The organism is Sporosarcina sp. P29, from assembly GCF_002743265.1.
In the GTDB taxonomy this organism is placed as follows: Bacteria; Bacillota; Bacilli; order Bacillales_A; family Planococcaceae; genus Sporosarcina.
Map to the genome: position 1 here is coordinate 1 of NZ_PDYX01000016.1, position 57,671 is coordinate 57,671.

Sequence of the window (57,671 nt, forward strand, 5' to 3'; positions counted from 1 at the left end):
ACAACTGCGGGGTAGGCCGTGGCCGGGAGACAACTGGCAGCACCACCGCCAGCTGGCTCCTGGCTGTAGGCAATCCCCCACGTGCCTGCGCGGGTCTAGAAAGCAGACACTCACTAACTTCAGTCCCCCAACAACCAGTCGAGCAACGCCCCAACAGAATGACGTGACCAACGATGCCACCCACTCTATAATTACGATCAAAAAATCCTGCCGCTCTTTCTTCCATTGTACCGAAAGAAAAGAGAGACAGGAACCGTTAACCTTTATTCTTTTTTACCCTCACCATGCACACTAGAAAAACTTCTGAAGTCGTCCTCCACCTTCCGCGTCAACCTGCGCTCAAACCATTTCCCTACCAACCACAGCAAGAAAATCACGACAAACATAATCAGCGTACGGATCGGTTGCGTGACGAGTGCGCGCACATCATAGCCGATAAACGTAATCATCATGATCATCACGAGCTTCCCAAGCATCAAGACAAACAAGTAATTCTTCTTGTTCATATTCGACAAGCCCGCGACGAGATTTACCAAAGCGGAAGGCGTAAAGGGAAAGCAAATTAAGACGAACAACGGACCGAAGCCATTACGCTCTACCCATTGAATCAGTTGTTGTACTTTTTTGGGACGGGTCAAGAACGAGAAGAACTTGTTGCCACCAAATCTACGGACGAGCAAGAACACGACATACGAACCCGCTACCGTTCCAGCCCAGGAAAGTGCAAAGCCTAGCCAAAAACCGAATGCGATGGCATTGGCGATTACAAAGACGAAGAGCGGCAGAAACGGTAGGAATGCTTCCAAAAACGTTGGAATTAACCCCATAAAAAAACCTAGCGCCTCATACTGCTCTGCTAGTTCCTCCACTTTATCAATTGATAGCCATTCATTCATCGCCAACACCCTCACTGATTTCATAATTTTTAGTCATAATGCTGTAGAATTTGTTGAATTATAGTATACTAGCTCCAAGATTGGTAAAAGAAAGATGGGCTGCCTAATGAATACAACCTTTTCCCAAGGCCTGAAAGCAGGGTCGAGTATTGCCATCGGCTATTTTCCCGTTGCGCTTACGTTCGGACTGCTCGCAAAAACGACTGGCCTCTCTATTATTGAAGCAACCGCAATGAGTCTATTCGTCTACGCAGGAGCGGCTCAATATATGGCGCTCAGCTTACTCGCAACCGGCGTTGCTCCGTGGCTCATAGTGACGAATACATTTATTGTCAATATCCGGCACTTCCTCATGACAGCTGCCCTAAGTGAAAAAGTGGAACCTGCGCCAAGATGGAAGAAAGCGATCTATGCGTTTGGTATTACGGATGAAACATTTTCTGTTCTCGCCACGCAAAAGAATCGACAGATTACGACCGCTTTTGCATTTGGTGTTGCCTTGATTGCCTATAGTAGTTGGGTGATTTTCACAGCAGTAGGTCACGTCATTGGGGCCAACTTACCACAGTTTCTACAACAAGCGATGTCTGTTGCGCTGTATGCAATGTTCATCGGTCTGCTCGTCCCGTCTATGAAAGGCAATCGTAAAGTGGTGTTGCTTGCAGCGATTGCGGCAGCTATTCACTGCGCGCTCTATTACACGCACCTATTATCAACGGGCTGGTCGATATTGGTAGCGACGCTTATGTCCGCTATATTTGTTGAGATTCTATATGTAAAAAGTACTAAAAACGTCGAACGCTTTACCGAACAGAAGGAGGTAAACTGATGGGATCTACTTATTGGTGGATGTTACTCGGCATGGCCATCGCCACGTATGTGCCACGAATGATTCCGTTAACCATTCTTGATGGCAAGGAATTACCGCCAATCGTCAGTGGCGTGTTGCGCAATATTCCCTTTGCAGTACTCGGTGCACTAATTTTTCCGGCCATTATACATATCCAAGATGATATCCTTTTCGGTATACTAGGTGCCGTGATAGCGTTCGCTTTAGCCTTCATCGGCCTCGACGTGATGTTTGTTGTGATTGGTACAATTGCGGCGCTCGCTGTGTATAGTTTATTTTAACTCTTATTCTCACTATTCCCCAATACCTAGACGATTAAAACAGCAACTATCTATTATTCGTAACAAAAAAGCGGTTTTCAAAGCATGTATGCTCTTTGAAAACCGCTTTTCTTCACTCCTCGGCTTGATTCAGTCGCGCGTTTTTCACCATGCGCGACGCAAACCAAAAACCTACTGTTAGTGATACAGCATCCGCCACATACAACATCCAGTTATGCGTATACCCTGCATAGACGGAAGCTGCAATGAGCGATACTGTCAAAATTAATCCAACGACGTGATGAAATGTCACGCGCGTAAAAAACACAACTAATATCCCTGGCAACAACATCGCAAACATCAACTTCGTTTCGAAATCATGCATATTGTTCTCCCCTTTTATCGCACAACGACAATACCTAGACGGAAGTGATCGTGACGGAACAGCACTTGTTGCTTCAAACGTACTTCTTTATCGCGGCCGATAACTTGTAAACGACAGTGTGCAGCATTGACTTGGATCGCATCATACAGTTCATCTTCATTATGAATCGAAATCCCGTTCACCGACTTGATCAAATCACCTGGGACAATGCCCATTTTCTCTGCTGGTGAATCGGCAAGAACCGCTACTACATAGACACCTTCTGATTGAGGCACTAACAATACTTGCTTGTTGCGTTCTGATAATGAAATCATAGCGCTCAACAAGACACGGCATAAGGCGCCCGCAAGCAGTGCCGCCCAACCAAGTACCGGCATCCAAATCGCGCCAATACCTACCACCACGACAGCTACACCGAGCCAAGCGATTGCTTTCCCCATCTTAGGGAGTAGTACGTCTGGGAACGTAGATCGCACTAGTTGAGAGAATCCGATCACTAGAGGAACCGGAATGAATGAAAACTGCTCTGAGCCTAACGTGAATTGCGGCCAGTATGGAGCAAATTCCGCTACCATATGTCCAGGTACTAAAAATACCACTGGCACGAGCCAAAGTAACTTCGACTGATAAATTGCACCACGCATTCCGCGCTGTGTCGGAACGAATGTTGGAGACGTATGACGCGCCGCATGACGACGAACTAATAAGCCCTCCGAGATTACTAGTAATCCTGCAATAATCGGTACCGTTATAGCTAATGTACCGAAGAAGTCCAGGTCTTCCTGAACAAACCATGTGCCGATTGAGAAGTCTCCCGCAAATCGATCCAATGCCCATAGCGCAAAAAACGCAATCGTTGCATAGTAGATCGGTGATGCTAGTTTGTAGGAGAATGATACAATAACGAGCAACATGACGATGGATAAAATGATGATCCAGTTAAAGTCGACGATTAACCCTATGCCTGCGATTAGAATCGATAGGACAAAACCGTGCAACCAACCTACAGAAAGAATGTGTTTCATTTCAGTGGAACCTTTGTTTATACCCACATTGAAATCTGTCCGCTCACGGCTTACTCGTTTACTACCCAGCATATAGGCAGCTACTAAAGCAATTAGCCAGACTGGATTCAGAAAAAAGTAAAGTAATGCATCTTTTAAATTAAGTAATAGTTCGCTAGACATCTTCTGTCACCTTTCTCGCTTGTCTTTACAGCTCTTTTCTTCATTGTACAAAAAAAGAAGGAAAATAGCGAGAGAGTTCTTAAGGAAGTTCCAAATTAAGCTAAATTGCACAAAGAAAAAAGAGGCCGTTCGCGCGTGTCCCGTTACCAAGACCTTGCCGAACCGCCCCTGCTATTATTTTTCCAGTTCATTGACGAGGAAATCGACCGCCATCCGCAACTGTTTGTCGTTCTTTGGCTCTGCTCGATATTCTTCCGCAGCTGTTTTTAAAGCCATGAAAAATTCTCTATCCATATCATAGCCTTCCTTAATTTCATACTCCGTACGGAATGACTGTACGGCTTCTGCTGTTTCACGATCGAAATAGCCATCCGTTCTGCCTGGGCGATGATCAAATGCTTTGAGCATGCGTTGCGCATAAGCGACTTGGTCATTGAAATGCCCTTCCTTCATCGTGTCCGTTACCATCTGTAAGTGCTCCGTGAATAAGGTGTTCTGTTTGACTTCAATATCTGCTGTGACCCCTTTGCCATGAATCCATTTCTCTTTAGGCGTCAGCCATTTACTTGTCGACAGCTTCAATTCTCCGCCGTTCGATAATTCCATCGTCTCCTGTACCGTTCCTTTTCCGAAACTCGTCGTGCCGATAATCTCGCCACGTTTCAGATCTTTGATCGCTGCACTCAATACTTCACTCGCCGATGCGCTGCCGACATCTTGTACGACGACAATCGGAATTTGTTTCAAGCGTTCATGGAATGAAAGATTCTCGTCTTTCTCCGTTGAGACAGGTGTTAAATTCCCTTTTGCATCTTGCATCACGACGAACGTTCGATCTTCTTCCAATAGACTACTGGAAATTTCGGATACAGCCTTCAAATAGCCGCCTGGATTTCCACGTACATCAATGATGATTGCCTGAGCACCTTTTTTAATGACGTCAGACGTAGCCTTTTGCCACTCTTTGGATGTCTCTTCACCAAACATGCTTAGCGCTATGTACCCGAGCTTAGCATCCCGTTCTTCAATCAGGTGATGCGATACAGACTGCACGGGCATATGATCGCGTGTGATCGTGTATTCCATATGCTTATCCGCTTCAGGTCGGAAAATGGTCAACTTCACTTCCGTCCCTTTTGCACCGCGTATCGTATTGACTACATCGCGTAAAGTTTCATTGGCCAAACGCTCGCCATTGACACGTACAATTTCATCATACGGCTGTAATCCCGCCTTTTCTGCAGGGCCCCCTTTAATTGGCGCTACGATAATATACTTGCCGTTCGTCCGTGTTACTTCCGCACCAATCCCTACACGTGATCCCGCGAGTGATTCCCGGTGAGACTCCGCTTCTTGACCGGTCAGATACGTCGAATACGGGTCGCCGATTGTATCGGTCATTCCACGCAACGCCCCTTCAATCAGCTCGTCCTTCTTGACTGGGTATACGGCTCTCTCCTGAATCTTTTCAAACACCTCATCCACTACAGGCAACTTACTGATCGACTCATTCTTTACAGCTTCCTGCTTACCACAGCCGTTAAGCCATATGATGCCGATTAGTAATAACACCCCCACCAAAAAAAGCCTGCTCTTACGCATTCATAACCTCCTCCTCTCTTCACTATATGAAGGGAGACAAGAAGTTACGACACGAGAACAGACTCTTTTTTCAGTCCATGGAATCGACTAATTCATTCAATGTTTTTTCATCTAATGGTCCAATGACTTTTTGTGCAATGCGCCCTTGCGTATCAATCATATACGTTGTTGGCATCGACATCACACCATATTTATGTGTGACTTCCGCCTTTTTATCTAGTGGAATCGGGAAGCTTAATTCATACGAATCTACAAACGTTTCTACTTCACCTATACCTCGTCTCTCGGATTCCGTAACGTTGACAGCGATCAGTTCTACTTGGTCTTCATCCGTCAGTTTCGAATAAAAACTTTCCATATGCGGCATTTCTGCTTTACATGGAGGACACCATGTTGCCCAGAAATTCAAAATAACCTTCTTTCCTTTCAACTCGGAAAGCGTCACTGTTTCGCCTGCAAGTGTTTCAAGTGTAAAATCTGGTGCAGGTGAATATTGCTCCAAACCTTCCTCTTCCCCTTGCAATGCATTTTCTGGATTTACTTGTGTGATCGGTGCTTCCACAGGATTTTTCTGTCCAACTGTATTTTGCACCATGATGAAGATCAATGTACCGATCACGAGTGCCGTAATCATATAGCCAAGCGTTTTCTTACTCACTCTACCTCTTCCTTTCCACTTATCGGTTGCGCCGTAGCTCGCTCTACTCCCCACATGAACAAACCGATGAAAATAGTCGTGATGAATGCTGTATTCAGTAAATTTCCTTGAATAGCGGATACGAGAAAATGAACCGCTACCAAGACAAATGCAAGTTCGCTCACTGTATTGATTTTCTTTTGTTCACTCCACCACGACAATGCAAAGACCGCGACAAATAAAAGAATCGTTGTGCTTTTCACTACCAAATTACCTTCATTTAGAAAGGCCATAGCGATTTGATAGATAGCTTGCCAACAGATCAACGCAAGCAATAGCGTCCATTTATCGATACGCTTCCACTTCTCTTTATATACTTGTCGGAGCATCCATAATCCGGCTACGACTAGCCCGAGTATCCAGCCTACTGTTCCCCCGTGGAAATAAAGAATGGACAGTGGATTTTTTATAACCATAGAGAAATCAGTTACTATCACAGATACCTTCCAAATGATCACGACATTGAAAAATAGATCACCGACTCGCGCGCCATGTACTTTACCAAAGTATAAGCGAATGAAAAGATAGGTCACTAGGAAACCCGCAATGAACGCAATCCATGATGACGGCATCGTAATCGAACCGATTGGATAGTACTGCGTAACCGGCATCGTCAATCCCCCTATTCTTTCTATGAACGTATGAAAACCCACCTTTTCAGGCAGGTTTTCATTTCATGCTATATTAAAAAGAAACGTAATGCAAAGGGTTGACTGCACTAGGACCTGTGGCAGAGAAGTTTCCTACGTGCACTTCAAAATGCAAATGTGGACCTGTAGAGAAACCTGTCGAACCGACCGCTCCAATTAATTGACCTTTATCGACAGATTGTCCTGAGCTAGTACCAACCGTTGAAAGGTGCCCATATACAGTCGTCAAAATTTGACCTTTCATGGAGTGCGTAATCATGACCACATTACCGAAACCTTCCATACTACCCGCGTACGATACGACTCCATCTCCTGCTGCTACAACCGGAGTTCCTGTCGGTGCGCTTATATCCATTCCACGGTGTTGCTTTTTCACTTTCGATATCGGGTGAGTCCGCCAGCCGAATCCTGAACTAAAACTACCCGTTGTCGGCTTTGTCCAAGACCCGCTTGAAACAGGCGGGGTGGCACTTGAACTTGAAGAGGCACCTGCAGAAGCACCTGAACGACTAGAAGCTGCAGCCGCTGCTGCTTCCGCTGCCAATCTTTCCTGCTGTAACTTGTGCTTTCTTGCCTGCTCTTTACGAGCGACTTCCGCTAAACGATTTTGTTCTGCGATAATTTTCTTTTCCAGTTTTGAACTGAATGCTACCGTTTCGCTATATTCTTCTTCTAATGCGCCTTTTTCACCCGAAAGTTTTTCTTGGCTTCTTTCGAGTTCTCTAACTACATCTCTTTTTTCAAGCTTTTGGTTATGCAGTTCATCTTTCATTGCTTGAATTTTTTTCTTGCGCTCTTCTTGTTCAGCTAACTTCTCCTCAACAAGCTTCTTTTCTTCTTCAAGCAACGCCATATCATCTTCTTGTTGTTGAATGATTTTTCGGTCTGCATCCATCAATGTAGAAACTGCCGAGAAACGGTCAATGAAATCCGCGAAACTGTTAGCGCCAAGAAGTACGTCCAAATAACTGACTTTATTTCCCTTGACTTGCATCACGCGAACACGCTCACGTAATACTTCGTCTCGCTGTTGGATCCGAATCTCTAATTCTTTAATAGAAGCTTGAAGTTCTTCAATTTCAATTTTGGTCTGATTCATTTCTGCAATGATCCGATCCATGTTTTGATTGGTCTCTTCAATTTTGTCATTCAGTTTTTTGATTTGAGTGACCAGCACATCGACTGCTGACTGCTTTTCCTGTATTTGTGTCTCTTTTTTCTGGATAGTAGAATCTAAATTTTTCTTCTTCACTTCTGCTGCATTTTTTTCATTCTGCAAATCTTTCAGAGAGTCCGCGAATACATCTGCACTGCCAACCGTTGTGGTAAGCAAACAAACCGCAAGGACACTTGAAATGATTCTATGTCTTTTTATCAAATCCGAGTTCTCCCCTTAGTAAAAATTACGATTTTAAGAATTTCCTAACTGACATGAAACTACCCCAGACGCCAATAAAGACGGCAACGAATAGCAGTAAAAAGTTTAATTGTAATAGGAACGGGTTAGGATCGAGCAAATGGAATAATTGGTTTTGCAAACGTCCTTCCCAGAAATCATACAATTTCGAATAAAATATCGTCATGAGGGTCATCGGAAGAATCGCACCGAAGATTCCAAGCCACACGCCTTCAAGCATGAAAGGAATCCGCACGAAACTATCTGTTGCACCGACCAATTTCATAATATCGATTTCAGTTCGTCTTGCCACAATGGTAAGTCGAATCGTATTCGATATGAGGAACATGGCCGTAAACAGTAACGCCAATATTAAGCCCAGTCCGATGTTTCGTCCTATTTTCAAGACGTTGAAAAGTTTTTCTACCTTACCTTCACCGTACTCTACGTCAAACGTATACGTGTACGTGGCGATTTCATTTGCGATGGATGCCGTGTTTTTCGGATCATCCGCTTTGACATATAATGCATCACCGAGGGGATTGTCTTGTTTGTAGAGCGCTAACTCATCACCGAAAGATTGAATCATTCGCTCCAATTCCTGTTTTCTTGAGGAATACTTGACTTCGGCAACACCTGGGGTCTCTTTAACTTCCTTCAATAGATCCTGGACTTCTTCTTGACTAGCTCCTGGTTCCGCGACTACTTTGATTTCCACATCATTTTCGATGTTGTCAGCCAATTGATTTAAGTTCATCATGATGACAATGAAAACGCCAATCAATAATAAAGTCACGGTAACAGCGCTTACCGATGCAAAGGTCATCCAGCCGTTTCGACTAAGACTTTTGAAGCTTTCCCGTATATGACGTCGTACTGTTCTAGATTTCATTGGAGTATTCTCCTTCGTTCTCATCTCGTGTGATGAGTCCGCCTTCGATCTGTATCACGCGATGTGGTTGATTATCCACAATATCTTTATTGTGTGTAGCCATAATGATCGTGGTGCCTTGTGCATTTATCCGTTCAAAAATCTTCATGATTTCCCATGAAGTCTCTGGATCTAAATTTCCTGTCGGTTCGTCTGCAATGACAAGCTTCGGTTGATTGACGATCGATCGTGCAATCGACACGCGTTGCTGTTCTCCACCTGACAGTTCATTTGGAAACATTCTCGTTTTCTTGGTGAGCCCTACTAATTTCAGCACTTCTGTCACTTTTTGACGAATTACGCTCGGTGATTCTTCGATTACCTCCAGCGCATACGCAATGTTTTCGTAGACAGTCAGTTTAGGCAGAAGTTTAAAATCCTGAAATACTACGCCGATTTGTCTTCTCAAATAAGGGACATCTCGTCTATGCATCTTTGTCAGTTCCGTATTGTTAAAGTAAATCAATCCGCTAGACGGGACTTCTTCACGATACATCATTTTAATGAACGTGGATTTACCTGCTCCGCTTGGCCCGACAACATACACAAACTCCCCTTTTTCGATTTCGACATGAATTCCGTTAGAGGCTACAACACCATTCGGGTACTTTTTGTATACATTTTTCATTACAATCATACATCATAACCACCTGAATTTTGTTTTTCTCTCATATTCGCCATTTTTATTATAGCATGGGCTTTACTCTATCATGTATTACAGTTATGTATCAATTGATCAAGCAAGCGGAATAGTAAAAAATAGTAAATTTTACGGATTTATGTACAAAAAAAGATCGTCTCCAAGAAAATCTTGGAGACGATCGGAATGTTCATTATTTCTTTTCAGCTAACCAAGCAGCAACTGCATCTGCTTCTTCGCCTTGAATAATACCAGGAGGCATAGCGCCTTTACCGTTAACGATCACGTCGTGGATTTCTTCTTCAGAAAGTGATGCACCAATTTTATCAAGTGCTGGACCTGCTCCACCTTCTAAGTTTCCTCCGTGACATGACGCACAGCTTTGTTGTACAACTGCTTCTGCATCTACATCAGTAGTAGCTGCACCGTTGTCGTTTGCAGCATCGTCTTTTGGTGCAGCGTTATCGTCGCCACCACCACAAGCGCCAAGAACTAGTGCCGCTCCGAAGAGTGTAGCTAATAGTTTGTTCTTCATGTAATACCCTCCCTTTTATTAAAATTTTTCTAACATAAGTAGTATACCAAATATCCATCGATTTATGGTGAATAGTGATGACAAAGTTACAAATTATCAAGGATAATCATGGTTTTCGTCTGTTACACCCCATAAAAAGACGGTTTGGTAGTAAGTACATATATAGTATTGACCAAATTTCTAGTTAGTAAACATTAAATTTGGTCACATGATTAAAATAGCGAGGAAATTCAGCGTCTACCACGGGATTTAGAGTGAATAAAGATAACTCTTTGTCATAGTCTGTAATATTGTAACCTCTTTGTAATATTCCACGTGTAATTGTGACAAGAGTTCACATACAGAAACAATTATAAGACACGTTTTCATTTAAAGTAACCATTTTCAATTTAAACAAGAGAAAAAACTCCATGAATTTTTTTATAAAAAGTAAGCAAAAGGGTAATGTTTTATCATTACCTAAATCCTTCATTAAATACACAAGTATCTTATCTTTAAAAATTAACAGCCAAGCCAACTGATTATGAACTGTACTAATTGCCACTCACTTACATTGTAGGGATTTACGCGTAGGAGGGGCGATTCCCAGAGGATCAGCTCACCGCGAGCCCTCAGGAGAGCGTCCCCTCCGGAGTGTAAATCCCCCACCCCAACAGCCACGCCAGCCTCTCTACTCAAAATCCACAATGAACATACTCTCATTAATTAAAAAACAGCCGAACCAAGTCATTAAAAAATGACCTGCCCAGCTGCCTTTATATGATTAAGATATTCTTGAACGCAAATACGCATTGATAAACTGGTCGATCTCGCCATCCATCACAGAACTAACGTTACCCGTCTCCTCATTCGTACGGTGATCTTTCACCATCGAATATGGATGGAAAACATAAGAGCGAATCTGACTACCCCAACCAATTTCCTTCTGCTCGCCACGGATATCCGCCAAGCGTGCTTCCTCTTCCTCTACGCGAATCTGATAAATCTTCGCCTTCAAAAGATTCATCGCACGTTCACGGTTCTTGATCTGTGAACGTTCAGTCTGACACGTAACGACTGCACCCGTTGGAAGGTGAGTCATACGCACAGCAGAGTCCGTCGTGTTAACGTGCTGTCCGCCGGCGCCACTTGAACGATACGTATCAATCTTAATATCTTCTGTCTTTAGATCCAATTCGATATCGCCTTCAAACTCCGGCATCACTTCAATGGAAGAGAATGAAGTATGGCGTCTACCGGAAGAGTCAAATGGTGAGATACGAACGAGTCGGTGTACACCTTTCTCCGCTTTCAAGTAACCATAGGCATTATGCCCTTTGATTCCAAGTGTGACCGACTTTACGCCAGCTTCGTCACCTGCTTGATAGTCGAGCGTCTCAACTTTAAAGCCATGGTGCTCTGCCCAGCGCGTGTACATACGAAGCAGCATCGATGCCCAGTCTTGAGACTCGGTGCCGCCTGCGCCTGAGTGTATTTCAACTACTGCACTATTTTTATCAAACTCATCGCTTAATAACATTTGAAGATCGAATTGATCCATCTTCTTTTTGAACTCTTTTAATTCGGATATCAGGTCGTCTTGTAACTCTTCATCTGCTTCTTCACGTAGCAGTTCAAGCGTCATCTCTAGATTTTCTTGCGTATCACTCAACTCGTGATATTCGCCTACTACATCTTTTAATGCATTTGATTGTGAAATAACTTTCTGAGCTGCATCTTGATCGTCCCAGAAGCCTGGCTCCATCATCATTTCATCTAACTCCTGCATGCTAGTCTCTTTGTTTTCTAAGTCAAAGAGACCCCCTGAAGTCCACTAATTTCTTAGCGGTTTTTTCTAACTCGTTGCGAACATCGGATAATTCCATCATAATTGTTTCCTCCTGAGTGGTTGTTTCTCGTTATGCTTTGCCGTGACAGTTCTTATACTTCTTGCCACTGCCACATGGACAAGGGTCGTTGCGGCCGATATTAACAGTGCGTCGGATTGGCTTTTTAGCAACCGGCGCGCCATCTTCTTTCGGATTGTTCGCTTGACCTTTTGCTACTTCTTCGCGCTCCAAGTTATTGCGGATTTCTGCCTTCATGACATACTTCGTTGCATCGTTTTCGATGGAAATTAGCATATCTTCAAACATCGCAAATCCTTCTGCTTGGTATTCACGAAGTGGGTCACTCTGTCCATATGCACGTAAATGAATTCCGTTACGAAGCTGGTCCATCGCATCGATATGATCCATCCACTTGGTATCAATCGCACGCAACAAGACAACCTTCTCAAATTCACGCATACGCTCTTCGGACATTTCTTGCTCTTTCTCATTATAGCGCGCAATAACCAATTCGTGAATAAATGTTTGCAACTCTTCTGGTGTTTTACCTTCTAAGTCTTCGATCGTCACAGTATCCTCAGCTAATAAGTTCGCTTCCAGATAGTCTTTCAACCCTTTAGAATACACCGTATTGTCTGCCGTGTGGATCGCCACTACGCGTTCAATAACGGAATTCAACATATTCTCAAGAACTGGGCGAATATTTTCTGAACCAAGTACTTCATTACGCTCTTTGTAAATCACTTCACGCTGCTGACGTAGTACATCGTCATACTGCAATAAACGTTTCCGTGAATCAAAGTTATTCCCCTCTACCCGTTTCTGAGCAGATTCAACTGAGCGTGATACCATTTTCGACTGGATCGGTGTTTCATCGTCCATACCGAGTTTTGTCATCATGGATTTCATTTGTTCAGAACCGAAGCGTCGCATTAATTCATCTTCTAATGAAAGATAAAATTGCGTAACACCTGGGTCACCTTGACGCCCTGAACGTCCACGAAGCTGATTATCAATACGTCGTGACTCATGCCGCTCCGTACCGATGACCGCTAAACCGCCAACGTCCTGGATATGATCACCCAGTTTAATATCCGTACCACGACCAGCCATGTTCGTTGCGATCGTTACGGCACCTCTTTTACCAGCGTCTAGAATGATTTCGGCTTCCCGCTCATGATTTTTCGCGTTCAAAACATTATGCGGAATGCCGTATTTTTTCAAGAAAGCGGAAATAATTTCTGACGTTTCAATCGCTACCGTACCGACGAGCACCGGTTGGCCCTTTTCGTGTCGATCTCGAATATCTTCCGCTACCGCTTTATACTTTCCATCCATCGATGCAAAGATCAAGTCTGGACGGTCATCACGAGCAATCGGTTGATTGGTTGGAATCGCGATAACGTTCATATTATAAATGTTGCGGAACTCTTCTTCCTCTGTCTTCGCTGTACCCGTCATCCCGGACAACTTTTCATACATACGGAAATAGTTCTGGAACGTAATCGTCGCAAGTGTCATCGACTCGTTCTGAACTTCAAGTCCTTCCTTCGCTTCAATCGCTTGGTGCAAACCGTCACTATAACGGCGGCCTTTCATCAAACGTCCTGTGAAGGAATCGACGATGACTACTTCGCCTTCTTCTACCACATAGTCTACGTCATTATGCATACTTACATGCGCTTTCAATGACTGATTGATGGCGTGGTTGAGCGTCACGTGTTGCAGATCGAATAGGTTATCAATACTGAACGCCTTCTCAGCCGCTTCAATACCTTGCTCCGTTAACACAACACCTTTAGTTGATTCATCGAATGAATAATCTTCTTCTTTTTTCAGCGTGATCACAAAGCGATTGGCTAAGCGATATAATTCCTGTGCTTTCGCTGCCTGACCCGAAATGATCAGCGGCGTACGTGCCTCATCGACTAAAATGGAGTCGACTTCGTCAATTACGGCGAAGTGAAGTGGGCGCTGTACTTTATGTTCATTATACAGCACCATGTTATCACGCAAATAGTCGAAACCGAGTTCGTTGTTCGTGCTGTATGTTACGTCCGCTTCATACGCTTCACGCTTCTCTTCTTTACTGAGACTGTTCAAGTTCAAGCCTACGTTCATGCCGAGGAATGAATACAACTGCCCCATCTCTTCCGCGTCACGGCTAGCCAAGTATTCGTTGACTGTTACTACGTGGACGCCTTTGGAAGTCAGTGCATTTAAATAAACGGCGAGTGTAGAAGTCAACGTCTTCCCCTCACCGGTCTTCATCTCCGCGATATTCCCTTCGTTAAGAGCCGCAGCACCCATGATTTGCACACGGAATGGGTATAACCCAAGCACACGGCGGGAGGCCTCACGCACGACGGCAAACGCTTCAGGTTGCAAGTCTTCGATTGTTTCGCCTTGCTGGTAACGCTCTTTGAATTCGTCTGTTTTCGCTGTCAGTTGTTCGTCTGACAGTTTTTCCATATCGTCAGCCAATAGTTCTACTTGATCGGCAATTTTCTCAAGTCGTTTTAGGTCACGTTTGTTTGGGTCGAACATTTTATTCAATACGCCAAGCATTTATTGTCACATCCTCATAGCTTCATCAATTAGCAGGACGCGCCTGCCAGTTGTAAGTTCGTTGTCTAGGTATTTTTGAGTCACAGTCCATTTTAACATTGTAAAAAGCTAGGTGCAAATGGTGCGCTGTATCATTTTTCCTAAGTTTGTCTTGGGGAGGGTGACTTAGTGTTGGGGTAAGGGATTGGACAGGTTGTGGCTGGCGGTGGTGTTGGGGTGGGGATTTGCGCTTCGGAGGGGACGCTTTCCGGAGGGCGGGCGGTGAACCACACCCCTTCGCTTCGCTCGCAATGCAAGGAGTTGATACTTTTTATTGCGCATTGAAGTTATGGTTGTGATTAATGTTGAACTTTAGAGGCTATGAGCGGTTATCAAGGTTCTATGATCACTTAGATGAATCTATGAGCACTCGTGGCGTCTGATAGAGCGGACAGTGTGTGCTATAGAGCGCAAAAAGTGTTCTATGAGCGCTTAAATGGATTCTATGAGCGGAAATTGGATGTTGGAGCTTCAATCCCCCTCCCCCAACACAAATTCACTCACTATTCCCAAGCACTTGCCCTTGAACTTAAAGATCTTAACAAACGTAAACAAGTTCAAAAACAAAAAAGCCCAGCCGAAGCTGGACTTTTCGGGTTGCTTATTAGTTTGTTTCGATTAGGCCGTATTTGCCGTCTTTACGCTTGTAGACAATGTGTGTGCCGTCAGAATCTGCATCTGTGAAGATGAAGAAGCTGTGGCCAAGCATGTTCATTTGAAGAATTGCTTCCTCTTGATCCATTGGCTTCAAATCGAACTGCTTCGTACGTACTACGTCGAACTCCGCGTCGTCTTCAGGCTCTTGAGTATTATTGCTTTCAACTGACTGGAAGAAAGCAGCTACGCCTTCGCGCTCACGTGATTTACGATTAACACGTGTTTTATATTTACGAATTTGACGCTCTAGCTTGTCGACGATTAAATCAACCGCTGCATACATATCGTTGTGACGCTCTTCTGCGCGAAGTGTCAAATTCTTCATTGGAATCGTAATTTCCACTTTTGTTTGCTTATCACTATAAACTTTCAAGTTAACATTAGCTGTAGCGTTTACACCTTCTGAAAAATAACGCTCAAGTTTTTCAACTTTCTTTTCAACGTACTCTCTGATCGCCGGAGTTACCTCGACGTTTTCACCGCGAATATTGAAGTCTAACATATGAACTCCTCCTTTATTTAAACCATCACTACCTTACTTCTTCATAGTACCCGTAAAACCCTTTCTAAAACTTAAGAAAAATGCAGAATTGTAAAGAAACTTCGGTTTTAGGTTGATATTACTCAGTTTCTTTCTTTTTGCGGGCATGATGTTTTAATTCTTCCGTGATCAGCGTATCCATTTTTTGATCTTCCCCAAACTCGAATCCATACTCAAAGCCAAATTCGGTTTCATTTTTCCAAGCTACGTTCCCTAAAATTTCAAACGGATGCTGATAGATCGTAAATTCTAATTGCAGTGCAAGAATTTCTGAACGGACAGGCAAATCTAAATGCGTCACGAACTTCACTCCACCTGTGCTGATATCCAAAATTTCACATTGTCCTTCATTGGACAGGCTTTTCTCTTCGTTATTTAGTTGAATTCGAAATGTGGCCGGTATGTAAGGTTGGAATGTATACCGAAAGTAATCATGGCGATTATAACGCATAGGATTATTCCTTTCTTTGAATACCTATATGTAAAAAAACCGAAAGAGATTCCTCTCTTCCGGTCATCAATGCTTCGAATCGAAATAGGCACCGTCTTGAGACATCTTACCGTATGGATTTACATAGCTATTCATGTTTTCTTTTTTTGCTTGGGATTGTGAAATATTTGTACGAATCGCATGTGTGAAATGTTCCAGACTAGTCTGTACATCTTTCTCCAAACGAATTAGTTCCTTACCAAACGCATCTTCTTCTGCTGTAAAAGGCTGGACTATTTGTGACTGCAATACATCACGTTCATTCAGTATCTTCTCAATTTGTTCAATGACGTCATCACGCTTTTCTTCATCTTCTACCTGTACAAGCGTGATCAATTGAAGTGAACGGTCACGCCACATGGTCATTGCAGGTCGGATCATATTTCACTCACGTTCGAATATTGTTTCGAACGATTGATCTGGATGACTTGTTTCCACGTATCGCGGAATTCTGTAATAATCCCTGCCGCTTCTTCAAACATTGCCGGATCGTTTTGGATATTCCCATCGATCAAGCGGCTATTAACGAATTCATACAGAACGAGCATGTTTTTCGATACGTCGTAGGATGTATCCAATGTCAACATCAATTCAGTCACAATAGCTTGCGCTTTTTGGATTGCAATATTTTTTTGCTCCAAATTACCTTTAGCCAGCTCCATCTTTCCTTGCTGAATAAATTTAAGACATCCGTTGTAAAGCATTAAGGTTAACTCGCCAGGGGTTGAAGTCGTCACCGTATTTGTTTGATATGCTGCATAAGGGTTGTTAGTAGCCATTTATGTCATTCTCCTTTTTCTAGCTAAGTTGCGTTACATGCCGCCGCCAAGTGAACTCATTAACGCTGCAGACTGGGAATTCGCACGCTGGATTGCTTGTTCCATCGCGTTAAACTGCTTATAGTAACGACTTTCCATCATCTGTAGCTTCGTTTCAAAACGCTCAATTTGTTTGTCCATGTTTTTTATAGAACGACCGAGAGCAAATGTATCGTTTACAGCAGTAGAACTACCTGCTTTTACTGTGATCTTTTTTTGTGCGTCTTGTAATTCTTTACGATACTGTTGAGCTATACCGTTATCTTTTCCACCGATTAAATCATAGACAGCGTTTGGATTTTCTGAAATTTTAGCACGTAGTTTATCTTCATTTATTGTTAATTTACCATTGTCTAAATAGTTTTTGGAAGTTTCGATACCTAAATCTTTCAGACTGATTTTAATTGGTTGTCCATCTTTATCAACACTCTTACCATCTTTATCAGTCGTGTTTACAGTTGTAGACATAATAGAGCGTAAATTATTTAACATAGAAGAAAGTGCTGGATCACCTTTTAACGTACCACTCATCGCTTTTTCTTCCCATAGCTCAACTTCCTTTTCTTTCATATCGGCTTTTTGTTCAGCTGATAGTGGATGGAAGGACTTGAATTGTTTTTCTTTGATTTTACTGTTAAGTTTTTCAATCATTTCATTATAGTCATTAACGAATTCCACTACTGATTCAAGAACTGTATCAGTATCTGTAGAGGAACTAAATGTTACTGGGGATGTTGTAGTCTGTTTCAGTGAAACTTCAAATCCATTTATAGTGAATGTGTTAGAAGATCGCGTTGTTTCTAGACCATTAAAGGTGAATTTTGCATCTGCTCCATAGGATGCTCTAGGTCCATCAGGTTCTAAAAGAGGAACTAATGCACTGGGATTATCAGGATCAAGTGGAGTCGGAGCATTTAATTTTAGATTCTCTACTAGACTGGTTTCACCTGAGACTTCAATTAGTCCTTTACCGCTATCTTTGGCACTCATCGCAATTCTACCAGTTGCCGAATCGTAAAACGCACTAGCACCTGTTTTTTCATTAATCTGCTTTAAAACATCACTGAGTTTATCAGAAGATTTAATTGTTAGCGATGTAGCATTGTCATCTCCAGGCACTTTAATTGTCAAGGATTGATCTTGATCGCCCGTAAAAAGTCCAAGCTCTTTCAAGGACTTGTTCTGGATGTCTTCCTCTTTAATTTTATCAGTTCCGCCACCTTTAAGCACACCACTCTGTAATGTCGCCTGCGTAGCCAATTGTTTCACTTCAATCGTACCCGAAAAGTCAGATGTAGAACCTTTTGCTGTAATACTAACCGCTTTCTCATCAGACACACTAACATTTTTCTTCATATACGTACTTTGCTTCATAACCGTATCAAATAGCTTGTCGCTTGATTTTCTTAAGTCACGGTTCGTGGAACGATAGTCGTCCAGTTGCCATTGTGTGTATTGTTTCTTTTGTGTAATTTTATCAAGAGGAAGTCGATGCGCTTTCATCATGTCTCTGATGATTGATTCTGTATCGATTCCTGATGCCAATCCACCGATTCTCATCGTGCCTCACACCTTTTTAATTAAATTTTATGATCGAGTACTAATCCAATGAAGTCTTTCATTGCTGCGTGTATGTCGAGCAATTTTTTGGTAGTATTTCCCGAACTACCTCTTCTGTTTCAGGGTCCACAATCGTTACGTACTATTCATTCGTTATGTCTAGTATCGGATTAAAATACGGGATGTTAAGCATCGCCACAGTTTTTCTTCTATAAATTCCTAGCTGTTTTACATTTTAGCTATTCATGACGAATTAAAAATCCCTACTTTTTTCTTTGGCTATAAATAAATATTTTCAACGTTATGAAAATCAGACTATTAGAACAGTCGAAAGTAATGTATGATAAGAACAATCTATAAGAGTAAAGGAGCATACACCCATGTTTCATTCCATTAAAACGAAAATGATTCTTCTTGTCCTCGTGCTAGTTGCTGGCGGAGTTTTGACCATGACAGGGATTAGTAGCTGGTTAGTCAAGGAGCGGACAGAGGAAAACCTTACAGAATCGAGTAGTACGCTGCTAACTGAAATGAGTGCTTCTATTGAAGCGGATTTGCAGCAATACAGTAAAGGGTTAGAGTTGCTGACCGATTCTTCGGACTACACGAATGCTTCCGCCACAACAGGCGAGGCAGAAGTTGCGAAAGCACTCCAAAACACATTAGAGACGTACCCTGACGTATCCAGTACATATCTTAGTTTTGCGACCAAAGAAACGATGATTCGTCCTTACGTGGATTTGACAGAATTTGATCCCACTACACGTGAATGGTATCAAAATGCGGTAGCAGAAACAGAACAAGTGCATTGGACCAAACCGTATATTGACGAAGCGACAGGTAATTTCGTCATTAGTGCTTCAAAAGCCGTGATGAACGGCAATGAATTCGTGGGTGTAGCGGGAATTGATATTCAGTTATCGACCATGTCCGAAGGGATCTCCGCGACTGCTATTCCACATGATGGGTATGCATTCATTCTCGATGCTGAAGGAACGGCTATCGCTCACCCTTCACTCGTTGGAGAGAATGTCATGGATCGTGATTATGTAGCTAAAATGTACAAAGAGCCAGCTGGCCACCATACGTTCGAGCAAGAAGGTGTCAAAAAGGTCGATATGTTCACGACCATTCCGAATTTCGACTGGAAACTGGGTGTCATCTATGATCAGAAAAACATGCAGTCACTGGCAACAGGTTTACGCAACGTCATGATGATAGCGGCTGTTGTGACATTGGCCGTACTTGCGATCATCCTATTCATCTTCATCAGCCGAGTATTGAAACCGATTTTCCGTCTACAAGAGACCGTGCAGCAAGTAGCGGACGGTGATTTAACGGTTAGAGCCAACATCCATTCCAGTGATGAAATTGGAGAACTTGGTAAAGGTTTTGATCAGATGCTCGACCAAATGAACGGTTTGATTACGACCGTGACACATTCCGCTTCCAATGTACTGGCAAGCTCACAAAACCTAAGTGCGGTATCCGAAGAAACAAATGCGACGAGTGAAGAAATCGCAAGTGCTTTGGCAGAAATCACTAGAGGGGTTGTCCAGTCTGCGGAAAACGCAGAAACGGTAACTACTCGTGCTGAGTTATTGAATCAGCAAATTCAAGAAGCCAATGATACTGCTAGCGAAATGGCAAGCTTGGCTACAGAAGCTGTAACCTATAACGCTGAAGGCCGTACCCAGATGAGTATTTTAAGCTCTTCATTCAATAACTGGAATCAAGACTTGCAACAAATGGGCGGCATGATCGGATCATTAGAAGACAAAGTGAAAGCAATCAGTTCCGTCATTGACGCCATCACATCGATCTCTTCCCAAACCAATCTGCTCGCGTTAAACGCTAGTATTGAAGCGGCGAGGGCCGGTGAACATGGTAAAGGCTTTGCGGTAGTAGCAAACGAAGTCCGTCAATTAGCAGAACAGTCCGCGAGATCAGCAGAACAAGTACGTTCTACGATTCATGAATTACAGAATGGCACGCAGCATGTCATCGAGCAAATGGACAATACGCGCAATACATTCGAACGCCAAAGCACCGTCGTACAAGACACAGAAGGAATTTTCGAAAGTATTTCTAGTTTCATTGGCGATATGCAATCCCGAATCAATCAAGTTACTAGCGCACTTCAGGAAATGGACGTCCATAAAAACGATGTGTCCGAGCAAATTCAAATTTTATTGTCGACGACAGAACAATCGGCAGCAGCTTGTGAAGAAGTAAGTGCTTCTTCCGATGAACAACTTCACGCAATCGGCTCAGTTGCCGAAGCGGCCGAAGCCTTGACTCAGTTGAGTGAAGACCTAAGTTACGCTGTGGAACGATTTAAAATCTAACAAGATCCGCCTCTCCTTTTTAAAGGATTGGCGGATTTTTTTATAAAAGCCAAGGCACTCTGAGAATCTCTGCATAGAATAAGGGTAGTTCCACATTTGGAGGTGAAATCAATATGGGAGAATCAGTTAAAGGATCTGGGTACGGTGGCGGTTATGATGGTGGCTTCGGCTTTTCAATGATCGTTGTTCTGTTTATCTTATTGATCATTGTCGGTGCAGGATTTATGGGTTACGGTTGCTAATTACTTAAAAAAACTGGAGGTGGAGACATGTTTGGATTTGGTGGATATGGACACGGTGGTGGCGGTTACGGAGGATCCGGTTGTGAGAGTACTGGATCGTACGGCTCATGCGGTTCTTACGGAAACGGATTCGCATTGATTGTTGTACTATTTATCCTTCTCATTATTGTAGGCGCCGCTTGCCTATAAGTCTTTAAAAAGAAACCTGTCGATTTTTCGACAGGTTTCTTCATTTTTCTTTATAAAACAATGAACATATAGGAATTTTAGCCGATAACAAGTTAGGTACAATATAGCATCACACATCTAAGAAGGAGCTGAACACGTGTTACGGTCAATAAAAGCAAAGATTATCTTAACCGCTATCATTTTATTCATTCTAGGTATCGCATTAATGACTTGGATGACCAATGAACAAGCGAAGAAACAATCCATGGTCAATGCTATGGATTCAAGTAATGCAATCATCGGTGAAATGAGTTTCGGTGTTTTCCACTTTATGGACAAGTATGAAAAAGGCTTGGCATTGTTGGCGACGACCGATGCCATCACAGAATTCACTGGAGAAAAAGGAAAAGAAGTATCTGTTAAAGAAATAGAGGATCGTCTACAAACTTTCTTGTCTATGTATCCAAGTGCAGATGCCGTTTATTATTCATTGACATCCAAATATACTGTCATCAAGCCGGATGATGATTTAACGGATTATGATCCGACGACGCGAAACTGGTATCAATTAGCACAAGAAAATCCAGACAACGTGCAATGGACAGAGCCGTATTTGGATGATACAACGAATCAGTTTGTCATTACTGCTTCCAAAGCCATCATGATCGACGGTACGTTTATCGGTGCTCTTGGACTGGATATTGAACTGAGCGCATTAACAGACGAAATAGCAAGCCGCGATATCGGATATAACGGCTATCCTGTGCTACTCGACGATCAAGGACTGGCTATCGTTCACCCTTCTAAAACAGGAACGGATGTAACAAACGAAGCTCAATTCAAAAAAATGTATGACTCGGACAGTGGCGTCATCGAATATACCGATGATCAAGGGATCGACAAGCGCAATATCTATACGACAATTCCCGAGTTTAACTGGAAAGTCGGCGCAATTTATGAAGAGCACGATTTAAGTGCGATGGCACAGTCATTACGTAATTCTATGTTGATCATTGCACTCATTACGTTGATTCTCACATTCGTCGGTCTATTTATTACGATCAGCCGTATGTTGAAGCCACTCGAGACAGTCAAAGGTTTGATGGCCGAAGTATCTGGCGGAGATCTAACAGTACGTTCAGATAATCAGAGTCCAGATGAAATCGGTGAATTAAGCCGAGATTTCAATCACATGGTGCAAAACATGAACGACATTATCACAGTCGTCCACACATCAGCAGACCATGTCCGATCGAATTCCGAAAGCTTAAGTGCCGTATCCGAAGAAACGAGTGCCGCAAGCAATGAAGTCGCAATGGCTGTCGGAGAAATTGCACAAGGTGCCGCGAAATCTGCCGAAGACGCAGAAATCGTTACAGAACGCATCGACCTTCTCGGTCAAGAAATTAATGAAATTCGAGAAAAAACAGAAGTTATGCTAGATATCGCGACACAAACTGGTATTCAAAACACCAATGGTCAGCGACAAATGCACGCACTGAAGACTTCCTTCACGACTACTGGTAAAACGCTAGAAGAAATGTCCACTGACATTGATTCACTAGGCGGAAAAGTACAAGCGATCGGTAGTGTCATGGAAACGATCATGAACATTTCCAAACAAACCAATCTCTTAGCGCTCAATGCAAGCATTGAAGCAGCTAGAGCTGGCGAACACGGCAAAGGATTCGCAGTCGTGGCAGAAGAAGTTCGCACACTCGCTGAACAATCCGCCCGTGCCACAGACGATGTCAAAGTAACAATAGAAGAATTACAAAAAGAATCACATATCGTCTCGGAACAAATGCAACAAACAATCAACACATTCCGCGAACAAGGCGTAGTCGTCGGAGATACGGAAAACACATTTGAAGAACTCTCTTCACTGATGGACACAATGCAAGAATCGATCCATACCGTATCAAATGAAATCCAGTTAATTGCCACACATAAAGATGATGTGTCCATAACTGTTGAAACGATGTCCGCCACATCACAAGAAACCGCAGCGGCCTGTGAAGAAGTTAGCGCATCATCAGAAGAACAACTCCGCGCAATCCAATCGGTTACAGAAGCTGCCGAAACATTGACTGAACTAAGCGAGAAGCTATCAGAAGTCATTGCACAATTTAAAATGTAATTTATTTTAGGGAAGACCCTCGTGATGTAGTGACGGGGGTCTTCTTTTTATATTTGTGTGATCGCTCATAGTTGTGGTGTGAGTGCTCTATTGGGTGTGGCATGACATTCGCTCATTATTAAAGCCCGACCGCCCTATCAGACGTGGCTATGACATTCGCTCATACTTACCGCGTGACCGCTCTATCCAACGCGTTATCCGATCACACTTACAGCTTGACCGCTCTATCAGACACGATATCCGATCATATCCACCACCCGAACGCTCTATCCAACATGCTAGCCGCTCATTCTTAAAGCCAGACTGCCGCTCTATCAGACGTGGCTATGACATTCGCTCATACTTACCGCGTGACCGCTCTATTCAACGCGTTATCCGATCACACTTACAGCTTGACCGCTCTATCGGACACGATACCCGATCATACCCACCACCCGAACGCTCTATCCAACATGCTAACCGCTCATTCTTAAAGCCCGACCGCCCCTATCAGCCGTGGCTATGACATTCGCTCATACTTGTCGAGTGAGCGCTCTATCCAACGCGTTATCCGATCATACTTACAGCTTGACCGCTCTATCAGACACGATATCCGATCATATCCACCGTCCGAACGCTCTATCCAACATGCTAGCCGCTCATTCTTAAAGCCCGACCGCCCCTATCAGACGTGGCTATGACATTCGCTCATACTTACCGCGTGAGCGCTCTATCCAACGCGTTATCCGATCATACTTACAGCTTGACCGCTCTATCGGACACGATATCCGCTCATATCCACTACCCGAACGCTCTATCCAACATGCTAACCGCTCATTCTTAAAGCCCGACCGCCCCTATCAGCCGTGGCTATGACATTCGCTCATACTTACCGCGTGAGCGCTCTATCCAACGCGTTATCCGATCACACTTACAGCTTGACCGCTCTATCGGACACGATACCCGATCATACTCTCCGCTCGACTGCTCTATCAAACACAATAACCGCTCATACCCACAAAAAAACCGCCCTACGACCAATTAAAAACAACCAAATTCTATCAACTTCCACCAATCAAACCACTTCGTTTCCCCTAACAAAAGCACCCATTTCCCCCAAGCAAAACGAGAACATGACGATTCGATATCTCCTTCAAAACTTTCTATTATATAGATACCCAGGGAATACAAAGTGTCGTGCACGGCCTGAAGAGGTCGCTTGAATGGAAAACAGGAAGAATGAAAAATTTGAAGAAGTTATGGAACAATATGAACCGATGATCTCAGCTGTCATAAGAAAACTACACATCTATTGTGATTTCGACAACTTCCGCCAAACCGGACGCTTTGCACTTTTTCAAGCATGGACGCGCTTTGACGAAACGAAAGGAAACTTCACTCCGTTCGCCTACCGCTCTATCTATGGTGCTATGCTTGACGATTTGAAAAAAGAAAGCCGGTTTAGCGATGTGAACACATCAGTCGAAACCGAAACGTTAGAAAATCTAGCACAATACGACTTCATGGAAGACCCAAACAATGCACTACACGAAATCATCACCGCGCTCCCACCAAAAGAACGCGAACTACTAATCAAACTATACGTAGAAAACAAAACCCAAGCGGAATGCGCCACGCACTTCAGCATTTCAGTTCCAGGAATCAAAAAACGTCGAGAAAAACTACTAAAAAAACTGAAAGATCAACTCACTGCCAAACAAAGCTTAGAAAACTAAACAAAGGCAAGAGCCGCCCCAATGGGTAGCTCTTGCCTTTGTCTTTATGTATGATTCTATGTTAGATGACGATTTCAGTTGAACGTAAGTGGAAGACAACACCCCACTCTTACCCCTTCCACTTCCGAAACCCACGACGCTGCGCAAAACGCGCGCAAGACGAACAAACCTTGATCTTCTTATCATTTGGCAAATAATATCCCTGATAAACAGACGTCCGTTTCTTACAATATTCACACTTCGGCTTAAAGAAATCAAACAACATACTCTTCCCTCCTGACCGCTCATGAACATAGTTCCCAACCAAACGATTCATAATTATACTGATTATACCACCCCTTTAGACAAAACAGTGAATATTTCACAAATCCATTCGACAGAAAAAGCGCTCCTCCTAAGAGGAACGCTATGTATCACTCTATTTACTCATCCGATATCTCATAATTCCCACGCTTATGATTCTTTCGGATCAAATACGTCTTGTAACTCTTCCTCACGCCAAGCGCCATTTGTGTGAACCTAGCCGTCAGTCCATTCTTCAACATGCATGACCGCTGGTATCTGCTCTGGAACACCGAATAACTGCAGTTCACAGTGAACACATTGCCATCGCGGAATATCACTTTTGTATGTTCTTTATCGAACGGCAAGAACGTGAGGATATGTGACAATGAAAACCACACACATTCATTACTTGAAGGCGATTTACTAGGAAATAAATAGATATCCAATCGCTCATTGACCATCACGGGCGTCATGTGGATACTCCCCATCAACGCCTTGCCACCGTCGATCCCACCGCGCAAACTCGTTCCGTAAAATAGCATACTCAAGTCCACTACCTCGGTTGGACTATGTTCCACTTGTACAAAATCACCGTCTTTCAATAACACCGCACATAACTTTCCTTCATCATCATAATACGGATAGACCATACTCGTCCCCGGTGAAATTACTGACTTCGTTTCCTCATTCATGCCCCATTATCCCCCTTTTTTATAGAAACACCTTTCGGTTAGTGGAATAAAGGGGTATACTAACGGTATGTTGGTATACACCAGCTACTAAATCCTCGAGTCTGTCTCCCATGACATGAAGCACTCGGGGATTTTCTCTATCCACTAGGTAACGCATTAATTTCTCACCTCCCTTCAGTTGACGCACAAAAAACAGGCCAATAAACAGAGCTTTAGTTATCGACCTGCATTCATTCATTTTCACATATAGTAAGCGTTTACATAGCGGATTTCATACAAAGTACCTGTCTTAAGGACTAGTATATAGTACTATAATGTTTACGTCTACCTCCATTTCCATTATTCTGATTTTATTGTTGAACTCCCATATAATTTGACATATTTTGTATTTGTAATGAGTTGTGTAGAAGCATTGCGTTTAGCATATGATGTGAATTAAAATACATAGCAAGACATTATGCGGTATAGGAAAGCACTTAGGAGGAAGTCATTATGGTAAAAGATAAAGTATTGCTCATCACTGGCGCGGCTCAAGGAATTGGATTCGAAATATCGAAAGCATTCGCAGAAGCTGGATCCATCGTCGTGTTAACGGATGTAAATGAAGAAAAAGTAAAAGAAGCGGCTGTCACGTTAGGTGGCGGCGCAATCGGCTTGAAATGTGATGTCACGAAAGAACAAGACATTCAACAAGCAATCGATGAAACAATCTCCCACTTCGGCAGAATCGATATCCTCATTAACAATGCAGGTTTGCAGCACGTCGCAAAGCTCGAAGACTTCCCGACCGCACGATTTGAACTACTAGTAAAAGTGATGCTCACTGCGCCATTTATTGCGACAAAGCTCGTCTTGCCGCATATGAAAAAGCAGCAATTCGGCCGGATCTTAAATATGGCGTCGATTAACGGACTTGTTGGATTCGCCGGCAAAGCGGCGTACAACTCGTCGAAGCACGGCGTCATTGGGCTGACAAAAGTAGCTGCGCTCGAAACGGCAGCTGACGGCATTACCGTCAATGCAATTTGCCCCGGCTACGTGGATACGCCACTTGTGCGCAATCAGTTTGAAGACTTAGCGGAAGTTCGCGGCGTGCCTCTCGAATCGGTGCTGGAAGAGATTATCTATCCTTTAGTTCCCCAGAAACGGTTGTTGGATGTAAAGGAAGTGGCGGATCTTGCGCTGTATCTTTCAAGTGATAGTGCGAAAGGGATTACCGGGCAAGCGATTGTGCTTGATGGTGGGTATACGGTGCAGTAAGGCGTATTCCTTGATATGCGTAGGATAGCTGTAGAATCACACTATTCCCCTGCAATCAAAAAAGTTCTCAACCGACAACTCGTCGCGTTGAGAACTTTTTTATTTATAAAACACTAAGCTCTGAATCCTTCATATCACTTATGAACATACAACCTGGAGAATGCGTGATCATAATAGATGGCTTACTCTGCATCGCTACAGCTTGCGGCGTCACGCCACACGCCCAGAACACGGGAATCTCGTCTTCATGGATCGTCACGGCTTCTCCAAAGTCTGGTGCGGAAATATCGTCAATTCCTATCAAACTAGGATCCCCTAGATGAATCGGTGCCCCATGAACGTCAGGAAAGCGCGTCGTAATTTGAATCGCGCGAATCGCGTCTTGCGCCTTCATTGGACGCATACTGACTACGGTCGGCCCTTCAAAAATACCGGCCTTTGTGCAAGCAATATTCGTTTTATACATCGGCACATTGCGCTTCTCCTCGATATGGCGAATAGGAATTCCACCCGCAAGTAACGGCGCTTCAAACGTGAAACTGCAACCGATTAGAAAGCCTACCATATCGTCTTCCCAGTAATCCGTAATATCGTTCACTTCTTCCGCTAAGACACCGTCTCTATAAATACGGTAACTCGGTAGTTCACTGCGAATGTCTGCGTCGTGCGCAATCTTAGCCGGACGATATGAACCCGGCTCTGTGACATCTAATAACGGACAAGACTTCGGATTGCGTTGGCAAAACAGTAGAAAATCAAGCGCATGCTGTTGTTTTAAGATGACCAAATTCGCCTGCGTAAAGCCTGTCGCCATTCCAGACGTCTGCCCCGTAATGACTTGCTCTCGAATGAATTTCCGAACTTCTTGCGCTTTCATAGAACGATACGCTTCCATCTATACAACCTCCTACCGATCACTTAAAAAGTAATGGAATCTGTTCGATCAACGTGATAACACTTAACACGCCCATGACGACCACAACAATCGCGCCGCCAATCGTCAACCAAAGTGGATGCTTGTATTCACCGACAATATTCTTCTTATACGCCGCAATGAGCAACGTACCTAGCGCTAGTGGCAGAATCAATGCATTCAACGCCCCTACTAATAAAAGAATCGTAACCGGCTTTCCAACGAATGCGAATGTTGCTGTTGATACAATGATGAATAAAATAATAATCCAGTTGTGATACTTTTCGATGAATGGGTGGAATGAGCGGATAAATGAAACCGATGTATACGCCGCGCCGACAACGGATGTGATCGCTGCTACCCACATGATGACACCGAATAATCTCAACCCAAGTTCTCCTGCGCCTAGCTGGAACACAGATGCTGGTGGATTGTCTGGATCAATCTGCAAACCTTGTGAAACGATTCCGAGTACAGCTAGGAATAATGCCACGCGGATGATGCCTGTAACAACAATACCTGTGACCGAACTTCTCGTGACCAATGGAACAGAATCAATGCCTTTAATTCCTGCATCTAACAAACGGTGTCCACCTGCGAACGTAATATACCCACCGACTGTCCCTCCGACTAACGTAACGATCGCGAAGAAGCTAATTTCAGAAGGGTTAAACGTTCTGACGATTGCCTCTCCAACTGGCGGCGACGTTTTGAACGCGACAAACACGACCAAAATAATCATCAACACACCCGCAACGGCAACGACTTTGTCCATCACTTTGCCTGCTTCTTTCACCATGAAAATCAAAATCGCAAAGACCGCACTGATGACCGCACCCATGATTGGATCGATTCCAACCATCGCGTTCAGCCCTAAACCTGCACCCGCCACGTTTCCAATATTAAACGCAAGACCTCCTGCGACAATGAGGAAGGCGAGGACGAAACCTAGACCTGGCAACACTTTATTGGCAATTTCCTGTCCACGTAGGCCGGACACCGCGATCACTCGCCATATATTCATTTGAGCAAAGACATCTAGAATTAATGAAATTAAAATAACGAAACCGAAACTTGCTGCGAGTTGCTCTGTAAATACCGTGGTCTGTGTTAAGAAACCAGGTCCAACAGACGAAGTTGCCATCAGGAAGGCGGCGCCAAGTAAGACGCCACGGGTTACTTTTTTCTGTTCCTGCTCATGAGTAAGTCCTAACTTCTCATTTTTCATAAAGCATCCTCCCGATCAGCCATAGCCGTCACAGTAATTTCTTCACCGTTCAGCCGGTCTGTAATGTATTTTGCAAACTCCACTGCATGCTCTCCATCTCCGTGAATACAAATGGTGTCAGCACGTAGAGCAACGTCTGTCCCTTGTTGAGACCGTACTTTTCCTTCTTTGACCATTTGAATCACTTGTTCAGCAGACAGTTCTTGATCGGTAATCATCGCATCGTCTTGCGAACGCGAAGTGAGCATGCCGTTTGATTGATACGTACGATCGGCAAATACTTCATGCGCCGTCTCGAGTCCAATCGCTTCCCCCGCTTTTGATAATTCACTATCCGCAAGAGCGAACAATACAAGCGAAGGTGAAACATCATAGACCGCTTTAGCGATAGCTTCTGCAATCCCTTGATCTCTTGACGCCATCTGATACAACGCGCCATGCGGCTTCACATGCTGCATCGGTTCTTGATGTACAGCGAGAAATGCTTGCAGTGCACCAATTTGATAGACGACCATGTCATACGCTTCTTGTGGAGTAATATTCATATCTCTACGTCCGAATCCAACTAAATCCGGCAACCCTGGATGCGCTCCAATTCGTACTCCGTTATCGATCGCAAGTTGCACCGTCTCCCGCATTACGGAAGGATCGCCTGCGTGGAATCCACATGCTATATTGGCAGAGGTTACATATTTCAAAATCTCTTTTTGTTCCCCTAATGTATACCGACCGAAGCTTTCTCCTAAATCACTATTCAAATCAACTTTTACCATATCCATAACCCCCATTGTTTTTTTACAACGACCAGCCCGTCATAAAACGAGTGAATCGCTAAGTTGCCAACAAGAAGTAAGCGTTTGCATATCGCCTAGTTCCGAAATTCGAAACCAAGGTTTTGAACTTGAAACTTAGTCTATCATAAAAATCTTTTGTTGAATAGACCATTGTCGAAATATGGTGAGTATTTTTACTAACTGAATAATAAGCTTGTATTTTCTTTTTAGAAATCTATAATAGAACTACGATTCGTTTTTCAGAATAACGGTTTCGAATTTCGGAATTTGAAGGAGATGTTACGATGAGTGAACAGAAATCTCTCGATATAAAAGTACTTGGCGATTCTGCCATCATTATAAAACTAGGAGAAGGCATCCATCCTTCCATCCACCAGCAAGTGAAAAATCTATCTTATCTCTTGGATGAATACCCATTTGACGGATTCATCGAGTCGGTTCCTGCCTATAATAGCTTGGCGGTCTACTACTCTCCGTATCTCGTCCATCAATCAAAAAACGGCTTTCAAATTGCCGGCACGCCTATTGAAAAAGTAACCGATTATATTAATACGCTAGCTATCCAAATATCTGAACTTCCTGTTACGGAAGGGAGACTAGTCGAGATTCCTGTTTTGTACGGTGGAGAATTCGGTCCCGATCTGCACATTGTGGCGGAAACGCATGGCATGTCTGTTGAAGAAGTCATTGAAATTCATACGACACCTGAATATCTCGTCTATATGATCGGCTTCGCACCAGGGTTTCCGTTTCTCGGTGGCCTCGACGAACGCATTGCGACACCGAGAAAATTAACGCCACGGACATCTATTCCTCCTGGCTCGGTCGGAATTGCTGGTAAACAAACCGGTGTCTATCCACTTGAAACACCAGGCGGCTGGCAAATTATCGGACGCACACCGACGGATCTATTCGTTCCGGATATGTCTCCCCCGTCTTTATTGCAATCAGGAGATAAAATTAAATTTTGTCCGATGACACAACAACAGTATGATGAGCAAAAGAAGGTGACGACATGTCAGTAAACGTATTGAATGCTGGGCTCTTGACTACGATTCAAGATATCGGTCGGACCGGTTCACAAAAATTCGGTGTTCTTGTAAGCGGTGCCATGGATAGCTATTCGATGCGCATTGCGAACTTGCTTGTCGGCAATGATGAACGTGAAGGCGTTCTAGAAATCACACTATTTGGAACGAAGCTGCAGTTTGAAGAAGATACGTTGATCGCGATTACTGGCGGGGATCTTCAAACGACGGTTGATGGAATCCCTGTTGCCAACTGGCGGCCACTTATCGTCAGAAAAGGCTCGATACTGAAATTCGGCTTTGCGATTGAAGGATGTCGAGCGTATTTGGCTATTGCCGGTGGGATTGACATACCCGTTGTGATGGAAAGTAAAAGTACGTATATGGTGGCGGGAATTGGCGGTTTTAAAGGGCGTGCGTTGCAACAAAATGATCAGCTTTCATTCGGACCATTAACGGAATCAAACGACAAAGTCTTTACGTTGATTGAACGTGAAGGCACACCCGACTGGGCTGTACCGCATCATCCGTTAGTTAATTTGGCATCCACACAAACCATTCGATTCATTGAAGGCACAGAATATAAGCACTTTGACGATGCGAGTAAACAACGACTTGTGCGCGAGCCGTATGTCGTCACGCCGCAATCAAACCGAATGGGCTTACGACTCGAAGGACAGGCGCTTTCGTTAACGGAGAAACTGGAAATGCTATCAGAAGGTGTAACGTTCGGAACGATTCAACTCCCTCCTAACGGCAAGCCGATTATTTTAATGGCGGACAGACAAACCGCTGGCGGCTATCCGAAAATCGGACAAGTGATCACTGCTGACTTAGGTAGTCTGTCGCAAGTAAAACCGAACGCGACACTCTATTTCAAACTCATCACACATGCGGAAGCCGAGCGTGAACTGATCGCGAAAGAAGAGCTAATTAACCAGTTTAAAATTGGTATCCAACATAATCTTCGCTACTAAAACAAAAACCTTTGTGTTTCAGATTAACTGAATCACAAAGGTTTCTTTCATCCTGTATACCCAAGCTGCCGAGAAATCTCCGAGGCAGCTTGTTTCACTTTCGGAACGAGTATTTTCAAATGCTCTTCTTGATAATTGGCTTCAATACCTGCGATACTGATGCCCGCAATTACATCTCCACTAAAATCAAAAATCGGCGCCGCCACAGAAGACGTGAAATTCTCAAGCTCTGAATTACTGAGTGCATAGCCCTTCTGCCGCGTCTCTTGAATAGACGCAAGCAACGACTCTCGATCCGTGAATGTCCCGTTACCAAACTGCTGTAATTCGGTCTTATCCAAATACTCGGCGATGTAGCTATCCGATAGATAGGACAGAATAATCCGCGAACAAGCTCCCGCATACAACGGACTACTTCGTCCAATCGCCGTATACAAACGAACTTTCTGGAACGTATCGATTTTCTCCACATAAATCGCCTGATCCCCTTGCCGGACAATTAAATTAATCGCTTCCTTCACGTCTTGGTGAAGCTCTTCCATAATGGGATAGGCGATTTTGCGAATGTCTAAGCGCTTCGATACAAGACTACCGTATTTCAATAGCAATAATCCGAGACGATACTGTGAATCCGCGCCCTTCTCGAGAAACTTCATTTCTTCGAGTGAAGATAGCATGCGGTAGACCGAGGATTTCGGGATACCGGATAGGTCGATAATTTCTTGGAATGTGAGGGCTGGGTGATCGACGAATAAATTTAGGATGTCCAGAGAGCGGACGACTGTTTTATTGTTTGTGCTCATGTGGGCTCCTTTCTGATTGACAGGCTGAATCAATTTTTATATTTTGGATAAACACACGATATGGTTGATTATAACATTGAAGTAGTTGGAAGCACATACCATTTAGTTATCATGAAATGAACCTTTCCCAATCACTTTAGCGGCCACGTCTTCATAACCGCCCGTGCCACATGACTACCACTCAATGCTGAAGACAGCGTCCCTGGCCCCGGAAACGATTGCTCCCCTACAATATATAATTGCGGCAAAGAAGAACGCACACTTTTCGGCTTCAATATTGCATTCTTCACCGTCAAAGGAAAACCGCCTACTTCTGATTTACCGATATACTTTTTATACGTCTCAGGAGAACCCGCTTCCAAATACAGTACATAGTCTTCAACAGGAAGAACTTTTTGAATTTCAGCCAACATCGCTTGCGCTACGATGTCTTTCTTTTCTTTATACTCTTCTTTTGATAACTCTTCCCACAGCTCCGCGTATGTATGGATCGAACAGGTCATCATGATCTCATTTTCAACGCGTTCATTGCGGCGATCGTAAGCAGGCTGAAACGTTACATAGACTGGTCCATGGCCGTTTGAATGAAGTACTGTCTGATCCTTATCCGGCACGATTTGAATGGCAAAAGGTAACGGTTTGCCTTCTAATTCTTGCTGCCAGAACGTATCCGATAGAAGCGCATCGATTCGGAAAGCCCCCCACGCAAACTCCTTTGATTCGGAATGACTCGTACGCGGTCCGAAAGAAACACCTGCATTGTTGACCACCACGTCATAAGCTTCAGTCTTCTTTCTACTCGTCACATGCCACTTTTTCTCTTGATATAGCAACTCTGTAACAGGTGAAGCTGTAATCACTTCACCACCGAGCTCCACAATTCGCTCCGCCAAACGTTCACTCAACTGGCTCATTCCTTTTTCCACATAAAAGCTGCCTCTTCTGTAAATCGTCAACGCCAGACTCGACGGCAATAAAGCCGCTTCCGTACAGTCAGTTTGTGCCGCGTCGAGCAACTGCGCATCGATAAACTGTCGCAGCGGTTCATAACGATCAAGTTTATATGTACGCAGTAAATCTTCCACCGTCCGCGTAGCATGGCGAGCTAGACGCAACATACTTCCTGGGTGCGTAACCGCATGGCTCGGCAACTTCCCTAGATCATATACGCGCTGGATCGGCAACGACACGCCGGTAGCCGTCACTCCATATACTGCTTCACTGATTTGCTCTAATTTGTTCCAAAAGGCAATGACATCACGCTGTCTTTCAGGAAAAACACGCGCCAGCTCTTCTTCCCAAGCCTTTTTATTGCAATACAATGAAATCTGTCGGTCTTCCATCACCACATCCATCGGGTGATCGAGCAAAACAAACGGAACGTTCAAATCAAGTTCAGTAAACAGCATGTCTAGTAACCCCTGCTCTTCCAATCCGAAAGCAATCGTCGCACCAGCAGGAAATATACGTTTATTTCGCACATAAGAACCTGCTGACCCACCCACTCTCGTCGCCTTTTCAAGAACGGTCACTTGATAGCCTTCTTTAGCCAACAGAGCACCAGCCAGTAAGCCGCCAATACCGGCACCGATGACACATACAGTTTTGCTCATGGAAATCACCTTCTCCCTATATCTTACAAATCCACTAGATGGACTTCATTATTTTGTAAATGTTACGGATGATTATATCATACGCCCTACGAATCACTCATTCACGTACCTCCCACTGTCACTAGTAGACAATTCCCCTGTAGTCTATTCCCACGTGGTATACTAGTACTTATTGTTTTTAAAAAAGGAGTTCTTTTATATGCCATACGATGTACTATTATTTGATTTAGACGATACATTATTCGATTTTGAAGAAACAGAAAAACATGCACTCGGCAATACATTTCACACGTTCGGTCTACCAAACGGCCTAGAAGCATACCGCGATACATACCGCGCGATCAGCTCCGTCATCTGGGATGATCTCGAACAAGGACGCATTACCATTGAAGAGTTAAAAGTAGAACGCTTCCGTCGGTTATTCGCACATCACGAACTACAACTAGACGCAGCCCATTTCGGAGAGCTATACATCGAAAATCTAGGCTACGAATCCCATTTGATCGACGGCGTAGAAGACATGATGTCAAAGCTAACGGATTACCGCTTGGCGATCTTAACGAACGGCTTCACAATTGCTCAACACGCTCGCATTGCCGGCTCGCCTTTACGCAATACATTCGAAGCGATCATTGCTTCTGAAGAAACAGGCTACAAAAAGCCACAGCCCGAGATTTTTGACTACACGTTTAAGAAACTAGGCGTCACGGATCCATCCCGTGTACTCATGATCGGCGACTCTTTAACTTCCGACATTCAAGGCGGAATTAACGCTGGCATCGATACATGCTGGTTCAATCCAGATCGGCGCGAAAACCATACAGCAATTCAGCCGACGTATGAAATTCATTCATGGGCAGAATTCAGCGCGGCCCGTTCGACTGTAAAGAACAACTAATCTAAAACTAGTAACCCCTCCAATACATTTCGTTGGAGGGGTTACGCATATACTTATTCGGCTACTAATGAATGGCTCAAGAAACTAGTACTTTCTCTCGCCCGCCGCCTCAATAAACTTCTCAAACAGCTTCAACGACAAACGATCTTCCCGCTTCACCATCGCTTCAGGATGCCACTGAACCCCTACCACAAAACGATGCGCGGTACTCTCAAAAGCTTCAATGACACCATCCTTCGCAACCGCCGTTACGACAAGTGGCGCGTGGACTTCCTTCACCGCCTGATGATGCAATGAGTTCACGCGGACTTCCGAAGTACCTGCCCATTCCGCCAACTTACTATCCCCTACAATATCAATGGAATGAAACGCAAAGTCTAAATCCGTCAGCTGATGATGCTGCAATAAATCCTCTGATAACTGGGCATACATGTCTTGATAAATCGTTCCACCAAACGCCACATTGATCAACTGATACCCCCGGCAAATCCCAAACACCGGCTTATCTTGATCCGCCATCGTTTTAATTAACGTAAGCTCCGACTCATCTCGCTCAGGCAACACTTTCCCAAGCTGTCGATGCGGTTCTTCGCCATACAAATAAGGATCCACATCTTCCCCTCCGATTAGCAACACACCATCCAATCGATCGCAAACGTCTTCAATTGCTTCGAGTCCTACAGGTAAAATGACCGGTACGCCACCTGCTTGTCGAACTGCTCGTATGTATCGAGTCTGAACTAGCGTATCTCCGTTTCGGTCTATATCTGACGTCACACCGATTAATGGTTTCATGTAGCACACTCTCCCTTTTACATTCCTGCAAGTGATGATATATTCTATACCCGATTTGGTAGGAAGTTATTCAGGGATGGTTGCATTGTTAAAAAGTTAATAGAAAACCCAGATTTCCATTCTTGTATCGAATGGAAGATCTGGGCTGAATAAGGTATTGCTCTATACATTTTATGAGAATCAAACTTTCAATTCCCGTACACACGATAATACTGCTCTAAGCCTTCAATCAGACGCTCCGTCCGCTTCGCTGTATACTGTTCAAACGAAGGATCTTCTATTTCTTTAACGAGCGACCATAACGACCAAAGAAAATCCGACTTCAACTTTTGTAGATCAAGCGATTGTTTCGAACTAGCTAGCAAGCCGTAATAATCAAGTAACTCTTGCTCCTGCTGCTCATTTAACTCACGTTCCAAAATAAACGCAGCCAAATCCCATTCCGGCAAATAATTCGCACTGTACTCCCAGTCGATCAACAGCAACTGCTTGGCATCATTCTGAATAAAATTAGCCGTCACCGAGTCCATATGACACGGCACATACTCTTGCTGCTCCCCTTGCATCAACTTCCGCAGCCGCTCTTCCAATAACACATAGAGCGAAGGGATTTCAGTCAACGCAACTTTATACTTCTCCACCTCGCCCCAATAATCAAAACGATTCGGAAATTCCCGTTTCGACGAATGAAGCGTTGCCAACACACCTGCAATCTTCTCCAAATACTCCTCCGTCACAATCAGATCCCGCGTTAAAGTAGCCGTCGCATCATAATAAGGAGTCATTTTAATACCTTCATCGGTAAATACTACATTATCGACCGTTACCCCAATTTCAGCCGCAATTCGTTGGTTTTCTTTTTCATGGTGGCGGTTGATGATGTCTTCGAACTCGTGAGCCGGGAATCGTAGGACGTATTTTTGCCCTGTGTGCTCGACGAGGAAGTTTAGGTTGGTGAGGCCGCCTAGTCTTTTGATGTATTTTAGATTTTCGATTAGAAACAATTTTTTGCACCTCTGTTTTTCATACTATGGTATGTACTGTTCTTCTAGTAGATTCGCGATTTTTGATTACTTATTAAGTATTCGGAAAATTAATCAGAAAATCCACCAATTCAGATCGGTCGTTTAACCGAATATATCTTTTCTGTTCGCTCTATATTTCAAACATCTACTTACAAATAAGACACACCTATAACATAATTATCTTTCAAGAATTCATTTTAATCAATAGTAATACTAGATTTACGATAGTCCTATTGAAAATTGAATCGACAAAATCTATTCACACAGTCTTGGGATATCATCGCACCTTGTGTGGATTCGCTTTGCATGTCCTCTCTCACTTGTCATATAGAGCTTTTTTCTGAAAAGGATACACACTGTACTCATTATTTTTGAAATCGATAGGATTTCTAATTTTTTCACTCACATATTGTATAGAGAAATGTGCGACGTCGAGATTCTTCTCGACACTATTATTATTTATTAAGATTCTTTAAGTTCTTTGGTTATTGGCCTGGCGGGTTTAGGCAAGTGCACTTGCTCAATGTCGTCAGGTACACCTGTCGATATTAGGCAGATCACCTGTAAGTATTGGGCAGTGCTTTTTTGTTTGCCTGTGTAGCATACAACTCCAAAATAATTCAGAATAGTATCTAAACCGTTTGATGGACAGGTAGGCTACACTTAAAGAATATTACGAGCCATATGTAATAAAAGTGCGTAAAGCCCATCAGCAGGATATTTCAGCTGATAAACTGGCAGGTATAAAAGAAAAAAGTGATGCACTCGTTGAACGAATACATCACAAACTAAACATATTACAAACCGATTATAAAGTACTGATTGGATTAAACCGAGACAAATATATCGATCACACAAACGCACAAATTAAAGAGCTTATACCTGTTAAAATTTCGTGTAAGAAATCTGAGATTAATTAAACACCACGAGAGATAATTGTGGGTGTTGATGAAAACAAGGAACCTTATGCATATTTGTCGATAGATTGATGTAATGCCTAGTACATGTACGCTACACAACTTAAATCAAAATTTCTAGTTTGCCTGTGCATCATACAACTCTAGACTAATTCAGAACAGCATCTAAGTTGTTTGATTCATAGTAGAAAATTATTTAGGTTTCAAACTGATGATTCTCTAAATGAAAATAATATTCCAACCCATTACTTCAAGTTTCTTTATTTCCGCCGCACTAATTTTTTCATACGGAATAGCTAAACATAACAACCCTCTAGGTCTAGTCATAGCCACATAGTGACATTTTAAATTATCTTCTTTGGTTAGTGTCAGCCTTTTTCTACTATCGTCGCCTTGAAGATATGTTAGTATATCTTTTAATCTATGACTTCTTTTAAATGTTTCTAACACCAATGTCGATAAATGTGTTTTCCCCTTTACTCCATGTATACTATTTAAATTTATCAATACATTTCTATCTTTTTCTTTAAAGTTAATAGTATTTGATAATTGTTTATTCATTATTTTATTGAAACTGTTTTCAGGTTCTTTCCATTTAACAAAATCTGAATCGGAAATGTTAATATCAAATTGAATTAATAGTAAATTCACATATTTCAACGTATGATTCCAATGTCTTTCTGTATTAAATTCAGATATTTGTAAAACACATACATACTCTCTGAATTTTCTAACGTCCTCTAAATTTTCTAAGCATTCAGAAAATGAAGTCATTAGATTTTCACGTTTTCTTATAAAGGTTTTTCCTTTTTTATCATTTATAAACTCTCTGATTCCAGTCAATATCAAGTCTATTTGTTTAAATGTATCTTTATTAGAGTTAAGTTCTTCATGACCAATTCTAAAATAATCAATAAGATATTTTGGTGCATACCCTTTATCTATTGTTTTTGATTGGTATGCTGGCCAATAATCATAAACACCTTTTGGAATGTGTTTATCTTCAGTTTCAGCTTTCTTATTATGTATTAAACCAACCGCGTAACACCCATCGTGTTGATAACGTTCTAATTGTTCGTCACTAAAGGTTTCTAAAATTAGTTTTCCATATTCATTAAGTACATCAGCAATTTTATTTTCATGAAAAATAAAGACAGAGTGTTTACTATTATTAAATTCATTATTAACACCAAGCATCTTTGATTTAGTAATAGCTAAAGGATTGGCTAAATGGGCAATCCTGTTTGAAAATCTTTTACTTTGCTGAATTACTAAAGGAGAAACCCTAGGAAACCTAGCCGAATTACTTTCACCTGAATAGTTATATATGGCTTGATTTTCATCTCCAAAACCTTGTTGAACAGAATTAATAAAACATTTTCCAATCAAATCAAACTGAAAATCATTTGTGTCTTGTGCTTCATCTATAAATAATAGTGGAAATCTCTGAGAAACGATTTGTGAGATCTCAGATACGTCTTCTAAAGCTTCTTTTGCGAAAAATAATATTTCATTGAATGTAAAATATCCATTTCTTTGTGATGAGTCTATTATATCTTTTACATGTTTATAGGGTTTGTGATCAGGTTTATAATTACTTAACTCTAAAACACCATTAGCTTTTTTATAACAGCAGTCAGCTGCAGTTATATGTTTTTTCTCTAATATATCTTTGTAATAAGAATATATTTTATTCCACCTATATATTGTCGTGAATTCAGTATCAATAATCTCAATAGTTTTGCCATTAGATTTCAGCCAAGGCAGAGCCACATATGTTGTGAAGAAAGAATGTACTGTACCAATAAAATGTGGATATCTTAACAGTTTAGCGCCAATACTAGTATTGCCTAAACGTTTTTCAATCTCTTCTCTAGCCACATTAGTGTGGGAAAGCACACATATACCCGAAGATGAAGAGTCCCACTTACTAGCCAAGATAGCTAATTTAGCTACTAAAACGGTAGTTTTACCACTTCCCGGAAAGGCCTGTATATCTCTCGATTCTAAATTTTTAATTATATTTCTTCTTTCACTATCAAAAACTATATCTTGGCCCATCAATTTTTCTACCCAGTCAATATCCTCTTCAGAAATAATAATACTTTTAGACATATTCATGAATTCACCTTGGCTCTCTTGTTACGTAATAAATAGACTCTAGTATGTAATTTGGCAAAGCCTTAAATAAACTTACAGCATTGTTAGAAAACACACTCTCTAACTCTATCGCTAAATACTGAGAGAATTCTGCTTTGGAGGTTTTTTTAGAGGTGAAAAAACTATAAAAATAAGTAGCTTTTTCTGTAATCTGAGAATACATATCGATTGCTTTCTCAATTTCAATATACTTACTTATTCGATTTTCTTTAACATAAGTAGAGTTAACTAAAGCTGTCAATAATACAGATTTCATATCCACGTCATCAAATCCATGATATGCCAAATCATATTCAAGAGTCCATTGGTCTGAGACAAATGTTTTTACTAACTGTCCATCAGCTTTTTCACATATCTCTTGCATATGCTTATTTCTTTCAATTTCATTTACAAAATCGCTCTCAGCCCTCCAACGTCTTTTGTTCTTCTCCGGCCAATATAGTTTATCATCCGAATTAATACCCTTTATACACATTTTAGGTGCGCAATCAGGCATTACATCTCTATCTGTTAAACACGCTACCTTTATATTCAAGTATTCCAATGGATTGTTTGTATTTCGTTGAAATATTTTTGAATATCTTCTAAGACCTGTACCTCTAACATCCACAAGCGATACTCCATAATCAGTAAAATCTCTTTTTAGCAGCTTAGACAAAGTTGGAAGAAGTAATGCCTCTCCCGGACCCTCAACTATTATTACACTTTGAGCAAAAAACAAATTAGATTTTGTAGAATCTAAATATTTTTCTAAGAAAAGATAATCTTCGTTGTCTAACTTGGTTTGATTTTTTGCTAATGAAAATGGTTCACCATTTTTTATAATTATAATATTTTCCAATTTGACTACTGAAGCTAAAAGAGGTGAGTGTGTCGTCATAATTATCTGTTGATCATCGGCTTGTACTTCTTTTTGCAAAGATTTAATAAGCTTTAATTGTCTTTGCGCATGAATATGGGCTTCTGGCTCTTCAATTAGAAGAAATTGACTGATATCACTCTGATTTTTTTTTAGTAACAATTCACATGCCATACTCATTATGTTGCTAGTACCCAAACCTGGTAAACCTTTACTACCTAACTCATTCTTATCAATAGATAAATCTAATTTTTCTAACAAGGCAGATGACTTTCTAATATCTGATGTATCTTCTCCTGAAACTTCAAAAGTCGTTGTAATACTATCTCCTTCAAGTAACATCTGTTTCTGTAATATATCCGTCATCTGACTACTAGCATTTGTTAATGGTATATAATTAGCCAATAGCTGGTTAGACAAATTAAATATTCCAATTAGCGATAAGTCTTCTAAATTATCTCCAGATTCATATTTATTATTACCTACATTAAGTTCGGGTATATTTTGTGTTACTTGGGATAATCTTGAGTTTCGCCCTGACTGCATGTCACTATAAGCATCTCTAAGTGCTTTGAGATGAGTAACTCTCAAAATTTCTTTAGCTTCAGGTGAAAGACTTGGTCCATCATAATTTATTCCAGTAAAAGTGTGTATAATCGGTCTTGGAGGCTTCATACTTAATAAATATTCACAGCTCCATTTTAAATATAAAACTGGTACTATCTCTCCTGTTGAATTCTTTTCATAAGTTAAATATTCGAGTAGCGCTGATTTTTCATATATATTTAGATTCTCAAATTTGCATTTAACTTCTATTTTTTTAGCTATGTCTTCATTATGAAAATCACTTACCATGATTCTATACCATCCTAAATCTGTGGTTCCAAGAACAATTTTCAGAGCGTCAAGAATAGCGGATTTACCAGAATCATTTTCTCCTACTAAAAGTGATAAACCTGGATTAAAATGAATTTCCTGCTCATTTTCATCAAATGATCTAAAGTTTTTTAACGATACTGTTGATATATACATACAAACACCTCACAATTTTGGTAATTATAACACAACTGTAATATTATAGTATCACAAACAAGTTATTTATTTACAATTACATTTAGTTTCATATTTCTATATCAGATTAAAACAGAAAAAACCTCATCACTATAGATAAGGTTCTTGATAACTTGATTATACTTTAAACCATACGTGTTGATTAATCACAATTATACAAACCGATATGACATATCTATCATTGTTGTTTCACTGATTTTTTATACCGATATCCCATTCAATGGATTACTCACCACAAAGAAGCAAGCGATGAAAACCTGATAATTGTCTACCTGTGCATCATACAACTCCAAAACAATTTAGAATAACGTCTGAATTGTACGGTGCACAGGCAGGCTACACTTATCCTGGTGGTACCAAGACGACGGTCATGTGAGAGAATTAGAGAATTTGCACTGTGCATCACACAAGTCAGAAACTATTCAGATTGGTTCTCGATTTGTGTGATGCACAGGTGCGTTACACTAATAGTGTCGGAATTACGCGATGCATAAGTGCTTTATATAATGCTTATGTATGAATCTCCTTTTAAAGTTTTTCAGAAATAAATTGACCAATTGTTAATAATGAGCTTATAGGACCTAAAGATTTTAATAAAAAACTATGAAGTAATTTCGCTTTACATTTATCTTTAACATGAAGTGCCCTTTCCAATTCTTGCGCATGGTAACTGGCTTGTTGCTTTTCTTCTTCACTAATTTTACTATTTACTATGAACTCAGACAGGCCCGCAAAGATTTTATCAATAGACTCGTTGTGTTTCGTAATTTTATTCTGTTTTACATTATCACTCAAAATATTGATATTGTCACCGAATGACGAATGAGAAATATTTAGGTTGTTTTGGGACATAATATACACCGCCTCATTTTTCTGTAATACAATTTTCTTATCATAGGGAGAGATAGAAGTATCTTGAAAATCAGTCTCAAATAATTTCCTTTTAATATCCCGAGGTATTAAATCTCTATAATCATTTAAATCCATATGGAATTCCGAGTTGACATGTGAAACTGAGGTTTTTAAAGCTAAGTTTATAAAGTCATGAAGCTGATAGAAGTCAAGGTCTTGAAAGCAATATTCCAGGTAAAAATCCATGTCTATATCACTAATTGAAAAATCCGAACTTTCTTCCTCTTCAGTAACCGGATATCCGTAATTTGGAACGTCATTAAAATAGAGACTCTCGCCATATTGATTAAAGTGGTCTTTTTCCATATCGTTTTCCAAACGTAAGATCTTGTATAACGCATGTTCATGTAACGGGGATAAATCTCGCTCAAATCCATCTCTACTCCACACGTAAATATCAGTAGCGGCTGAATCACATTTTTCCTTTGTTTCATTGTATATAACTTCAGGGAACAAATCCGAATAATCATTTCCAAAATCTTCATTCATTAAAAAATAGTTTTTAATAATTGATGCAAGTATTTCTCTTGCGAAAACCTTTACCTCAGAGTTATCGATATATATTGGTAACATATTCTATCCTTTCCCCTCGCTATAAAACTTTTTACTTACAATAATTTTAAAGAAGATACCTGGACCCACTCAATTCTGAATCAATCTAGAGTTGTGTATGGACCTGGTACCAACACATTAAGCAATTGCATCCCTATCTCTGATTTCTATAGCAATAGACGGTATATTATCAATGCCTAAATTTATTAGACTTTCAATTTCTTTCCAAGGCCAATTAAAGCTTAAATCTGACGGTTCACAATCGACTTGAAGTGTTTGGCCTTCATTATCCCAACTAGCTTTTACATTCCATGCCGAAAATAAATTAACTTCCTTGTAAACCTCTATTGCTTCATCTGTTATGAGAACTCTACCACTATAAAACATCTTTACATCCCCCTTACTTAAAATTTATTATAATGAATTTATTATAATACTACCAACTATTCATTCAAAACCCAATTCTTATTCGGAACGATTACTAACTTTGTATAGTAGTATAAAGGTGAATTTCAAAAGTATATTCACTTAATCTTTTTATTGCTAGATATTCTTTCGATTTGATGGATTTTTAGAAAATATTTTATTTTGGCTTACCTGTGCACAACAGATATCTGACATCACCCAGAGTATTTCTTATGTTATAAGATGCACAATTACTTTGTATCATCATATTTAGATCACCTGTTGCTGTCGATTAATTTGTTTTCCCAAAATAATAAATAACGAGTCTATAAATGATATCTTATTAGCTCAAATAATTCTGCAACGACTCAATCGCCACCTTATGCTCCTCGATCTGCCTCTCTAACTCCCGCGTCTCTTCCCTACCAAGCCAATACTTCGACGCATACTCCGCATTCTCTTTTATTTTATACAAACGCTTTTCTATTTCTTCCAGAATTCGATCTTGCTGTTTAACTTGCTCCAGTTGCTGTTTCAACTGATCCAGTTCTTCTGAATTATCCATCGTTTGCTATCACTCCTTTACATCTACATACAAGTTTTATTATCACGTTATAATTAGCTATTTGCCATCCATAATTATATAATAAGAACACACATTCTTATCTTATAGGAGGGTTCACTATGTCGATTGGAAAATTGCTGTACTCTACGAATTCACGATCTTACGGCTTTCTATTGGAAGATGGTAAAGCAGCAAAGGAACAATACGTTGCCAATTGCACGAACAATAATCTAGAAATAGACTCTTCTTCTACTGAACAATTAAACAGTCTGCTTTGTGCCTTGCTTCTCGGCAGCGGACGTATTATTTCTTCCGCTACTAACCGCAAGTATTTTCGTTTCACTTTCCATGTAAAACACAGTGAATGGGCTCATTCCTGTCACCAGCAGTTAAAAGCGTATGTATCGGACTTTATTATAAAAAAAGAACAAACAACAGATACACGAAGTAAACTTGGCTTTACAGAGCGTATAGTGATTGAATCTGTGACTATTCCTAACGCAGAAGCATTGCACACCACTTGGTATCAGAACGGCTTCAAAGGCATTCCTCTGGATTTTGTTGAACAACATATGACGGCTCAGACACTCACGTGGTGGTATCAGGAATCCGGACACTTGAAAGTGAAAGAAAACGGCACGTTGGAGAAGTTGATCCTCTCCACCGAGCAATGGACCGATGACGAGCTTAGGTTACTTCAATATGTAATAAATATCAAATTCAATTTTCTGTTTGCGATAGACTGTCAACGAAGACTCATTCTCTATGACCAACTGCAAATCAAATATTTTCTAAGTATAGTTACACCATGGATCCATCCTCTATTTTCTTATAAAATCAGGAATGAAGAAGTTCACAAGTCAGTTGCAAAACGGACAACGATACGACTGCCCAATCAAATATCTATTCCTGCACCTACGAAAGAGATCAATCAAATGATTAAGCAATATGCCTCTTCTATCCAAGTAACAAGAAACAACTTCCAAAGATTGAATTACGCGAGGCAAGAGAACAATGAATCGACACGCTATCAAGTGAGCCTGACTGAAGAAAATCAACACGTCCTGTGTTCCGTCCAAGCTTCGACAGGTTTAACGTTAGGTGAGATTGTGCAAGAGTGCTTTCATCAGCATAACAGCTTTTCACCGCGACCGTTGAATACGTTGGATGATCTTTCGACAACACAGCAAAATATTATGCTTGGTTCGATTATTGGTGATGGCATGCTTACGCATAAAAAGTCCAAATACAAAGGTATACGAAGCAGTTATCACGAGCACTTTTCAATCAAACAAAAAGAATATCGTGCCTGGAAAGTAATGAAATTGAAACCCTATCTGAGTTTCATTCCAAGAGGAGACCATATCATTTCAAGAACAGGAGACTTGTGGAGCAGACTGGAAGAGGTGATTTACAGTGAGAAAACAGATGGGAAGAACAGGATTAAACAGCTGCCCCTCAGCATTCTGGACAAATTAGATGATTTGCACAGCTTGGCCACTATTTATATGGACGACGGGTCGTTGCTACTGACTACCCGTGTAAATCACAATCATAAAAAGATTTACATCACTCCCCATATCGCACTTTACTTACAAAGTTTCACATACGAAGAATTGCTGCTCTTACAAGAACAAATGAAAAAGTTAACCACAGTCGAATTCCGACTGACCAAACTGCCAAGCGGCAATGGTTATTATTTACGAACCAGTCGGATAGCTGATACATTACAATTCCTTCAAGATTTAGAACACATTGTAGTTACCTGTCCCTCTATGAGTTACAAAACTAACTGGCAGTATCGATTTTACTTAGAGAAGCAAAAATGGCGTCAAAAGCACCCGAATTATCAGTTGATTGTCAGCGATAGAAAACGAATGCGCGCCTACACTGAAGATGAAATAAGCAATTTACGACATATGAAGCAATCCGGTAAAACAGATCAACAGATAGCAGATGTACTTGGCCGAAGTTACTGGTCGGTGGTCTATAAAATTAGTGAGCTACGATCGCAAAATTTAATGTGAATTTAAAAAGAGACTCCCTTTAGGAAGTCTCTTTTTACGTGCCGAAAGTTCTATTAACGTAGTAGTTGTAGAACGCCCTGCGGCTGTTGATTGGCTTGCGGAGCCCCTAATTATTTCCAATTAGGACTAGACTATATCTCCATCCTCGTACCTAAATACCTAGGATGCTGGGCACTTCGAATGTCAATTGACACCCTACGGATTTCATCGTCATAGCGATTTGCCTTAGACGGTATATCCTAGTCGTTGAACCTTCTCCAGAGTTTCCTCACAGGAGCTTGGCTGCTGATTGTCCAATTCCACTTTTTTTCAACCGTTCACGTTGGCCGTTTCCAGCTGCGTTGTCGGAAAGTAGACTTCAGGAGGTTCCAGCAATTCACCCAGTTATGCGTCCTATCCGTTACCGAATAGGCGTCCCTAAACCGTTCACCGTAAGAGTTGTAATACTCCGTTCGGAAGCTGGTTCGATTGAGAAAGCATTGCTTGTGCTGCTTGAGTTAAGATGTTGTTCTTCGTAAAGTCCATCATCTCTTTCGCCATCGTGCGAACATTAGCTTTCACTAATGACTAGACTATATCTTCACCCTCCACACTGGGTAGGGGCCGGGCACTTCGGATTCACAAGCTACTCAGTCTTATGTTTCCTACGGATTTCATCACCATAGCTTGCGCCTTAGATGGTCTATCCTAGTCGTTGAACCTTCTCCACTCTTTCGAGACAGGAGCTTGGCTGCTGATTGCCCAATCTGTTCTTTTTTCAAGCATTCACGCTGACCGTTTCCAGTTACGTTGTAGCAAGAACAGTTTTAGGGGTTTCCAGCAATTCACCCGGTCATACTCTCTAACCGTTACCAGTCAGGACGACTGTGTCTGTCACTGCTTTATGCAGCTACGACATAATCCACGTCACGGATGCGTGATTCTGCAGCCGTTAGATTTTCGGAAGAAGTTCCGAGGTTGTTGATTGTGTGTTCTAGACGGTTTGTTGTTGCACCTAGTTTAGAACGTTCACCAGAAACCGTGTCAATAGCTGTCTGAATCTTCGTTACAGCTTCAGCTGCTTTAGTGTGCGATGAAACGTCAAGAGCTTGCTCAGTTATCGTATTATTAGTGCCATTATTCACTCCACGTGTCGCGTCTGCATTTCCGACAGTTGAAATCCCTAAGTTTGCTGCTCGCATATCTGAAATATCTAAAGTTAAACTTTGATTTTCATTGGCACCTATTTGGAAATTAAGACTTTCTCCTTTTGCAACTGCTGGCGTACCAGGACCTGCAACTGAACCAGATGTAGTAGTTGTCATGCTAGCACCTGTTCCTGAAACTACAGGTGCAGTTGAAGACTCTTGGCCTGTTTTTTGCGTCAGTACGACCTTTCCACCTGATTCAGTTGCAGTGTACTTTGTTTTTAAATCATCATCGGCATTTATTAAACTTACAAGTTCTGTTGCATCTTTAAAGTTAGTTGTGCCACCACCACCAGCGTCAAACGTTAAACTTTTCCCGTCAATAACTACATCTGCAGACCCGATAGTAACTTCGTATACGCCCGGAGTAGTAGTAGTAGCCGGCCCTGCAGCTACGGCTTCAGTCTTAATATCTTTTGAACCGTTTAATAACTTTTGTGTATTAAATTCAGTCGTATTACCGATTCGATTAATTTCTGAAGTCAATGAATTGATTTCTTTCTGGATTTCTTTGCGATCTCCGCCAGTATTGGTATCGTTACCTGCTTGAACAGCTAATTCACGCATCCGCTGTAGAATGTCGTGAGTTTCATTTAGAGCACCTTCTGCTGTTTGAACTAATGAAATACCATCCTGAGAGTTTTTAGCTGCCATATCCAAACCACGGATTTGACCTCTCATTTTTTCGGAGATAGCTAGTCCAGCTGCATCGTCTCCTGCTTTGTTAATTTTAAGACCTGAAGACAACTTCTCGATGTTGTTAGCTGCTGCTGCGTTGTTTGAACCTAGTTGACGATGCGTGTTCATTGCTGCCATGTTGTGATTGATAATCATTATAATTTCCTCCTTGAGTGTTTGTTGGGTACACGTCCTTGTGTCCCTTATTTGTGTTACGGTTTTGAGTGCCGGCCGGACGCTCTCTGCCGCTTACACTACTAATATCGGATGCGTGACTAGAGTGTTTAGTAGTTTACAGAAAATCTTTTCAACTAATTTGATATGTGAAGAAAAGATGGCGTTCACTTGCTTTCTTGATGATCTAAATTATATTTACTTGTTATCTTTCAAATTTTTATACCAGTTAAGATCTAGCGTCAGTGATTCAGTATTGGTTTCTTTAATAGACTGAATAAGTTCACCTCGTACAATTTCTACGGATTTAGGCGCTTCAATCCCCACCCGTACCGTGTCACCCTTTACTTCCAAAATCTTTACTTCTATATTGTCTGCGATTTTAATCGTATCGCCCGCTTTGCGTGAGAGTACTAACATATTATTCACTCTTTCCGCTAGTTGTTTTTTCTTTCATTTCATCCAATTTCTTTTCGTCGATCGGATGCTTGATAAGATAGCGCTTATCATTCAATACCATTTGTTTGGCTTTTCTGTTGTTTGTTTGGAATAGTAAGGGCGCTTGTAAGTTAATTGTAGATTCTTCAAACGGTTCTTTAATGAAGACAATGCCGAGTACCATTAGTTCTTCTGGACTTTTCACTTCTAGTAAATCGACTGTTGGATCATCTACTTTGATGTCATAGCCTTCTACGAACTTGTATGGATTCGCTACGACGAATGCCACGCCTGCTTCTTTCGTCGACTGCATGACTTGGAATTCCTGATTATCACCGATTGGCAAAATGACGAATTCTTCTTCCTCTTCGAATCCGGGAAGTCCTTTCGGGAAGTGCCATGCTTTAGATAGATCTACCTCAATTTTACCGTGGAATTTGGTTGCGATTTCTTTTAGTTGTTGTGTCACTAGATTTCTCTCCTTTTTAACGTATTGCCAGTTTACTATTCATTAAATCTTCCAATCAATTTGTATCGATCCATACTGTTGCATTTCTACAGATACTTTCCCAGGTGTGTAATTATGGATTGGTTTATTTATTTGTGCATCGATTTTCGGTTTCTTCGGTGTGACGTTAATATCCAGTGACCCTTCAGAAAAGCTCATTTTGATTTTGGTACGGTCGCCTATGAATTTCACTTGAAGTTCAGCCATCGGTTTCTCTGTATTTTGCTTCACAATATCTGCTATCGTTGAACCATTTTCAATCTTCATAAGTTGCTGACCTTCTTGCGCGCGACGAGCTGCACCTTCTTGTACTTTTTGCATGCCGTATTGAGCATTTTCAGCCGTCCGACGAAACACACTCTTCAAATCGATGTCTGCCCGATTCTCTGTTGTGTCGAGTGATAGTTGCGGTCGGGTTGTCGTCATTTCGAGAATAGCCGCGGGTTGTTCAATACTTAGGCTAGCTTTTGGTTGCTGAATTTCTTGAACTGGTTTCGTCACTTGCAGATCAATCTTTGCCGGTGTGGTTTGGATTTGAAGCTGTGGAATGTTCACTTCTATCACTTCCCTTACTTTCTTATATAAAAATAGCGGACACTTGCTTAGTGTCCGCCACATCTTTTAGCGTAGGAAATCCATTAAAGAAGGCTGCATAATTCTAGCGCCAACTGACAATGTTGCACGATGGATCGATTCTGATGTAATCAAGTCCGTAATCGTTTTTTCATAATCGACGTCTTCGTTTTGAGAGCGTTGTTTTTTGGCTGCGCCTTCTTGCATTTCCAAGCGGTTGTGCATTAGTTCTGCACGATTGGAACGAGCGCCGACGTCTGCACGTTTTGAAAGAACGACATCCATATGACCGTCAATATCTCCAATTAGTTTACCAAAACTTTCTCCTGTAGACGTAGAGCCAGTAGCTGTGAGGTCTTTTACTTTATCCAGCATAGTATCAATATCTTTAAACATTTTACTTACATCGGTACTGACTCGTAAGCTTATGCCGTCAAACACTTCTATTTCTACGTTTTTAGAAAATGAATCTCCATCTTCAAACGTACCCTTATCCTTATTAAACAGTGGTTGATCCGTCATACTACCGCTGAATATATGCTTGTCGCCGACTTTAGTATTGGCCATATCTTGTAAGTGCTCACGGAGCTGACCAATTTCTGTTTCAATTGCTTTTCTATCCGTCTCTGTCATCGTGCCAGTATTGGAAGCATTAGTTGCCAGCTCTTTCAAACGATGTAAAACTTGTCCTACTCCATCCAACGCATCATCCGAACTATCCAGCCAGTTATTCACCTCGCCCATGTTCTTTTGAAATTGCTCCACCTTGTCGACTTGCATTCCGTACCCCATGCCTTTCATCACGACGACAGGATCATCAGATGGACGAGTGACTTTTTTGCCTGTATTCAGTTGTTCTTGTAATTTCCCCATATTATTATAGCTGCTAGATAAGTTGCGCAGCATGTTTTGAGAGAGCATAGATTGTGTTACACGCATGAAGATTCCTCCTTAATTATCTGCCGACTGTACCCATGCCGTTGATGATTTTATCGAGCGCTTCATCCATCACGGTGATCATACGGGCAGATGCGTTGTATGCTTGTTGGAAACGGATCATGTCGGTCATTTCTTCGTCTAGTGACACCGTACTAATTGAGTCACGTCTGTTGGAAACAGCTAACAGCAATACGCCTGAGCTTTCGGTCATTTTTATTGCTTGTTGTCCTTCGACACCTAATTGTCCGATTGCTTGAGCATAATAACTTTGAACGCTTGAACCTTCCAATCCAGGTAACTTCGCAAAAAATACATCGCCAAGTTTTTTTGCGTTTTGACCGTTACCGACTTCCGCACCTGTTTTTGAATCGGAGGCAGCCAGTTTATTCGGATCTTTTCTAATTTCATTATTTACTACAATATTACTTGCGCTAAATCCGGTTGCACCAGTAGGTAAAACAAAGAAAGGCTGCCCTTTTACACCTGTTGAGTCTGTACCATCTTCATGAACCGCATTAAACGCTTTCGCAAACTCATTCGCCATTTTGTCTAACTTAGCAAGCATTTCAGGATACAGTCCTTTTACTTGATTACCATCTTGATACCCGTATGAATCCACAAGTGATTTCAATTCTCCATTTTTGACCATATCGGTAACAGACAGCATACCGTCAGCAGGATTCTCAATCGGTCCGCCTGTAAACGTGAAGCCTGTCATAGGATCTGGAAATGGTTGGTCTGGATCGTTGCCGTCCACTGTGAGTTCTGCAACTTGGTCTTTTTGTACTACAGTTATCGTTTGTCCCGGAACATTCGTTTTGATTTTAACGGTTACCGTACCTTCTGAAATCGCAAGAGCACGTCCGCCAGTTTTCTCATAGCTCGTTTCAATCGGTACATAGCTAGACAACTTATCTAGTAAACCGTCCCGCGCGTCATAGAGATCATTCGGTAAATAGCCATTCGGTTCTACCGTAGCGATTTGTTTGTTTAATTCTCCAATTTGACTCAGCAGCGAGTTAATATCATTCGTGCTAAAGTCAATTTCATCGCCTAGATTCCCTTTAATTTCGGAAACTGACTTATGAATATAGTTAAACGAGTCAGCTACCGCCACCCCACGCTCTACAACAACCGCACGTGCGCCACCGTTTTCCGGATTCGCTGCAAGCGTCTGCAATGACTGCCAAAAGTCGCTCATCGATTTCTGTAAACCATACTCGGAAGGTTCGCCAATTGCGTCTTCCATTTGCGCTACGGCATTCGTACGCGATTCCCAGTACCCAAGCTTCGTCGATTCACTACGAAACTGATGATCGACAAACGAATCACGAATCCGCTGAATACTTCCTGCTTCTACGCCTGTCCCAAGAAATCCTGGCATTGTTCCCGCGTTCATTCCTACCCCAGGAAATCCAGAAGTCGCCTGCATGTTCACGCGCTGACGTGAGTAGCCGGGTGTATTTGCGTTGCCTACGTTATGCCCTGTCGTATAAAGAGCGGATTGCTGTGTGTACAATCCGCGTTTGCTAGTTTCTAGTCCCATGAATGTCGAGCGCATGTTGTGTCCTCCTTAAGCTTGGGAGTCGAATGACGAGAGCTTCGTTTTCGCTCCGCTTTGTGACTGCCCTTGTACTTCGTTTTTCGAATAGTTGACGGTTTCCGGACGCGGACGGACCATGTCCAGCGATAGATTCACAAATTGAAGAGATTGATAGGTCAGTTGCTGATTGAGTTCATTCTGCTGTTTCAACTCATGAATCGCATGCAGGAGACGGTCCTTCGCCTCTGCTAACTGTTCTTTGTCCGGAATGCTTGCTAGTTCAATTAAATGCGTCATCGTTGGTTCAGCAGGTACTGCACGTCCTTGTGCGGCTATATACTGCTTCACTTCCTGTACGCGCTTTTGGTCCATTTGCATAATAGCTGCAAGGTGCGCTTGCTCCTCCTTCAACAGCTGGTCAATCCCGTCGACGTCATCGCTTTTTAGCAGTGCGGTCTTGTCGTTGGACAGACGGAGCAAGCTCGTATGCAGTTTTTCTAGGTGATTGAGCGTTGTCAAAATTGGTTCAATGGACATGTGTAACCCTACTTTCCTTCTGGCTTATTGAAATACGACAGCATGCTGGAAGCGAGTTTGCTCGCATCTACTTGATAGTCTCCAGACTGCACTTGCGCTTTTAGTTCCTGCACACGTTGTTGTCTAGCCGATTCAATCGGTGAAGCCGCAGATAACTTTTTTGCTTCCGAAGAAATCTCGAGCTTATCTGTTTTCACTTGTGCGGCTTGCTTCGCCTGATCCACTTTCATTTGCTGGTTGCGGTACGAGTTGACGGCTTGTGGTTTAAATCCATCTATTTTCATACGTCTCGCTCCTTTCAATTCTTATGGTAGATTTGGGTCCTACTCTTTACTTCGGCAGATTTCAAGAAGTTTTTAGAGGCTTTTGTACGAAAAAGCGAGCAGTACGAACTGCTCGCTTCGTATTGTACCCTCAACGGTCTTTTTGTGCGTAATATGTGCCTCGCTCTTGAGCTTTGATCGCTTCACGGAGCTCTTGCGCCGCATCAAATGTCCGCAAATCGGATTGAATCTCATCCGTACATTTGGCACAGATCTTCCCTGTCGATGTTAATGCGCCACATTTATCACACGGATAACCAAGATTCGGGAACAATGCCGGTTGCAGTCTTCCTTTACGTACCCAGCGATGCAGTAATTCCTGTGTGACACCTGTTACTTCAACAATCCGATCGATATTCGCCGCACGGTTCTCTCGTTTACGTAAAAATCGATACACCGTCTCATACATTTGCTCTTCCGCTTGCGCACACGTTCCACATACATCCCGAAGGCCCGTGTAATTAAACATACCGCCACATGTCGGACAATTTCTTACTTCCGCCATTACTCTCACTTCTCTCTCATAGGTCTGAACAACGTCACGGCTTCCACTCGATGTACGCCGCGCTGTTTCAACGCTTCAGCTGCGTGACGCAATGTCGTGCCAGTCGTATAAATATCGTCAACAAGCACATAGATTGCTTCATTACTATCTATATCGGCTGTTACGCGAAATAGTTCAGTCATCGCAAGACGTTCGCTACGAGATTTTTCACCCATCACCGATTCCGTCGTTTTTTCAAGTAATGACTGATACGGAATCTTCGCAGCTTCTAGCAACGCATCCACTTGCGAAAAGGTTCGTTTCCTTTTATTGATCGGATGCATTGGAATCGGTACGACAATCTTTTTCGAGTCGTTCAGTACACTACGTAATGAAGGCGAGAAGATTTGCGCGAGCGCGACGTCTTGCATGAACTTGAACTGATGCAAGTACTCTCTCGCTGCTTCATTGTATGCATAGAGTGAATGAACAGAATCGAGTCGATCGTCTTCTATGACCTGGTCAATGCGTTCAAACTTTACGAGACAAGTGGGACAGGCGGAAGTGTCTTCTTGAATGCCGAGGAAGTGTTGCCAAGTGGGCTGGTCGTCTAAGGATTTATCGCATAGCAAGCACGTCATTGCGGCACCTCGGTACGATTCAGCTTACGAATTTCCCGTTTCGCTTCGTCCATCGCGTGTGTGATGCCTTGATGAAACAGTACAAAGTCACCTGACGTGTTCGGTACAGAGCGCCCTACTCGTCCGCCGATTTGAATCAGCGCGCCTTTATTGAAAATCGTTTGCTCCGCTCCGACTACCGCCACTTGCACATTCGGTATTGTAATCCCTCGCTCCAGAATCGTCGTCGTTAACAAGCCAGGAATTTCTTTCTGCCTTAGTAACTGCACGCGTTGTTTGCGATCCTCATGTTCTGCATGGACGGCACAAATTCGTTCGTCGAGCTTCTGAAATAACGGTTCAGCCAGTTCCATCAGTTCAATCTGATGAAAGAAAATGAGAAACGGTTGCTGTTTGTCGAGACGTTCCGTTGTCCAGCGCAGTAATTTCGCTGGAATTCGTTTCTTTTTCAGCTGTTTCTCATAATTCCATAGCGCAACGCTTCGCGGTACAGGTAGTGGCTGTCCGTGATAACGTCTCGCGAGAACGGATAGGTTGCCTTGCTTTTTATTCATCGCAAGCAACTGACTAGAAGGCGTGGCCGTGACGAAATGAATCGGTGCGTTAGGTTTTGCGGCTTTCCTAACGGCTCGCTGTAACGTTTCATCCGCTGTATACGGAAACGCATCGGCTTCGTCAACGAAAATCACGTCAAACGCCTCGTGAAAGCGATAGAGCTGATGGGTCGTCGCAAGGATTAGCTGCGCGTCGAAATGTTCTACTTCTGCCCCACCATATAACGCTTCTACTGTAGTATCTGGAAAGGCAGTCGTTAACCGCGGCAATAGCTCCAAAATGACGTCGACTCGAGGCGCCGCGAGACAGACCCGCTTGCCTTCATTCAATACATAATGAATCGGCTGAAACAGCATTTCCGTCTTGCCCGATCCGCACACCGCATAAAGTAAATGAGATACGCCTTGTTTCGTACTGTCGAGCAACTCACGCGTCGCTTTCTGCTGAGAAGGAGTTAAATTCCCTTGCCAGTTCATTCGGTGCTCAGTCGGGAATGCGGGTAGCGTGCCTGTCCACGTAAGTAATTCTGAACAACACGACACCCGCCCCATGTTGAGACAGTTTCTACAATAAGCGCACGGTGCTTCGCATTGTGCACACGTAAATACAGTGAAGTGTGTTGGGTTTTCATTATGACAACGCTGACAAGTATAGTGTGTGCCGTGCCACGTCTTTTTTGACGTGACGCCTTGTTCTATATGAATCTCACCTTGACGGATTGCTTCATCAACGGTTTCTTCCGGGAATGGCATAAGATGACGCAACCAAATGCGCCCTGCCAAGAATTGCTTGAGTTGGTGTCGTTCGGACATGCAGTTCCCCCTGTTCAGGTTCCGCGTCGTTTCACCCAACCGAGTCCCATCGCCCCTTCACCAAGATGCGTGCCGATGACCGGGCCAAAGTGGCTGATCGTGAAATCGACGTTCGGATGTTTTTCTTCTAACTGTTTCTTCCATTCTACTGCGTCGTCATAGCGATTCGCATGGATCACTGCCGCGTCGAGTAATTGATTCTTGGCGTCTTCCGACAATAAATCCGAAATACGCTTCATCGCTTTTCTCGCTGTCCGAATTTTTTCAAACGGTACGATAATTTTGTCTTCGAAATGCAGGACAGGCTTCACTTGTAGCAGTCCGCCAACTAGCGCCTGTGCTCCGGATAAACGGCCGCCACGTTGCAGATGCGATAAGTCGTCCACCATGAAATAGGCTCTGACGTCTTTCTGCATTTCTTTCAATTCTTCAATGATTGCACGTGGGTGTACGCCTTCATTCGCGAGCTGCGCTGCACGAATCGCGTAAAAGCCTTGGGGGTAGGCTGAAATTTCTGAATCAAACGGTAACACTTCTAGGTCCGGCACGAGCTCGGCAGCTTGAATTGCGCCCATATACGTTCCGCTGATGCCACTCGATAGGTGGATCGTAATGACCGCGTCGTAGTCTTTCGCGAGTTCGCTAAATAGCGCTTCAAAGTCGCCGATTGCGGGCTGTGATGTTTTCGGTAGCGGGCCTTTGCCGCGTACCATGTCGTAGAATGCTTCGGTTGTGATGTCGGCGTCTTCTTTGAATTCTTTGCCGTCTATAGTTACGAGTAACGGGATGGTATGGATCCCGAGTTCTGCTTTTATGTCATCCGGCAAATACGCCGTCGTGTCTGTCACAATCGCTGTTTTCAATATGATCAACTCCTGTTACTTATTCTACCTGAAATCGGTGGAGTTGGCATCTGTGAAGTGGGAATTGAAGTGGTTAGGCTGAAATGCTGTACGTGTGGGGATTTGCGCTCTGGGCGGACGCTTTCCCATGGGCTCGGCTTGAGTCAAGCGAACAGCAAAGGGTTCGCTTTGCCGTATTTCTGTGTACTTTACAGAAATTAAGGTATCTGTCCAGGGTCTCAAGCTCTCGCTGATCCATCGGGAGTCGCCGCCCTCCGCTCCAATCCTACTTTTAGTTGGGTGGCACCTACTGTCGTTCATTGAAATTGGTATTGAATTCTAGTTCAAGTGCATATATCAAGAGATTAAGTATGAACGGCAATGTTCCTACTCACTACTGCAACAATGAAACCCAACAAAAACTAAAGAAACAGCAATAGGTAAGGGATGGGGGTGGAAGATGGTCGACTCTGGGAGGATCAGACCGATCAGGTGAAACAACCAAAGGGAGCGC

The 57,671-nt window shown here is 42.4% G+C and carries 54 protein-coding genes and 1 pseudogene; 12 read left to right on the top strand and 43 right to left on the bottom strand.

Translation table 11 applies throughout. From position 1 onward, the window contains the following. Nucleotides 1-263: 263 nt before the first annotated feature. Nucleotides 264-896 carry a TVP38/TMEM64 family protein gene (locus CSV68_RS12495; RefSeq protein WP_099634905.1) on the bottom strand — a complete coding sequence of 211 codons (633 nt, stop codon included), beginning with the start codon at nt 894-896 and terminating at the stop codon, nt 264-266. A 106-nt stretch (nt 897-1,002) separates the two neighbouring features. On the opposite strand from CSV68_RS12495, the gene CSV68_RS12500 reads away from it, so the two are divergent. Both CSV68_RS12500 and CSV68_RS12505 read left to right on the top strand, forming a co-directional pair. Then, a complete protein-coding gene (locus tag CSV68_RS12500) occupies nt 1,003-1,725 on the top strand; it encodes an AzlC family ABC transporter permease (RefSeq protein ID WP_099634904.1) in 723 nt (240 codons plus the stop codon). After that, nucleotides 1,725-2,027, top strand: a complete 303-nt coding sequence (locus tag CSV68_RS12505) for an AzlD domain-containing protein (protein ID WP_099634903.1) — start codon at nt 1,725-1,727, stop codon at nt 2,025-2,027. Before CSV68_RS12500 ends, CSV68_RS12505 begins: the two co-directional genes overlap by 1 nt. Before the next feature lie 112 nt (nt 2,028-2,139). On the opposite strand, the gene CSV68_RS12510 is transcribed toward CSV68_RS12505, so the two are convergent. The 16 genes from CSV68_RS12510 to CSV68_RS12585 form a co-directional block, all read right to left on the bottom strand. After that, nucleotides 2,140-2,391, bottom strand: coding sequence for a CsbA family protein (locus tag CSV68_RS12510; protein ID WP_029052497.1), 252 nt, complete (start codon nt 2,389-2,391; stop codon nt 2,140-2,142). Nucleotides 2,392-2,405: 14 nt separating this feature from the next. Next, on the bottom strand, nt 2,406-3,578 hold the full coding sequence (locus CSV68_RS12515; RefSeq protein ID WP_099662297.1) for a PDZ domain-containing protein: 1,173 nt from the start codon (nt 3,576-3,578) through the stop codon (nt 2,406-2,408). A gap of 174 nt (nt 3,579-3,752) precedes the next feature. Continuing rightward, nucleotides 3,753-5,180, bottom strand: a complete 1,428-nt coding sequence (locus CSV68_RS12520; protein ID WP_099634901.1) for a S41 family peptidase — start codon at nt 5,178-5,180, stop codon at nt 3,753-3,755. Between the two features lie 70 nt (nt 5,181-5,250). Next, the gene (locus CSV68_RS12525) at nt 5,251-5,838 is read right to left on the bottom strand and encodes a peroxiredoxin family protein (RefSeq protein ID WP_099662298.1); all 588 of its coding nucleotides are present in this window, start codon (nt 5,836-5,838) and stop codon (nt 5,251-5,253) included. After that, nucleotides 5,835-6,488 (bottom strand): hypothetical protein, encoded by a 654-nt coding sequence (locus CSV68_RS12530; protein WP_099662299.1) that lies wholly within the window; start codon nt 6,486-6,488, stop codon nt 5,835-5,837. Before CSV68_RS12530 ends, CSV68_RS12525 begins: the two co-directional genes overlap by 4 nt. Nucleotides 6,489-6,561: 73 nt before the next feature. Beyond that, nucleotides 6,562-7,905: a murein hydrolase activator EnvC family protein gene (locus CSV68_RS12535; RefSeq protein ID WP_233192921.1), complete on the bottom strand. Its 1,344-nt coding sequence runs from the start codon at nt 7,903-7,905 to the stop codon at nt 6,562-6,564. 25 nt (nt 7,906-7,930) lie between these two features. Next, entirely contained in the window at nt 7,931-8,815 is an 885-nt protein-coding gene (gene ftsX / locus CSV68_RS12540) for a permease-like cell division protein FtsX (protein ID WP_099634898.1), read from the bottom strand. Continuing rightward, nucleotides 8,805-9,491, bottom strand: coding sequence for a cell division ATP-binding protein FtsE (gene ftsE, locus CSV68_RS12545; RefSeq protein ID WP_099634897.1), 687 nt, complete (start codon nt 9,489-9,491; stop codon nt 8,805-8,807). The genes ftsX and ftsE overlap by 11 nt, the downstream gene beginning before the upstream one ends. A 196-nt stretch (nt 9,492-9,687) precedes the next feature. Continuing rightward, nucleotides 9,688-10,029, bottom strand: coding sequence for a cytochrome c551 (gene cccB / locus CSV68_RS12550; RefSeq protein WP_099634896.1), 342 nt, complete (start codon nt 10,027-10,029; stop codon nt 9,688-9,690). Nucleotides 10,030-10,792: 763 nt separating this feature from the next. Further along, a protein-coding gene (gene prfB, locus CSV68_RS12555; RefSeq protein ID WP_099634907.1) for a peptide chain release factor 2 occupies nt 10,793-11,894 on the bottom strand; the annotation gives its coding sequence in 2 pieces (ribosomal slippage) (nt 10,793-11,821 and nt 11,823-11,894; 1,101 coding nt in all). Nucleotides 11,895-11,927: 33 nt separating this feature from the next. Then, on the bottom strand, nt 11,928-14,426 hold the full coding sequence (gene secA, locus CSV68_RS12560; RefSeq protein ID WP_099634895.1) for a preprotein translocase subunit SecA: 2,499 nt from the start codon (nt 14,424-14,426) through the stop codon (nt 11,928-11,930). 643 nt (nt 14,427-15,069) lie between these two features. Next, nucleotides 15,070-15,624: a ribosome hibernation-promoting factor, HPF/YfiA family gene (gene hpf / locus CSV68_RS12565; RefSeq protein WP_099634894.1), complete on the bottom strand. Its 555-nt coding sequence runs from the start codon at nt 15,622-15,624 to the stop codon at nt 15,070-15,072. A 118-nt stretch (nt 15,625-15,742) separates the two neighbouring features. Further along, entirely contained in the window at nt 15,743-16,114 is a 372-nt protein-coding gene (locus tag CSV68_RS12570) for a PilZ domain-containing protein (protein ID WP_099662300.1), read from the bottom strand. 66 nt (nt 16,115-16,180) lie between these two features. Then, nucleotides 16,181-16,534 carry a flagellar protein FliT gene (fliT, locus tag CSV68_RS12575; RefSeq protein ID WP_099634892.1) on the bottom strand — a complete coding sequence of 118 codons (354 nt, stop codon included), beginning with the start codon at nt 16,532-16,534 and terminating at the stop codon, nt 16,181-16,183. Continuing rightward, complete coding sequence (gene fliS / locus CSV68_RS12580; protein ID WP_085133016.1) at nt 16,531-16,932, bottom strand: flagellar export chaperone FliS; 402 nt, start codon at nt 16,930-16,932, stop codon at nt 16,531-16,533. The genes fliT and fliS overlap by 4 nt, the downstream gene beginning before the upstream one ends. A 33-nt stretch (nt 16,933-16,965) precedes the next feature. Next, the gene (locus CSV68_RS12585) at nt 16,966-18,531 is read right to left on the bottom strand and encodes a flagellar hook-associated protein 2 (protein ID WP_099662301.1); all 1,566 of its coding nucleotides are present in this window, start codon (nt 18,529-18,531) and stop codon (nt 16,966-16,968) included. Between the two features lie 380 nt (nt 18,532-18,911). Between CSV68_RS12585 and CSV68_RS12590 the strand changes: the two genes are divergently transcribed. The 5 genes and pseudogenes from CSV68_RS12590 (at nt 18,912) to CSV68_RS12610 (ending at nt 25,144) form a co-directional block, all read left to right on the top strand. Further along, on the top strand, nt 18,912-20,879 hold the full coding sequence (locus CSV68_RS12590; RefSeq protein WP_099662302.1) for a methyl-accepting chemotaxis protein: 1,968 nt from the start codon (nt 18,912-18,914) through the stop codon (nt 20,877-20,879). 113 nt (nt 20,880-20,992) lie between these two features. Next, nucleotides 20,993-21,121 carry a YjcZ family sporulation protein gene (locus CSV68_RS12595; protein WP_083035222.1) on the top strand — a complete coding sequence of 43 codons (129 nt, stop codon included), beginning with the start codon at nt 20,993-20,995 and terminating at the stop codon, nt 21,119-21,121. Nucleotides 21,122-21,232: 111 nt separating this feature from the next. Continuing rightward, nucleotides 21,233-21,310: pseudogene (locus CSV68_RS17455) on the top strand (YjcZ family sporulation protein); the annotation flags it as partial. Nucleotides 21,311-21,446: 136 nt separating this feature from the next. Beyond that, a complete protein-coding gene (locus tag CSV68_RS12605) occupies nt 21,447-23,429 on the top strand; it encodes a methyl-accepting chemotaxis protein (RefSeq protein ID WP_099662303.1) in 1,983 nt (660 codons plus the stop codon). Nucleotides 23,430-24,631: 1,202 nt separating this feature from the next. Beyond that, a complete protein-coding gene (locus tag CSV68_RS12610) occupies nt 24,632-25,144 on the top strand; it encodes a sigma-70 family RNA polymerase sigma factor (protein WP_099662304.1) in 513 nt (170 codons plus the stop codon). Nucleotides 25,145-25,566: 422 nt separating this feature from the next. Here the strand turns inward: CSV68_RS12610 and CSV68_RS12615 are convergent, their stop codons facing one another. Beyond that, nucleotides 25,567-26,121, bottom strand: a complete 555-nt coding sequence (locus CSV68_RS12615) for a competence protein ComK (protein ID WP_099634886.1) — start codon at nt 26,119-26,121, stop codon at nt 25,567-25,569. A 492-nt stretch (nt 26,122-26,613) separates the two neighbouring features. On the opposite strand from CSV68_RS12615, the gene CSV68_RS12620 reads away from it, so the two are divergent. Further along, nucleotides 26,614-27,381 (top strand): 3-hydroxybutyrate dehydrogenase, encoded by a 768-nt coding sequence (locus CSV68_RS12620; protein ID WP_099662305.1) that lies wholly within the window; start codon nt 26,614-26,616, stop codon nt 27,379-27,381. Between the two features lie 103 nt (nt 27,382-27,484). On the opposite strand, the gene CSV68_RS12625 is transcribed toward CSV68_RS12620, so the two are convergent. From CSV68_RS12625 to CSV68_RS12635, 3 genes are read right to left on the bottom strand one after another with little or no spacing between them, the layout of a single operon-like run. Further along, complete coding sequence (locus CSV68_RS12625; protein WP_099662306.1) at nt 27,485-28,276, bottom strand: putative hydro-lyase; 792 nt, start codon at nt 28,274-28,276, stop codon at nt 27,485-27,487. A gap of 19 nt (nt 28,277-28,295) precedes the next feature. After that, nucleotides 28,296-29,522: an NRAMP family divalent metal transporter gene (locus CSV68_RS12630; protein ID WP_099634883.1), complete on the bottom strand. Its 1,227-nt coding sequence runs from the start codon at nt 29,520-29,522 to the stop codon at nt 28,296-28,298. Further along, nucleotides 29,519-30,295, bottom strand: a complete 777-nt coding sequence (locus CSV68_RS12635) for a LamB/YcsF family protein (protein ID WP_099662307.1) — start codon at nt 30,293-30,295, stop codon at nt 29,519-29,521. The genes CSV68_RS12630 and CSV68_RS12635 overlap by 4 nt, the downstream gene beginning before the upstream one ends. A 305-nt stretch (nt 30,296-30,600) precedes the next feature. On the opposite strand from CSV68_RS12635, the gene pxpB reads away from it, so the two are divergent. Further along, nucleotides 30,601-31,341, top strand: coding sequence for a 5-oxoprolinase subunit PxpB (pxpB, locus tag CSV68_RS12640; RefSeq protein WP_099662308.1), 741 nt, complete (start codon nt 30,601-30,603; stop codon nt 31,339-31,341). Then, nucleotides 31,332-32,321, top strand: coding sequence for a 5-oxoprolinase subunit C family protein (locus CSV68_RS12645; RefSeq protein WP_099662309.1), 990 nt, complete (start codon nt 31,332-31,334; stop codon nt 32,319-32,321). Before pxpB ends, CSV68_RS12645 begins: the two co-directional genes overlap by 10 nt. 47 nt (nt 32,322-32,368) lie before the next feature. Here CSV68_RS12645 and CSV68_RS12650 read toward each other — a convergent pair whose 3' ends face one another. Next, nucleotides 32,369-33,124, bottom strand: a complete 756-nt coding sequence (locus tag CSV68_RS12650; protein WP_099662310.1) for an IclR family transcriptional regulator — start codon at nt 33,122-33,124, stop codon at nt 32,369-32,371. A gap of 131 nt (nt 33,125-33,255) precedes the next feature. Continuing rightward, complete coding sequence (locus tag CSV68_RS12655; protein WP_099662311.1) at nt 33,256-34,737, bottom strand: phytoene desaturase family protein; 1,482 nt, start codon at nt 34,735-34,737, stop codon at nt 33,256-33,258. Nucleotides 34,738-34,936: 199 nt separating this feature from the next. Here CSV68_RS12655 and CSV68_RS12660 point away from each other — a divergent pair, with 199 nt between their 5' ends. After that, complete coding sequence (locus CSV68_RS12660) at nt 34,937-35,635, top strand: YjjG family noncanonical pyrimidine nucleotidase (protein ID WP_099662312.1); 699 nt, start codon at nt 34,937-34,939, stop codon at nt 35,633-35,635. 84 nt (nt 35,636-35,719) lie between these two features. Here CSV68_RS12660 and CSV68_RS12665 read toward each other — a convergent pair whose 3' ends face one another. The 7 genes from CSV68_RS12665 to CSV68_RS12700 all read right to left on the bottom strand — a co-directional run bounded on the left by CSV68_RS12665 (nt 35,720) and on the right by CSV68_RS12700 (nt 44,896). After that, on the bottom strand, nt 35,720-36,430 hold the full coding sequence (locus tag CSV68_RS12665; RefSeq protein WP_099662313.1) for a gamma-glutamyl-gamma-aminobutyrate hydrolase family protein: 711 nt from the start codon (nt 36,428-36,430) through the stop codon (nt 35,720-35,722). Between the two features lie 188 nt (nt 36,431-36,618). Next, nucleotides 36,619-37,434, bottom strand: coding sequence for a choline kinase family protein (locus tag CSV68_RS12670; RefSeq protein ID WP_099662314.1), 816 nt, complete (start codon nt 37,432-37,434; stop codon nt 36,619-36,621). 1,157 nt (nt 37,435-38,591) lie between these two features. Then, complete coding sequence (locus CSV68_RS12680; protein WP_158233527.1) at nt 38,592-40,487, bottom strand: UvrD-helicase domain-containing protein; 1,896 nt, start codon at nt 40,485-40,487, stop codon at nt 38,592-38,594. 10 nt (nt 40,488-40,497) lie between these two features. Further along, nucleotides 40,498-42,423 (bottom strand): ATP-dependent nuclease, encoded by a 1,926-nt coding sequence (locus tag CSV68_RS12685; RefSeq protein WP_099662317.1) that lies wholly within the window; start codon nt 42,421-42,423, stop codon nt 40,498-40,500. A 567-nt stretch (nt 42,424-42,990) separates the two neighbouring features. Further along, on the bottom strand, nt 42,991-43,947 hold the full coding sequence (locus tag CSV68_RS12690) for a hypothetical protein (protein WP_099662318.1): 957 nt from the start codon (nt 43,945-43,947) through the stop codon (nt 42,991-42,993). Nucleotides 43,948-44,064: 117 nt separating this feature from the next. Beyond that, nucleotides 44,065-44,313 (bottom strand): hypothetical protein, encoded by a 249-nt coding sequence (locus tag CSV68_RS12695; protein ID WP_099662319.1) that lies wholly within the window; start codon nt 44,311-44,313, stop codon nt 44,065-44,067. A 361-nt stretch (nt 44,314-44,674) separates the two neighbouring features. Then, nucleotides 44,675-44,896, bottom strand: coding sequence for a hypothetical protein (locus CSV68_RS12700; protein ID WP_099662320.1), 222 nt, complete (start codon nt 44,894-44,896; stop codon nt 44,675-44,677). 119 nt (nt 44,897-45,015) lie between these two features. On the opposite strand from CSV68_RS12700, the gene CSV68_RS12705 reads away from it, so the two are divergent. Next, nucleotides 45,016-46,923 carry a hypothetical protein gene (locus CSV68_RS12705; protein ID WP_099662321.1) on the top strand — a complete coding sequence of 636 codons (1,908 nt, stop codon included), beginning with the start codon at nt 45,016-45,018 and terminating at the stop codon, nt 46,921-46,923. A 426-nt stretch (nt 46,924-47,349) separates the two neighbouring features. On the opposite strand, the gene CSV68_RS12710 is transcribed toward CSV68_RS12705, so the two are convergent. The 13 genes from CSV68_RS12710 to CSV68_RS12770 all read right to left on the bottom strand — a co-directional run bounded on the left by CSV68_RS12710 (nt 47,350) and on the right by CSV68_RS12770 (nt 57,178). Continuing rightward, the gene (locus tag CSV68_RS12710; RefSeq protein ID WP_099629383.1) at nt 47,350-47,463 is read right to left on the bottom strand and encodes a flagellin; all 114 of its coding nucleotides are present in this window, start codon (nt 47,461-47,463) and stop codon (nt 47,350-47,352) included. Nucleotides 47,464-47,804: 341 nt separating this feature from the next. Beyond that, entirely contained in the window at nt 47,805-48,944 is a 1,140-nt protein-coding gene (locus tag CSV68_RS12715) for a flagellin N-terminal helical domain-containing protein (protein WP_099662322.1), read from the bottom strand. A 216-nt stretch (nt 48,945-49,160) separates the two neighbouring features. Continuing rightward, nucleotides 49,161-49,382, bottom strand: coding sequence for a carbon storage regulator CsrA (csrA, locus tag CSV68_RS12720; RefSeq protein WP_099662323.1), 222 nt, complete (start codon nt 49,380-49,382; stop codon nt 49,161-49,163). A 1-nt stretch (nt 49,383) separates the two neighbouring features. After that, the gene (gene fliW, locus CSV68_RS12725; RefSeq protein ID WP_099662324.1) at nt 49,384-49,869 is read right to left on the bottom strand and encodes a flagellar assembly protein FliW; all 486 of its coding nucleotides are present in this window, start codon (nt 49,867-49,869) and stop codon (nt 49,384-49,386) included. 42 nt (nt 49,870-49,911) lie between these two features. Beyond that, on the bottom strand, nt 49,912-50,463 hold the full coding sequence (locus CSV68_RS12730) for a DUF6470 family protein (RefSeq protein WP_099662325.1): 552 nt from the start codon (nt 50,461-50,463) through the stop codon (nt 49,912-49,914). A gap of 66 nt (nt 50,464-50,529) precedes the next feature. After that, a complete protein-coding gene (gene flgL / locus CSV68_RS12735; protein WP_099662326.1) occupies nt 50,530-51,420 on the bottom strand; it encodes a flagellar hook-associated protein FlgL in 891 nt (296 codons plus the stop codon). A gap of 16 nt (nt 51,421-51,436) precedes the next feature. Next, a complete protein-coding gene (gene flgK, locus CSV68_RS12740; protein ID WP_099662327.1) occupies nt 51,437-52,981 on the bottom strand; it encodes a flagellar hook-associated protein FlgK in 1,545 nt (514 codons plus the stop codon). 12 nt (nt 52,982-52,993) lie between these two features. Next, on the bottom strand, nt 52,994-53,500 hold the full coding sequence (locus tag CSV68_RS12745; protein ID WP_099662328.1) for a flagellar protein FlgN: 507 nt from the start codon (nt 53,498-53,500) through the stop codon (nt 52,994-52,996). Nucleotides 53,501-53,508: 8 nt separating this feature from the next. Further along, nucleotides 53,509-53,784, bottom strand: coding sequence for a flagellar biosynthesis anti-sigma factor FlgM (gene flgM, locus CSV68_RS12750; protein WP_099662329.1), 276 nt, complete (start codon nt 53,782-53,784; stop codon nt 53,509-53,511). Nucleotides 53,785-53,914: 130 nt separating this feature from the next. Continuing rightward, nucleotides 53,915-54,328 carry a TIGR03826 family flagellar region protein gene (locus CSV68_RS12755; RefSeq protein ID WP_099662330.1) on the bottom strand — a complete coding sequence of 138 codons (414 nt, stop codon included), beginning with the start codon at nt 54,326-54,328 and terminating at the stop codon, nt 53,915-53,917. 5 nt (nt 54,329-54,333) lie between these two features. Further along, nucleotides 54,334-54,948, bottom strand: a complete 615-nt coding sequence (locus tag CSV68_RS12760; protein WP_099662331.1) for a ComF family protein — start codon at nt 54,946-54,948, stop codon at nt 54,334-54,336. After that, nucleotides 54,945-56,315 (bottom strand): ATP-dependent helicase ComFA, encoded by a 1,371-nt coding sequence (locus CSV68_RS12765; RefSeq protein WP_233192922.1) that lies wholly within the window; start codon nt 56,313-56,315, stop codon nt 54,945-54,947. The genes CSV68_RS12760 and CSV68_RS12765 overlap by 4 nt, the downstream gene beginning before the upstream one ends. A 14-nt stretch (nt 56,316-56,329) precedes the next feature. Beyond that, complete coding sequence (locus CSV68_RS12770) at nt 56,330-57,178, bottom strand: DegV family protein (RefSeq protein ID WP_099634856.1); 849 nt, start codon at nt 57,176-57,178, stop codon at nt 56,330-56,332. Nucleotides 57,179-57,671: the final 493 nt, after the last annotated feature.

Bases quoted from the DNA above. Each gene is read 5' to 3' on its own strand.
- CSV68_RS12495 (WP_099634905.1), bottom strand. From the start codon at position 896: ATGAATGAATGGCTATCAATTGATAAAGTGGAGGAACTAGCAGAGCAG.
- CSV68_RS12500 (WP_099634904.1), top strand. From the start codon at position 1,003: ATGAATACAACCTTTTCCCAAGGCCTGAAAGCAGGGTCGAGTATTGCC.
- CSV68_RS12505 (WP_099634903.1), top strand. From the start codon at position 1,725: ATGGGATCTACTTATTGGTGGATGTTACTCGGCATGGCCATCGCCACG.
- CSV68_RS12510 (WP_029052497.1), bottom strand. From the start codon at position 2,391: ATGCATGATTTCGAAACGAAGTTGATGTTTGCGATGTTGTTGCCAGGG.
- CSV68_RS12515 (WP_099662297.1), bottom strand. From the start codon at position 3,578: ATGTCTAGCGAACTATTACTTAATTTAAAAGATGCATTACTTTACTTT.
- CSV68_RS12520 (WP_099634901.1), bottom strand. From the start codon at position 5,180: ATGCGTAAGAGCAGGCTTTTTTTGGTGGGGGTGTTATTACTAATCGGC.
- CSV68_RS12530 (WP_099662299.1), bottom strand. From the start codon at position 6,488: ATGCCGGTTACGCAGTACTATCCAATCGGTTCGATTACGATGCCGTCA.
- ftsX (WP_099634898.1), bottom strand. From the start codon at position 8,815: ATGAAATCTAGAACAGTACGACGTCATATACGGGAAAGCTTCAAAAGT.
- ftsE (WP_099634897.1), bottom strand. From the start codon at position 9,491: ATGATTGTAATGAAAAATGTATACAAAAAGTACCCGAATGGTGTTGTA.
- cccB (WP_099634896.1), bottom strand. From the start codon at position 10,029: ATGAAGAACAAACTATTAGCTACACTCTTCGGAGCGGCACTAGTTCTT.
- secA (WP_099634895.1), bottom strand. From the start codon at position 14,426: ATGCTTGGCGTATTGAATAAAATGTTCGACCCAAACAAACGTGACCTA.
- hpf (WP_099634894.1), bottom strand. From the start codon at position 15,624: ATGTTAGACTTCAATATTCGCGGTGAAAACGTCGAGGTAACTCCGGCG.
- CSV68_RS12570 (WP_099662300.1), bottom strand. From the start codon at position 16,114: ATGCGTTATAATCGCCATGATTACTTTCGGTATACATTCCAACCTTAC.
- fliT (WP_099634892.1), bottom strand. From the start codon at position 16,534: ATGATCCGACCTGCAATGACCATGTGGCGTGACCGTTCACTTCAATTG.
- fliS (WP_085133016.1), bottom strand. From the start codon at position 16,932: ATGGCTACTAACAACCCTTATGCAGCATATCAAACAAATACGGTGACG.
- CSV68_RS12585 (WP_099662301.1), bottom strand. From the start codon at position 18,531: ATGAGAATCGGTGGATTGGCATCAGGAATCGATACAGAATCAATCATC.
- CSV68_RS12590 (WP_099662302.1), top strand. From the start codon at position 18,912: ATGTTTCATTCCATTAAAACGAAAATGATTCTTCTTGTCCTCGTGCTA.
- CSV68_RS12595 (WP_083035222.1), top strand. From the start codon at position 20,993: ATGGGAGAATCAGTTAAAGGATCTGGGTACGGTGGCGGTTATGATGGT.
- CSV68_RS12610 (WP_099662304.1), top strand. From the start codon at position 24,632: ATGGAAAACAGGAAGAATGAAAAATTTGAAGAAGTTATGGAACAATAT.
- CSV68_RS12615 (WP_099634886.1), bottom strand. From the start codon at position 26,121: ATGAATGAGGAAACGAAGTCAGTAATTTCACCGGGGACGAGTATGGTC.
- CSV68_RS12620 (WP_099662305.1), top strand. From the start codon at position 26,614: ATGGTAAAAGATAAAGTATTGCTCATCACTGGCGCGGCTCAAGGAATT.
- CSV68_RS12625 (WP_099662306.1), bottom strand. From the start codon at position 28,276: ATGGAAGCGTATCGTTCTATGAAAGCGCAAGAAGTTCGGAAATTCATT.
- CSV68_RS12630 (WP_099634883.1), bottom strand. From the start codon at position 29,522: ATGAAAAATGAGAAGTTAGGACTTACTCATGAGCAGGAACAGAAAAAA.
- CSV68_RS12635 (WP_099662307.1), bottom strand. From the start codon at position 30,295: ATGGTAAAAGTTGATTTGAATAGTGATTTAGGAGAAAGCTTCGGTCGG.
- pxpB (WP_099662308.1), top strand. From the start codon at position 30,601: ATGAGTGAACAGAAATCTCTCGATATAAAAGTACTTGGCGATTCTGCC.
- CSV68_RS12645 (WP_099662309.1), top strand. From the start codon at position 31,332: ATGTCAGTAAACGTATTGAATGCTGGGCTCTTGACTACGATTCAAGAT.
- CSV68_RS12650 (WP_099662310.1), bottom strand. From the start codon at position 33,124: ATGAGCACAAACAATAAAACAGTCGTCCGCTCTCTGGACATCCTAAAT.
- CSV68_RS12655 (WP_099662311.1), bottom strand. From the start codon at position 34,737: ATGAGCAAAACTGTATGTGTCATCGGTGCCGGTATTGGCGGCTTACTG.
- CSV68_RS12660 (WP_099662312.1), top strand. From the start codon at position 34,937: ATGCCATACGATGTACTATTATTTGATTTAGACGATACATTATTCGAT.
- CSV68_RS12665 (WP_099662313.1), bottom strand. From the start codon at position 36,430: ATGAAACCATTAATCGGTGTGACGTCAGATATAGACCGAAACGGAGAT.
- CSV68_RS12680 (WP_158233527.1), bottom strand. From the start codon at position 40,487: ATGTCTAAAAGTATTATTATTTCTGAAGAGGATATTGACTGGGTAGAA.
- CSV68_RS12685 (WP_099662317.1), bottom strand. From the start codon at position 42,423: ATGTATATATCAACAGTATCGTTAAAAAACTTTAGATCATTTGATGAA.
- CSV68_RS12690 (WP_099662318.1), bottom strand. From the start codon at position 43,947: ATGTTACCAATATATATCGATAACTCTGAGGTAAAGGTTTTCGCAAGA.
- CSV68_RS12695 (WP_099662319.1), bottom strand. From the start codon at position 44,313: ATGTTTTATAGTGGTAGAGTTCTCATAACAGATGAAGCAATAGAGGTT.
- CSV68_RS12700 (WP_099662320.1), bottom strand. From the start codon at position 44,896: ATGGATAATTCAGAAGAACTGGATCAGTTGAAACAGCAACTGGAGCAA.
- CSV68_RS12705 (WP_099662321.1), top strand. From the start codon at position 45,016: ATGTCGATTGGAAAATTGCTGTACTCTACGAATTCACGATCTTACGGC.
- CSV68_RS12710 (WP_099629383.1), bottom strand. From the start codon at position 47,463: ATGGCGAAAGAGATGATGGACTTTACGAAGAACAACATCTTAACTCAA.
- CSV68_RS12715 (WP_099662322.1), bottom strand. From the start codon at position 48,944: ATGATTATCAATCACAACATGGCAGCAATGAACACGCATCGTCAACTA.
- csrA (WP_099662323.1), bottom strand. From the start codon at position 49,382: ATGTTAGTACTCTCACGCAAAGCGGGCGATACGATTAAAATCGCAGAC.
- flgL (WP_099662326.1), bottom strand. From the start codon at position 51,420: ATGCGTGTAACACAATCTATGCTCTCTCAAAACATGCTGCGCAACTTA.
- flgK (WP_099662327.1), bottom strand. From the start codon at position 52,981: ATGCGCTCGACATTCATGGGACTAGAAACTAGCAAACGCGGATTGTAC.
- CSV68_RS12745 (WP_099662328.1), bottom strand. From the start codon at position 53,500: ATGTCCATTGAACCAATTTTGACAACGCTCAATCACCTAGAAAAACTG.
- flgM (WP_099662329.1), bottom strand. From the start codon at position 53,784: ATGAAAATAGATGGATTTAAACCACAAGCCGTCAACTCGTACCGCAAC.
- CSV68_RS12755 (WP_099662330.1), bottom strand. From the start codon at position 54,328: ATGGCGGAAGTAAGAAATTGTCCGACATGTGGCGGTATGTTTAATTAC.
- CSV68_RS12760 (WP_099662331.1), bottom strand. From the start codon at position 54,948: ATGACGTGCTTGCTATGCGATAAATCCTTAGACGACCAGCCCACTTGG.
- CSV68_RS12765 (WP_233192922.1), bottom strand. From the start codon at position 56,315: ATGTCCGAACGACACCAACTCAAGCAATTCTTGGCAGGGCGCATTTGG.